General features: G+C 70.1%; 60 protein-coding genes, 3 tRNA genes, 1 other RNA gene and 1 pseudogene (2 of these 65 running past the window's edge). 33 read left to right on the top strand and 32 right to left on the bottom strand.

What is annotated here, in order from left to right; genetic code table 11:
* The 4 genes from OG252_RS26830 to OG252_RS26815 form a co-directional block, all read left to right on the top strand.
* A protein-coding gene (locus OG252_RS26830) for an ABC transporter permease (protein WP_329339289.1) crosses the window boundary here: on the top strand, nt 1-218 show its end. Its footprint begins 559 nt before the window's first position; 218 of the gene's 777 nt are visible here — the last part of the coding sequence; its start codon lies off the left edge, out of view; the stop codon is at nt 216-218.
* 17 nt (nt 219-235) lie between these two features.
* Nucleotides 236-1,459: a sensor histidine kinase gene (locus tag OG252_RS26825; RefSeq protein WP_329345199.1), complete on the top strand. Its 1,224-nt coding sequence runs from the start codon at nt 236-238 to the stop codon at nt 1,457-1,459.
* A complete protein-coding gene (locus OG252_RS26820; RefSeq protein ID WP_329339287.1) occupies nt 1,456-2,070 on the top strand; it encodes a response regulator transcription factor in 615 nt (204 codons plus the stop codon). Before OG252_RS26825 ends, OG252_RS26820 begins: the two co-directional genes overlap by 4 nt.
* A gap of 23 nt (nt 2,071-2,093) precedes the next feature.
* Nucleotides 2,094-2,166, top strand: a tRNA-Gly gene (locus OG252_RS26815).
* A 43-nt stretch (nt 2,167-2,209) separates the two neighbouring features.
* Here the strand turns inward: OG252_RS26815 and OG252_RS26810 are convergent.
* The 6 genes from OG252_RS26810 to ffs all read right to left on the bottom strand — a co-directional run bounded on the left by OG252_RS26810 (nt 2,210) and on the right by ffs (nt 11,299).
* Nucleotides 2,210-3,109, bottom strand: a complete 900-nt coding sequence (locus OG252_RS26810; RefSeq protein WP_329339285.1) for a phosphoribosylaminoimidazolesuccinocarboxamide synthase — start codon at nt 3,107-3,109, stop codon at nt 2,210-2,212.
* Between the two features lie 109 nt (nt 3,110-3,218).
* Complete coding sequence (locus OG252_RS26805) at nt 3,219-4,769, bottom strand: N,N-dimethylformamidase beta subunit family domain-containing protein (protein ID WP_329339283.1); 1,551 nt, start codon at nt 4,767-4,769, stop codon at nt 3,219-3,221.
* 261 nt (nt 4,770-5,030) lie between these two features.
* The gene (locus OG252_RS26800; protein ID WP_329339281.1) at nt 5,031-7,025 is read right to left on the bottom strand and encodes a hypothetical protein; all 1,995 of its coding nucleotides are present in this window, start codon (nt 7,023-7,025) and stop codon (nt 5,031-5,033) included.
* A gap of 351 nt (nt 7,026-7,376) precedes the next feature.
* Entirely contained in the window at nt 7,377-8,630 is a 1,254-nt protein-coding gene (gene purD / locus OG252_RS26795) for a phosphoribosylamine--glycine ligase (RefSeq protein WP_329339279.1), read from the bottom strand.
* Between the two features lie 96 nt (nt 8,631-8,726).
* Nucleotides 8,727-11,141, bottom strand: coding sequence for a DNA polymerase III subunit gamma and tau (locus OG252_RS26790; protein WP_329339277.1), 2,415 nt, complete (start codon nt 11,139-11,141; stop codon nt 8,727-8,729).
* A 59-nt stretch (nt 11,142-11,200) separates the two neighbouring features.
* Nucleotides 11,201-11,299, bottom strand: an RNA gene (gene ffs, locus OG252_RS26785) — signal recognition particle sRNA small type.
* A gap of 72 nt (nt 11,300-11,371) precedes the next feature.
* Here ffs and OG252_RS26780 point away from each other — a divergent pair.
* Nucleotides 11,372-11,459, top strand: a tRNA-Ser gene (locus tag OG252_RS26780).
* Nucleotides 11,460-11,537: 78 nt separating this feature from the next.
* On the opposite strand, the gene OG252_RS26775 is transcribed toward OG252_RS26780, so the two are convergent.
* The 10 genes from OG252_RS26775 to OG252_RS26730 all read right to left on the bottom strand — a co-directional run bounded on the left by OG252_RS26775 (nt 11,538) and on the right by OG252_RS26730 (nt 18,561).
* Nucleotides 11,538-12,800, bottom strand: a complete 1,263-nt coding sequence (locus OG252_RS26775; RefSeq protein ID WP_329339275.1) for a tyrosine-type recombinase/integrase — start codon at nt 12,798-12,800, stop codon at nt 11,538-11,540.
* Between the two features lie 11 nt (nt 12,801-12,811).
* A complete protein-coding gene (locus tag OG252_RS26770) occupies nt 12,812-13,045 on the bottom strand; it encodes an excisionase family DNA-binding protein (RefSeq protein WP_329339273.1) in 234 nt (77 codons plus the stop codon).
* On the bottom strand, nt 13,038-14,333 hold the full coding sequence (locus OG252_RS26765; RefSeq protein ID WP_329345198.1) for a replication initiator: 1,296 nt from the start codon (nt 14,331-14,333) through the stop codon (nt 13,038-13,040). The genes OG252_RS26770 and OG252_RS26765 overlap by 8 nt, the downstream gene beginning before the upstream one ends.
* Nucleotides 14,334-14,490: 157 nt before the next feature.
* A complete protein-coding gene (locus tag OG252_RS26760; RefSeq protein ID WP_329339271.1) occupies nt 14,491-14,739 on the bottom strand; it encodes a SpdD protein in 249 nt (82 codons plus the stop codon).
* Nucleotides 14,740-14,764: 25 nt separating this feature from the next.
* Nucleotides 14,765-14,959: a hypothetical protein gene (locus OG252_RS26755; protein ID WP_030673585.1), complete on the bottom strand. Its 195-nt coding sequence runs from the start codon at nt 14,957-14,959 to the stop codon at nt 14,765-14,767.
* Nucleotides 14,960-14,974: 15 nt separating this feature from the next.
* The gene (locus OG252_RS26750; RefSeq protein ID WP_329339269.1) at nt 14,975-15,166 is read right to left on the bottom strand and encodes a mobile element transfer protein; all 192 of its coding nucleotides are present in this window, start codon (nt 15,164-15,166) and stop codon (nt 14,975-14,977) included.
* A gap of 11 nt (nt 15,167-15,177) precedes the next feature.
* On the bottom strand, nt 15,178-15,792 hold the full coding sequence (locus OG252_RS26745; RefSeq protein WP_329339267.1) for a DUF2637 domain-containing protein: 615 nt from the start codon (nt 15,790-15,792) through the stop codon (nt 15,178-15,180).
* Nucleotides 15,793-15,876: 84 nt separating this feature from the next.
* Entirely contained in the window at nt 15,877-17,253 is a 1,377-nt protein-coding gene (locus tag OG252_RS26740) for an FtsK/SpoIIIE domain-containing protein (RefSeq protein ID WP_329339265.1), read from the bottom strand.
* The gene (locus OG252_RS26735; protein ID WP_329339263.1) at nt 17,253-17,609 is read right to left on the bottom strand and encodes an SCO3933 family regulatory protein; all 357 of its coding nucleotides are present in this window, start codon (nt 17,607-17,609) and stop codon (nt 17,253-17,255) included. The genes OG252_RS26740 and OG252_RS26735 overlap by 1 nt, the downstream gene beginning before the upstream one ends.
* 166 nt (nt 17,610-17,775) lie before the next feature.
* Complete coding sequence (locus OG252_RS26730) at nt 17,776-18,561, bottom strand: GntR family transcriptional regulator (protein ID WP_329339262.1); 786 nt, start codon at nt 18,559-18,561, stop codon at nt 17,776-17,778.
* A 107-nt stretch (nt 18,562-18,668) separates the two neighbouring features.
* Here OG252_RS26730 and OG252_RS26725 point away from each other — a divergent pair, with 107 nt between their 5' ends.
* Genes OG252_RS26725 through OG252_RS26710 form a run of 4 tightly spaced genes read left to right on the top strand, consistent with a single transcriptional unit; the run spans nt 18,669 to nt 20,266 of the window.
* Nucleotides 18,669-19,076, top strand: a complete 408-nt coding sequence (locus OG252_RS26725; protein ID WP_329345197.1) for an NUDIX hydrolase — start codon at nt 18,669-18,671, stop codon at nt 19,074-19,076.
* A 46-nt stretch (nt 19,077-19,122) separates the two neighbouring features.
* Nucleotides 19,123-19,551: an ATP-binding protein gene (locus tag OG252_RS26720; RefSeq protein ID WP_329339261.1), complete on the top strand. Its 429-nt coding sequence runs from the start codon at nt 19,123-19,125 to the stop codon at nt 19,549-19,551.
* Nucleotides 19,545-19,892, top strand: a complete 348-nt coding sequence (locus OG252_RS26715; RefSeq protein WP_329339259.1) for a hypothetical protein — start codon at nt 19,545-19,547, stop codon at nt 19,890-19,892. The genes OG252_RS26720 and OG252_RS26715 overlap by 7 nt, the downstream gene beginning before the upstream one ends.
* Entirely contained in the window at nt 19,889-20,266 is a 378-nt protein-coding gene (locus OG252_RS26710) for a hypothetical protein (RefSeq protein WP_329339257.1), read from the top strand. The genes OG252_RS26715 and OG252_RS26710 overlap by 4 nt, the downstream gene beginning before the upstream one ends.
* A 250-nt stretch (nt 20,267-20,516) precedes the next feature.
* Here OG252_RS26710 and OG252_RS26705 read toward each other — a convergent pair whose 3' ends face one another.
* The gene (locus OG252_RS26705; RefSeq protein ID WP_329339255.1) at nt 20,517-23,147 is read right to left on the bottom strand and encodes an NB-ARC domain-containing protein; all 2,631 of its coding nucleotides are present in this window, start codon (nt 23,145-23,147) and stop codon (nt 20,517-20,519) included.
* A gap of 830 nt (nt 23,148-23,977) precedes the next feature.
* Here OG252_RS26705 and OG252_RS26700 point away from each other — a divergent pair.
* The 3 genes from OG252_RS26700 (at nt 23,978) to OG252_RS26690 (ending at nt 26,335) form a co-directional block, all read left to right on the top strand.
* A complete protein-coding gene (locus OG252_RS26700) occupies nt 23,978-24,532 on the top strand; it encodes a hypothetical protein (protein WP_329339253.1) in 555 nt (184 codons plus the stop codon).
* A gap of 319 nt (nt 24,533-24,851) precedes the next feature.
* Nucleotides 24,852-25,238 (top strand): hypothetical protein, encoded by a 387-nt coding sequence (locus tag OG252_RS26695; RefSeq protein WP_329339251.1) that lies wholly within the window; start codon nt 24,852-24,854, stop codon nt 25,236-25,238.
* 725 nt (nt 25,239-25,963) lie between these two features.
* Nucleotides 25,964-26,335, top strand: coding sequence for a hypothetical protein (locus OG252_RS26690; RefSeq protein ID WP_329339249.1), 372 nt, complete (start codon nt 25,964-25,966; stop codon nt 26,333-26,335).
* A gap of 1,007 nt (nt 26,336-27,342) precedes the next feature.
* Here OG252_RS26690 and OG252_RS26685 read toward each other — a convergent pair.
* Both OG252_RS26685 and OG252_RS26680 read right to left on the bottom strand, forming a co-directional pair.
* Nucleotides 27,343-27,567 (bottom strand): hypothetical protein, encoded by a 225-nt coding sequence (locus OG252_RS26685; RefSeq protein WP_266437035.1) that lies wholly within the window; start codon nt 27,565-27,567, stop codon nt 27,343-27,345.
* A 44-nt stretch (nt 27,568-27,611) separates the two neighbouring features.
* On the bottom strand, nt 27,612-27,830 hold the full coding sequence (locus OG252_RS26680; RefSeq protein WP_266437033.1) for a hypothetical protein: 219 nt from the start codon (nt 27,828-27,830) through the stop codon (nt 27,612-27,614).
* A gap of 207 nt (nt 27,831-28,037) precedes the next feature.
* Between OG252_RS26680 and OG252_RS26675 the strand changes: the two genes are divergently transcribed.
* Nucleotides 28,038-30,503 carry a helicase C-terminal domain-containing protein gene (locus OG252_RS26675; protein ID WP_329339245.1) on the top strand — a complete coding sequence of 822 codons (2,466 nt, stop codon included), beginning with the start codon at nt 28,038-28,040 and terminating at the stop codon, nt 30,501-30,503.
* A gap of 118 nt (nt 30,504-30,621) precedes the next feature.
* Here the strand turns inward: OG252_RS26675 and OG252_RS26670 are convergent, their stop codons facing one another.
* Nucleotides 30,622-31,170, bottom strand: coding sequence for a phosphatase PAP2 family protein (locus OG252_RS26670; protein WP_329339243.1), 549 nt, complete (start codon nt 31,168-31,170; stop codon nt 30,622-30,624).
* A 64-nt stretch (nt 31,171-31,234) separates the two neighbouring features.
* Nucleotides 31,235-32,305, bottom strand: coding sequence for a YihY/virulence factor BrkB family protein (locus OG252_RS26665; RefSeq protein WP_329339241.1), 1,071 nt, complete (start codon nt 32,303-32,305; stop codon nt 31,235-31,237).
* A gap of 133 nt (nt 32,306-32,438) precedes the next feature.
* Between OG252_RS26665 and OG252_RS26660 the strand changes: the two genes are divergently transcribed.
* A complete protein-coding gene (locus tag OG252_RS26660) occupies nt 32,439-32,906 on the top strand; it encodes a DUF5990 family protein (protein WP_329339239.1) in 468 nt (155 codons plus the stop codon).
* Nucleotides 32,907-32,928: 22 nt separating this feature from the next.
* Here the strand turns inward: OG252_RS26660 and OG252_RS26655 are convergent, their stop codons facing one another.
* Complete coding sequence (locus OG252_RS26655; RefSeq protein WP_266437019.1) at nt 32,929-33,222, bottom strand: zinc-ribbon domain-containing protein; 294 nt, start codon at nt 33,220-33,222, stop codon at nt 32,929-32,931.
* 101 nt (nt 33,223-33,323) lie between these two features.
* Between OG252_RS26655 and OG252_RS26650 the strand changes: the two genes are divergently transcribed.
* Entirely contained in the window at nt 33,324-34,190 is an 867-nt protein-coding gene (locus OG252_RS26650; protein WP_329339236.1) for a DUF72 domain-containing protein, read from the top strand.
* On the opposite strand, the gene OG252_RS26645 is transcribed toward OG252_RS26650, so the two are convergent.
* The 5 genes from OG252_RS26645 to OG252_RS26625 all read right to left on the bottom strand — a co-directional run bounded on the left by OG252_RS26645 (nt 34,187) and on the right by OG252_RS26625 (nt 40,076).
* Nucleotides 34,187-35,932: a copper resistance CopC/CopD family protein gene (locus OG252_RS26645; protein ID WP_329339234.1), complete on the bottom strand. Its 1,746-nt coding sequence runs from the start codon at nt 35,930-35,932 to the stop codon at nt 34,187-34,189. The genes OG252_RS26650 and OG252_RS26645 overlap by 4 nt on opposite strands.
* A 170-nt stretch (nt 35,933-36,102) precedes the next feature.
* Nucleotides 36,103-36,864 (bottom strand): SDR family NAD(P)-dependent oxidoreductase, encoded by a 762-nt coding sequence (locus OG252_RS26640; RefSeq protein WP_329339232.1) that lies wholly within the window; start codon nt 36,862-36,864, stop codon nt 36,103-36,105.
* On the bottom strand, nt 36,861-37,334 hold the full coding sequence (locus OG252_RS26635; RefSeq protein WP_329339230.1) for a cupin domain-containing protein: 474 nt from the start codon (nt 37,332-37,334) through the stop codon (nt 36,861-36,863). The genes OG252_RS26640 and OG252_RS26635 overlap by 4 nt, the downstream gene beginning before the upstream one ends.
* Entirely contained in the window at nt 37,331-37,942 is a 612-nt protein-coding gene (locus OG252_RS26630) for a GNAT family N-acetyltransferase (RefSeq protein WP_329339228.1), read from the bottom strand. Before OG252_RS26630 ends, OG252_RS26635 begins: the two co-directional genes overlap by 4 nt.
* The gene (locus OG252_RS26625) at nt 37,935-40,076 is read right to left on the bottom strand and encodes a penicillin acylase family protein (RefSeq protein ID WP_329339227.1); all 2,142 of its coding nucleotides are present in this window, start codon (nt 40,074-40,076) and stop codon (nt 37,935-37,937) included. Before OG252_RS26625 ends, OG252_RS26630 begins: the two co-directional genes overlap by 8 nt.
* Before the next feature lie 79 nt (nt 40,077-40,155).
* Between OG252_RS26625 and OG252_RS26620 the strand changes: the two genes are divergently transcribed.
* From OG252_RS26620 to OG252_RS26605, 4 genes are all read left to right on the top strand, one after another.
* A complete protein-coding gene (locus tag OG252_RS26620) occupies nt 40,156-40,884 on the top strand; it encodes a siderophore-interacting protein (protein WP_329345196.1) in 729 nt (242 codons plus the stop codon).
* A gap of 24 nt (nt 40,885-40,908) precedes the next feature.
* Nucleotides 40,909-41,502: an HhH-GPD-type base excision DNA repair protein gene (locus tag OG252_RS26615; RefSeq protein WP_266437001.1), complete on the top strand. Its 594-nt coding sequence runs from the start codon at nt 40,909-40,911 to the stop codon at nt 41,500-41,502.
* A gap of 104 nt (nt 41,503-41,606) precedes the next feature.
* Nucleotides 41,607-41,951, top strand: a complete 345-nt coding sequence (locus OG252_RS26610; RefSeq protein WP_266436999.1) for a hypothetical protein — start codon at nt 41,607-41,609, stop codon at nt 41,949-41,951.
* A gap of 83 nt (nt 41,952-42,034) precedes the next feature.
* The gene (locus tag OG252_RS26605) at nt 42,035-42,157 is read left to right on the top strand and encodes a hypothetical protein (protein ID WP_266436997.1); all 123 of its coding nucleotides are present in this window, start codon (nt 42,035-42,037) and stop codon (nt 42,155-42,157) included.
* A 32-nt stretch (nt 42,158-42,189) separates the two neighbouring features.
* On the opposite strand, the pseudogene OG252_RS26600 reads toward OG252_RS26605, so the two are convergent.
* Nucleotides 42,190-42,569 (bottom strand): annotated as a pseudogene (locus tag OG252_RS26600) (helicase HerA-like domain-containing protein); the annotation flags it as partial.
* 131 nt (nt 42,570-42,700) lie between these two features.
* Here OG252_RS26600 and OG252_RS26595 point away from each other — a divergent pair.
* Together OG252_RS26595 and OG252_RS26590 are read left to right on the top strand one after the other, a co-directional pair.
* Nucleotides 42,701-42,997, top strand: coding sequence for a type II toxin-antitoxin system VapB family antitoxin (locus tag OG252_RS26595; protein WP_003999914.1), 297 nt, complete (start codon nt 42,701-42,703; stop codon nt 42,995-42,997).
* Nucleotides 42,998-43,096: 99 nt separating this feature from the next.
* Nucleotides 43,097-43,747, top strand: a complete 651-nt coding sequence (locus OG252_RS26590) for a LytR C-terminal domain-containing protein (RefSeq protein ID WP_329339225.1) — start codon at nt 43,097-43,099, stop codon at nt 43,745-43,747.
* 1 nt (nt 43,748) lies between these two features.
* Here the strand turns inward: OG252_RS26590 and upp are convergent, their stop codons facing one another.
* Nucleotides 43,749-44,384, bottom strand: coding sequence for a uracil phosphoribosyltransferase (gene upp / locus OG252_RS26585; protein ID WP_266436993.1), 636 nt, complete (start codon nt 44,382-44,384; stop codon nt 43,749-43,751).
* A 107-nt stretch (nt 44,385-44,491) separates the two neighbouring features.
* On the opposite strand from upp, the gene OG252_RS26580 reads away from it, so the two are divergent.
* The 9 genes from OG252_RS26580 (at nt 44,492) to OG252_RS26540 (ending at nt 49,807) form a co-directional block, all read left to right on the top strand.
* The gene (locus tag OG252_RS26580) at nt 44,492-44,686 is read left to right on the top strand and encodes a hypothetical protein (RefSeq protein ID WP_329339222.1); all 195 of its coding nucleotides are present in this window, start codon (nt 44,492-44,494) and stop codon (nt 44,684-44,686) included.
* A gap of 359 nt (nt 44,687-45,045) precedes the next feature.
* Entirely contained in the window at nt 45,046-45,585 is a 540-nt protein-coding gene (locus OG252_RS26575) for a tRNA adenosine deaminase-associated protein (protein ID WP_266448322.1), read from the top strand.
* A gap of 56 nt (nt 45,586-45,641) precedes the next feature.
* The gene (gene tadA, locus OG252_RS26570) at nt 45,642-46,067 is read left to right on the top strand and encodes a tRNA adenosine(34) deaminase TadA (RefSeq protein ID WP_266436988.1); all 426 of its coding nucleotides are present in this window, start codon (nt 45,642-45,644) and stop codon (nt 46,065-46,067) included.
* 64 nt (nt 46,068-46,131) lie between these two features.
* Nucleotides 46,132-46,216 (top strand) — tRNA-Ser (locus OG252_RS26565).
* A gap of 92 nt (nt 46,217-46,308) precedes the next feature.
* A complete protein-coding gene (locus OG252_RS26560; RefSeq protein ID WP_266436986.1) occupies nt 46,309-46,485 on the top strand; it encodes a hypothetical protein in 177 nt (58 codons plus the stop codon).
* Between the two features lie 12 nt (nt 46,486-46,497).
* Entirely contained in the window at nt 46,498-46,791 is a 294-nt protein-coding gene (locus OG252_RS26555) for a Dabb family protein (protein WP_266436983.1), read from the top strand.
* 162 nt (nt 46,792-46,953) lie between these two features.
* Nucleotides 46,954-47,829, top strand: a complete 876-nt coding sequence (locus OG252_RS26550) for an RNA polymerase sigma factor SigF (RefSeq protein ID WP_266436981.1) — start codon at nt 46,954-46,956, stop codon at nt 47,827-47,829.
* A 277-nt stretch (nt 47,830-48,106) separates the two neighbouring features.
* Complete coding sequence (locus OG252_RS26545) at nt 48,107-48,988, top strand: RNA polymerase sigma factor SigF (RefSeq protein WP_266436978.1); 882 nt, start codon at nt 48,107-48,109, stop codon at nt 48,986-48,988.
* Between the two features lie 54 nt (nt 48,989-49,042).
* Nucleotides 49,043-49,807, top strand: coding sequence for a hypothetical protein (locus tag OG252_RS26540; RefSeq protein ID WP_329339218.1), 765 nt, complete (start codon nt 49,043-49,045; stop codon nt 49,805-49,807).
* 37 nt (nt 49,808-49,844) lie between these two features.
* Here the strand turns inward: OG252_RS26540 and OG252_RS26535 are convergent, their stop codons facing one another.
* On the bottom strand, nt 49,845-50,042 hold the full coding sequence (locus tag OG252_RS26535) for a hypothetical protein (RefSeq protein WP_266436974.1): 198 nt from the start codon (nt 50,040-50,042) through the stop codon (nt 49,845-49,847).
* A 195-nt stretch (nt 50,043-50,237) separates the two neighbouring features.
* Between OG252_RS26535 and OG252_RS26530 the strand changes: the two genes are divergently transcribed.
* The 3 genes from OG252_RS26530 to OG252_RS26520 all read left to right on the top strand — a co-directional run bounded on the left by OG252_RS26530 (nt 50,238) and on the right by OG252_RS26520 (nt 54,216).
* Nucleotides 50,238-50,762, top strand: coding sequence for a MarR family winged helix-turn-helix transcriptional regulator (locus OG252_RS26530; RefSeq protein ID WP_329339215.1), 525 nt, complete (start codon nt 50,238-50,240; stop codon nt 50,760-50,762).
* 13 nt (nt 50,763-50,775) lie between these two features.
* On the top strand, nt 50,776-53,310 hold the full coding sequence (locus OG252_RS26525; protein WP_329339213.1) for an MFS transporter: 2,535 nt from the start codon (nt 50,776-50,778) through the stop codon (nt 53,308-53,310).
* 84 nt (nt 53,311-53,394) lie between these two features.
* A complete protein-coding gene (locus OG252_RS26520; RefSeq protein WP_329339212.1) occupies nt 53,395-54,216 on the top strand; it encodes a YceI family protein in 822 nt (273 codons plus the stop codon).
* A gap of 10 nt (nt 54,217-54,226) precedes the next feature.
* On the opposite strand, the gene OG252_RS26515 is transcribed toward OG252_RS26520, so the two are convergent.
* Both OG252_RS26515 and OG252_RS26510 read right to left on the bottom strand, forming a co-directional pair.
* Nucleotides 54,227-54,616, bottom strand: a complete 390-nt coding sequence (locus OG252_RS26515; RefSeq protein ID WP_329339210.1) for a hypothetical protein — start codon at nt 54,614-54,616, stop codon at nt 54,227-54,229.
* Nucleotides 54,617-54,679: 63 nt separating this feature from the next.
* Nucleotides 54,680-54,917 carry the end of a GAF and ANTAR domain-containing protein gene (locus OG252_RS26510; RefSeq protein ID WP_266436962.1) on the bottom strand. 461 nt of this gene lie beyond the right edge of the window, so the window shows 238 of its 699 coding nt (coding positions 462-699); its start codon lies off the right edge, out of view; its stop codon occupies nt 54,680-54,682.

The raw sequence follows: 54,917 nt of genomic DNA, 5'->3' as shown, positions 1-54,917 counted from the left end.
GCTCCGGGGTCGCCGTACCGCTGGAGCTGATGCCCGACCGGGTGGCGTCGGTGCTGGAACTGCTGCCGCTGACACCAGTGATCACGCTGGTGCGTGGCGGATGGACCGGGGAACTGTCGGCCTATGAGGCGGTGGGGCCGCTGATGACCGCACTGGCCTGGACCCTGCTGGCCGTGTTTGCTGTACGGCGGTGGTTCCGGTGGGAGCCGCGGCGTTGAGGGACGGGGGCATGGACATGCGGGGACCGGCAAGGTGGTGGCGGCGCAAGAGCACGCCGGCGAAGGTCGAGGCGTACACGCGGTCGTCGTTCCACTTCTTCGCGGTGCTGGAGATCGCGGCGATCGGATTCACGGGGCTGTGGCAGGCCGAGGCATGGCTCGCGCTGCTGCTGATGGTGGGCGTGCACGGGGTGATGTGCTCGGTGACCGCGTCGCGGGCGCTGGACTGGACGCGCGGTCGGCGTGAGCGGCCCGTACGGCTGCTGTGGACGCTCGGCGCGATCACCGCCGCGGTCAGCTGCGCGGCCCTGGCGATCGCGCAGTACGGGCCCGGTGGTGAAGACGTCGAGGACGCGGCGGGCGGGGTCTTCGGGGTCGTCCTGATCTTCGGCGCGGGCACGATCGCGCTCGGCGTCCGCGGCCGGCGGCAGGTGTACGCGCTCGTCGGCGGCTCCACGGCCGGCGCCGGAGCCCTGTCGCTCGCCCTGGGCGCCCCCGGCGCCGCCGCACTGGCCGCGACGGTGGCCGTGCTGTTCGGCTCCGCCGTCCTCGCCTTCACCTCCGTGTTCTCCGTCTGGCTCCTCGACGCCTTCTACGAACTCGACGAGGCCCGCGAGACCCGCGCCCGGCTCGCCGTCGCCGAGGAACGGCTGCGGTTCGGGCGCGACCTGCACGACGTGCTGGGGCGCAACCTCGCCGTGATCGCCCTCAAGAGCGAGCTGGCCGTGCAGTTGGCGCGGCGCGGGCGGGCCGAGGCCGTGGAGCAGATGATCGAGGTGCAGCGGATCGCCCAGGAGTCGCAGCGCGAGGTGCGGGACGTCGTACGCGGGTACCGGGAGGCCGACCTCGGAGTCGAACTCGCCGGTGCGCACGGGGTGTTGACGGCCGCGGGGATCCGGTGCGAGGTGACGGGCGGTGAGCCGGCCGGGCTGCCGGGCGAGGTGGAGTCGGCGCTCGCGTGGGTGGTGCGGGAGACGACGACGAACGTACTGCGGCACGGGGATGCCGGTTGGTGTGCGGTGGAGGTCCGGATCGCGGAGGGACGGGTGGTGCTGACGGTGCAGAACGACGGTGCGGCGTCGGCCCGCTCGGGTGCGGGCGGCTCGGGGCTGGCCGGGCTGCGGGAACGGCTGGCCGCGGTCGAGGGGACGCTGGAGGCGGGACAGGTCGACGGAGGGCTGTTCCGGGTGGTGGCCGAGGTGCCGTTGGTCACCACCGGTGCGAGTGAGGTCATGGCGTGACCCCTCCCGTACGCCTTCTGCTCGCCGACGACGAACACCTCATCCGGGGTGCGCTCGCCGCGCTGCTCTCGCTGGAGGACGACCTCGTCGTCGTGGCCGAGGCGGCGACCGGGCCCGAGGCGCTGGCCATGGCCCGTGCCCACGCCCCCGATGTCGCCGTCCTCGATCTGCAGATGCCCGGCGCCGACGGTGTGAAGGTCGCCACATCCCTGCGGGCCGAGCTGCCCGGCTGCCGGGTGCTGATCGTGACCGGTCACGGGCGGCCGGGGCATCTGAAGCGGGCCCTCGAGGCGGGGGTCCGGGGGTTCGTGCCGAAGACCGTCAGCGCGCAGCGGCTCGCGGAGATCATCCGCACGGTGCACGCCGGAAACCGTTACATCGATCCCGAGTTGGCCGCCGACGCCATCTCCGCCGGCGACTCGCCGCTGACCGCGCGAGAGGCGGAGGTCCTCGAGCTCGCCGCCGACGGGGCGCCCGTCGCGGAGATCGCCGAGCGGGCCGCGCTGTCGCAGGGAACCGTACGGAACTACCTGTCGTCGGCCGTCTCCAAGCTCGGGGCGGAGAACCGTCACACGGCGGTGCGGCTCGCACGCGAGCGAGGTTGGGTATAGTTGCTCTCGCGCCACGGCGCAGTGCGGACGTAGCTCAGTTGGTAGAGCGCAACCTTGCCAAGGTTGAGGTCGCCAGTTCGAACCTGGTCGTCCGCTCTGAATCGGCCCCCCGGCTCCTGCCGGGGGGCTTCTTCGTTCCCTACGACCAGCTGGTGCCCGTCAGACGCTCGTACGCCTCCACGTACTTGGCGCGGGTCGCGGTCACGACCTGCTCGGGCAGCGGCGGCGGGGGCTGCTCGCTCTTGCGGTCCCAGCCGGACTCCGGCGAGGTGAGCCAGTCGCGGACGTACTGCTTGTCGTACGACGGCTGCGCGCGGCCCGGCTGCCACTGGTCGGCCGGCCAGAAGCGGGAGGAGTCCGGGGTGAGGACCTCGTCCGCGAGGACCAGGTCCTCCCCCTCGAAGCCGAACTCGAACTTGGTGTCCGCGAGGATGATCCCCCGGTCCCGGGCGATGTCACGGCCCCGCGTGTAGACGGCGAGGGTGGCCTGGCGCAGCCGGGCGGCGGTGTCGGCGCCGACCTGGCGGGCGACCTCCTCGTAGGAGACGTTCTCGTCGTGCTCGCCGACCTCGGCCTTGGTGGCCGGGGTGAAGATCGGGGCGGGCAGTTCCGAGCCGTCGACCAGGCCTTCGGGCAGGGCGAGGCCGCAGACCGTACGGGACTCCTGGTACTCCACCAGGCCCGAGCCGGTGAGGTAGCCGCGGGCCACGGCCTCCACCGGGACCATCTGGAGGGACTTGCAGACCAGGGTGCGGCCGGCCCAGTCGGCGGGGGCGCCGGCCGGCAGGTCCGTGCTCAGCACGTGGTTGGGGACCAGGTCGGCGAGCTGGTCGAACCACCACAGGGAGAGCTGGGTGAGCACGCGCCCCTTGTCGGGGATCTCGGTCGGCAGCACCCAGTCGAAGGCGGAGATGCGGTCGCTGGCGACCATCACGAGGTCGCCCGCCTCGTTCTGGTACAGCTCGCGCACCTTGCCGGTGTGGAGGTGGACCAGGCCCGGAACCTGGAGCGGCTCGGGCTTTTCTACGAATCCGGACACGGTTCCTCCCCGTGGTGATGTCCAAGTGGCTCGATTCTCCCGTATGGCGAGGATCGGTCTTGGTCCGGGGTGTGTGGAGCGGGCATCGGCCGCGGTGGCGCGGTCCGGTTCAGTCGCGTTTGCAGATGCGGTCCAGAAGGTTTGCGGTGGCTCGCTGGACTACGGGGTCGACGTGGCCCGGGCGGTCCAGGGACGGTGACCACGCGAACGTCCCGGATGCGAAGATCAGGGCGCCGGAGGGGGCGCGGTAGAGGGAGGTCTCCTGATGGCGGAGGACTCCCTCGCTGTCGGCGTACGGGGAGTGGGCGAGCAGGATGCGGTCGTCGTGCTCGGGCAGCGGGGTGCGCGGGAAGTAGCGGTCGGCCTCGCCCGCGACCAGGCCCTCGATCTCGTCGCCCTCGTGCGCGCCCGTCGCCTCCCACATCCAGTGGTCGGCGTTGCGCACGATCAGGGGGTGGGGCTCGGGGACGCGGCCGGCGTACTGGATGCCGACCAGCTGCTGCTCGGGGCGGTCGATCTCGCGCCACAGCACGGGTTTGCCCGGCCCCCGGCGCTTTCGGCAGGTGAGCAGGCGGTCCGGGACGCCGGACGGGGACGGGCCCAACTCCACCTGCCAGTACATGGTGTTGGCCGACAGGAAGACCAGGCTCGTGCCATGCTCGCGGGCGCGTTCCACGGTGCGGCGCATGTTCGTCGACCAGTACTCGTCGTGGCCCGGGAAGACCAGGCCGCGGTAACGGGTGGGGTCGACGTGGCCGGCGTGCAGGTCACGGGCGTCGGCGTAGGCGAGGTCGTAGCCGTAGCGCTCGGCCCAGCGGATGAAGTCGTAGGCGTGGCCCACGTGGAGGGGGAGGCCGGCGCCCGCGTACGGGCGGTCGAAGGAGATGGTCGTCGCGGCGTCGGCCTCGCCGAGCAGCCGGCCGTTCTCGTCCCAGGCGTGGTAGAGGCTGGCGCCGGTACGGCCGTCCTCCGGATAGAGGTTGTACGCCTGCCAGGTGATGTCGGGCAGCAGGAGCAGCAGGTCGGCCGGGTGGTTGTCGCGGACGGTGAACGGGACGTGGGAGCGGTAGCCGTCGGCGGTGGTGAGGACGGCGACGTACGCGCCGATGCTCCAATGGCTCGGGATCTGCAGACGCCAGGACAGCCACCAGTGGTGGCAGGAGACCGTACGGTCCGCGGTCAGCGGCGGGGGCTGGACGATGCCCGACAGACGGGGGCTGGTGGTGATCTTCGCGGCGCCGTCACCGCCGTAGTGGCCGATGCGGTAGACGTCGACGGCGAACTCCTGGGGCGGGTCGACCGTGATGTGGAAGTCGACGGCCTCGCCGGGGGCCGCCGCGCCGGTGGAGACGAAGCCCTTGATCTGCCGGTGGACGTCGTCGGCGGAGCGGGGGCCCGAGGCGGTTCGGGGGGCGGGGACCCTGGGGGCGCCGGCCTTCGGGCTGTGGGTGCTGGTGGCGTTGTGAGTGTTGTGGGTGCTGTGGGTGCTGTGGGTGCTGTGGGCCGGGTCCGCGTCCACGTACCAGGGGACGACCTGGCCGGTGTCGCCGAAGTACGTCTCGGTGCCGCGCAGCCAGGGGACCGGGCCCTGGCCGAAGGGGTCCGTCACGGCGTGCGCGAGTGCTCCCGACTCCCAGCGGCGGATCTGCTCCGACCTCATGGTGGCTCCCCTCCCTCACGCCCCCGTACGCCTGTGCCTGTGCCTGTGCCTGTGCCTGTGCCTGTGCCTGCGCCTGTGCCTGCGCCTGCGCCGTGCCTGTGCCTGTGCCTGCGCCGTGCCTGTCCTGTGGCGTAAGCCCTTGCCATGTGCTCGATCGGTCCCAGCACATCACATTACGCACCCAGGCGGTCACTATTCGTTGCGAATTGGCCGTAAGTGGAATCAGGGGCTCCGGTACACCGGCTCACCGGCAGGTGACCGTCAGACGAGGCGGACCGGTTTCTCCGGGCGTATCCCCGACTTGACCAGCCACGCCTGCAGCGGGGCCGGGTCGCCGTCCTCCACCAGGCTGAGCACGCGGGGGGCCAGGTCGGCCGCCCGTTCGCCGTTGACCATGAGGGACGGGCCGTCGAGCCAGTCGAGGCCCGGGGTCGCGCCGGCGGTGTCCATCGCGGCGCAGCACACCATCGCGGTGACGTGGTCGGTGAGCAGTTCGCGGGCGGTGCGGGGTGGCTGCAGGGGGAAGAGGGGCAGCATGCCGTCGTCCCAGAGGGCGGTGTCGGGGCCGGTACCGCTGCCGGTGCCGGTGCCGCTGGCCTGGCCGGGTGGGGGTGGGGGTGGGCCGGTCGGGGATGTGGTTCCGGGTGCGGATGCCTCTTCGCGGGCGATTTCGGCGCTCAGGCGGGCGGCGAGGGCGGTGGCGTTCTCGGTGCCGGGGGTGGGGTCGTCGTCGAGGGCGTCGAGGGCGTCTGCCGGGTCATCTGCGGGGCTGGGGGTGACGGTGTCGGCGTCCGGGGTGGGAGTGGCCTCGGCGTCGGGGCTTGTGTCGGTGTCGGTGTCGGTGTCGGTGTCGGTGTCGGCGTTCGTGGCGGGGGCGGCCTCGGTGTGGCTGCCGCTGCTGTCGATGTCGCTGCTGTCGATGTCGCTGCTGCTGTCGGCCTGGGAGTCGTCGGTCCGGGGTGTCGTCCGGGTCACCGGGTCGGTCAGGTGGGCCAGGACGCGGGCCAGGGTCGGGCCGTCGGGGTCGGGTGAGGTGGGGTCGGGGGCGCGGCGGACGCCCAGGGCGTCCAGGACACGGTGGAGACGGGCCGCGTCGGTGCGCCACTTGCGGTCGACGACCTCGTCCGGGTACTCCTGCCAGTCCACCGGGGCCCAGTCCCGGCCCGGCTCGGCGGGGCCGCCGTGGAAGAGGCGGGCGGCGAGCAGCGAGGTCGCCTCGTCGATCGCGCCGGGCTCTTCGAGCAGGTCGCAGGCGGGGCGCTCGCCCAGCCGGGAGGCGAAGCCCTCGGCCAGCCGGTCGCGCCGGGACAGCTCGGTGAGGGCCGCGACGACCCCCGCGTCCAGCCGGGAGGGCCAGCGGCCCATCCGCCAGGCGGGCAGCGCGACCCGGGTCAGCAGCCGGTCCCAGCCGGCGTACGCGAGGCCCACCTGTTCCTGGGCGACGATCCTGAGGCCGTAATCCACAGCCTGTGCACGCTCGGCCGCCGCGGCGGCGACCCCGCGCTCCATCTCGGCGGCATGGCCGCGACAGCTGCGCAGCAGCAGCCGGGCGACCCAGCCGATGCCCGCGAGCACCGGGCGGATGAGGACGCTGCGGCCGGGCGCCGAGGTGACGGCCACCGCCGCGTCCAGCCCCCGTACGAAGCGGCGGGCCGCGGCTATGTCCGGGTGCGCCGAAGGTCCCGTACCGGCGACGACCGGGGCGAGGACGGCGCGCAGCTCGCCGACGCGCATCCACCACAGGAACGGGGAGCCGATGACGAGGACGGGCGTGGCGGCGGCACGGCGGTGGGAGCCGCGGACGCCCGCTATCTCGTCGTGGTCCTCGCGCGGGGGCGGGCCGTGGGCCGGGTGGGTCCGGTCCTCCAGCCAGCTGTCGCAGTCCGGGGTGAGCGCTATGGCGGAGGGTGCCGGGACGTCCAGGCGGTCGGCGAGGTCGCGCACCATGCGGTAGAGGTCGGGGGCCGACTCCTCGGCGATCGGGACCGTCGGGCTGACGGCGGGCCGGGAGCGGGCGACGACCAGGGCGATACCGCCGGCCGCGAGCAGTGTGAGGACGGCGACCACGGACATCGTCCACCGCGCGGCGTCCCAGCCGGGGCCCACGAGATGGTCCGTCGAGCCGCCGGCGAGCAGCACGACGGCGACGGCCGCGGGCAGCAGCGCGACGGCCAGTGCCCGGCTGCGTATGCGCAGCACGGCCAGGGCTCGGGACCGCGCGGACTGTGCTCCCGCCTCCACACCCATACCGGTCATGACCGGACCTCGCCCCCTCCCTGCCGTCCTGCCCGCCCGGCTCTCTGCCCGGCTCTCCTGGCGTTGCTCACTCCCCCACTGTGGCACCGCCCACTGACATCGCAATGCCGGTGGGCCAAGTGCCGGACCGCTTGCGCCGCACCCTAGTTGGGGCCCCGGCCCTCGTCAGCCGGATGGGGCATCGGTCACTCGATGGAATGGCCTTGGGGAAAGGTGGATGACGGACAGCAACGATCAGGCCCCGGATCGTGAGACGGATCCGGGGCCTGCGAGGTTCATCGATGTCTGGGTATTTCCGCCGGTCCGCGGCGAGGTTCTCAGACGGTCCGCGCCAGTGTTGTCACCCTGTTGTCACGCTCCGGACGCCGCCTTCGCCGCGATGTCCGTGCGGTGCTGGGAGCCGTCGAGGTTGACGCGGGCGAGGGCCCGGTAGGCGCGGTCACGGGCCTCGGTGAGGTCCTCGCCGACCGCTGTGACGGACAGGACGCGGCCGCCCGCGCTGACGACGGCGTCACCATCGCGCCTGGTGCCCGCGTGCAGGACGTACGCGTGCGGGGCGTCCTGGGCAGCCACCTCGTCCAGGCCGGTGATCGGGTCGCCGGTGCGCGGGGTGCCGGGGTAGTTGTGCGAGGCGACGACGACGGTGACCGCGGCCTCGTCGCTCCAGCGCAGGGGCGGCAGGTCGGCGAGGTTGCCCGTGGCGGCGGCCATCAGGATGCCGGCCAGCGGGGTCTTCAGCCGGGCGAGGACGACCTGGGTCTCGGGGTCGCCGAAGCGGGCGTTGAACTCGATGACCCGGACGCCACGACTGGTGATCGCCAGACCGGCGTACAGCAGGCCGGAGAAGGGAGTGCCGCGGCGGCGCATCTCGTCGACGGTCGGCTGCAGGACGGTCTGCATGACCTCGTCCACCAGCTTCGGGTCGGCCCAGGGCAGCGGGGAGTACGCGCCCATGCCGCCGGTGTTGGGGCCCTCGTCGCCGTCCAGTGCGCGCTTGAAGTCCTGGGCGGGCTGGAGGGGCAGGACCGTGTCGCCGTCGGTGATGGCGAAGAGGGAGACCTCGGGGCCGTCGAGGAACTCCTCGATGACGACCCGCTCGCAGGCGTTGGCGTGCGCCTTGGCCGCATCGAGGTCGTCGGTCACCACGACGCCCTTGCCGGCGGCGAGCCCGTCGTCCTTGACGACGTACGGGGTACCGAAGGCGTCGAGGGCTTCGGCGGCCTCGGCCGGGGTCGTACAGACGTACGACCGCGCGGTGGGTACCTCCGCTCCCGCCATGACTGCCTTGGCGAAGGCCTTCGAGCCCTCGAGCTGCGCGGCCTCCTTGGAGGGGCCGAAGACGGGGATGCCCGCCTCGCGTACGGCGTCGGCGACCCCGGCGACGAGCGGCGCCTCCGGGCCTACGACGACCAGGTCGGCGCCCAGCTCCACGGCCAGCGCGGACACGGCCGCGCCGTCGAGGGCGTCGACCTGGTGCAGTTCGGCGACCTCGGCGATGCCGGCGTTGCCGGGAGCGCAGTAGAGCGCGCTGACGTCGGGGTCTAGGGACAGAGAACGGCACAGGGCGTGTTCGCGGGCACCGCTGCCGATGACGAGGACCTTCACGGGGGTCAGCCTAACCGGGTTTTGTGCGGGGTTCCGAAGGGGTGGAGGGAGGTGAGCTGTGGGTTCCTCCAAGGCGTGGCCCGGCGTGGTCCGGTGCTATTCGTTCGAGAACTCCTCCACCACCGTGGCTCCCAGCTCTCTCACGATGAGTTCGTGGCCGGAGAGGGCCGACTCGTCGAGGTCGGGATCGTCGTCCTCCGGAGTGTCGTCCTCGGGGGAGACCGGGGTCGGTTCCGGGGCGGACCGCTGGGGGGCGGGGCGGGATGAGGACGCCTGGGCCTGCGCCGAAGTGTTCGGCGCGGGTGCGGCGGACGAGGGCTGGGGGGATGCCGGGCGCGGAGGGGTCGTAGCGCCACCGCCGCTGCCGTAGCCGCCGCCCGTTCCGCCCTGGCCGGCGCCGCCTCCAGCGCCGTAGCCGCCGTTGGAGCCGGTCGGGCCGCCGCCGGTGGCCGGGGGTGCCGAGCCGCCCGACGGGTCGATGATCGCCTCGATCTTCCACTGCACGTTGAACTGCTCGGCCAGCGCCTGCTTCAGCACGTCTTCGCTGCCGCTGCCGGAGAAGTTGTCCCGCGCGCCGGCGTTGACGAAGCCGAGCTGGAGGGTGGTGCCGTCGAAACCGGTCACCTGCGCGTTCTGGCTGAGCAGGATCCAGGTGAACCGGCGGCGGTTCTTGACGGCCTCCAGGATGTTCGGCCAGAGCGTGCGCGGGTCGAGGCCACCGGTGGGAGGCGCGTAGTCGGGGGCCGGAGCGGGGGTCGCCGCCGGCGGTGCGGGGGTGGAAGGGGCGGCGGGTGCGGGTGCCGGCGTGGGCGCGGGCGCGGGTGTGCTCGGGGCGGAGGCCGGGGGATGTCCGCCGCCGGCGGGGGTCGCCGTGGGCCAGCCGCCGGGGCGTCGACCGCCACCGGCGGGGGCGGCGGTGGGCCAGGCGCCGGGGGCGGGGGACGTGGGGGCGGGGGCGGGGGTGGGTGCCGATGGGGGCGCCTGGGCCGCTTGCTCCTGCTGAGCCTGAGGCTGAGGCGGCTGCTGCTGGGTGTGGTCGGGGGCTGCCGGGCGGGCGACGGGAGCGGCAGCGGGCGCAGGTCCTGCGGCGGCGGGTACCGGTCCTCCGGCCACGGGTGCCGGTCCTCCGGCGACGGGTGCCGCCTGCTCAGAGGGCATGCCCGGCGCGGCAGCGCCCGCGCCCGCCGGTGCCCCGGAAGCCCGTACCGCAGCGCGAGCCGCGGCCGCGCCGCCCCCCGGGGGAACCGGCGCGGCCGCCACCGCTCCACCCTGCCCCTGCCCCTGCCCCTGGGCGTGCGCGTCGGGGCCGGGGACGTAGCCCATGGCCGGAGCTCCGCCCCCCGCGGAGAAGTTCACGCCACGCTCGATGCGGTCCAGGCGGGCCATGACCGACCGCTCGTCGCCGTACGCGGCGGGCAGCAGCACGCGCGCGCAGATGAGTTCGAGCTGGAGGCGGGGGGAGGTGGCGCCGCGCATCTCGGTCAGCCCCGCGTTGACCAGGTCGGCGGCGCGGGTCAGCTCGGCGGCGCCGAAGGTGCCGGCCTGGGCCTGCATCCGCTCGATGACGTCGGCGGGGGCGTCGATGAGGCCCTTCTCCGCGGCGTCCGGCACGGCGGCGAGGATCACCAGGTCCCGCAGCCGCTCCAGCAGGTCGGCGACGAACCGCCGGGGGTCGTTGCCCCCCTCGATGACATGGTCGACGACCTCGAAGGCGGCGGCACCGTCCCCGGTCGCGAAAGCCTCGACGACGGAGTCGAGGAGCGACAGGTCCGTGTAGCCGAGCAGGGAGGTCGCCATGGCATACGTCACACCGTCTGCCGCCGCACCGGCGAGCAGCTGGTCCATGACGGACATCGAGTCACGCACGGACCCGGCACCGGCCCGCACGACGAGCGGCAGCACCCCGTCCTCGACGGGGATCCCCTCCCGCCCGCACACCTCGGCCAGGTACTCGCGCAGCGTCCCGGGCGGCACGAGCCGGAACGGATAGTGGTGCGTCCGGGACCGAATGGTCCCGATGACCTTCTCGGGCTCGGTGGTGGCGAAGATGAACTTCAGATGCTCCGGCGGCTCCTCGACGACCTTGAGGAGCGCGTTGAAGCCGGCCGACGTGACCATGTGGGCCTCGTCGATGATGTAGATCTTGTAACGACTGCCCGCGGGCCCGAAGAAGGCCTTCTCCCGGAGATCACGGGCGTCGTCCACACCGCCGTGCGAAGCGGCGTCGATCTCGATGACGTCGATCGAGCCCGGGCCGTTCCTCGCGAGGTCCTGGCAGGACTGGCACTCCCCGCACGGGGTCGGCGTCGGCCCCTTCTCGCAGTTCAGGCACCTGGCCAGGATCCGCGCACTGGTCGTCTTGCCGCACCCGCGCGGACCGCTGAACAGGTACGCGTGATTGACCCGGTTGTTCCGCAGCGCCTGCTGCAGCGGGTCGGTGACATGCTCCTGCCCGATGACCTCGGCGAACGACTCCGGGCGATAGCGGCGGTACAACGCGAGAGACGACACGCATACGAGGTTATAGGCGCCCACTGACATCGGGCCCCGCCCGCAGGTCTCACCCCGGCAACGCAAGCGCCCCCCACGCACCCGCCAGAGCCAACCTACCCTTGCTGCCTTCCGGCCCTGGGGGAGTTCAGTCAGATAGCGCCGCGTGAGGGGCTGCGCCAACAGTACCCGATGCCGGCCAGCGGGAACGAGTTCGCGAGCACTCCTCAACGTCTTGTATTGTTTGCGGCGGAGGATTCGCCTAGTGGCCTAGGGCGCACGCTTGGAAAGCGTGTTGGGGGCAACCCCTCACGAGTTCGAATCTCGTATCCTCCGCCAGTGCCTCACCGGGCACGACTCGAAGGGCCCCACCGTTCGCGGTGGGGCCCTTCGACGTTGTCCGTCTCAGTTTCCGTCTCAGTTGGTTTCTTCCTGGCCGTCGGCGCCGGTGCCGGGCGGCACCCAGAGCACGTCTCCGACTTGCTGGGCGACCTTGCGGAGCATGGTCCCGGTCACGTGCATGTACCGAGCGCGCATCCGAGCCGCTCCCCCGGGCTCCCAACCCATGATCGAGTCGATGACGACGTCCGGGACGCCGAGGATCAGGAGCACGGTCGCGGCGGTGTGGCGAGCGTCATGAAGACGGCCGTTCCGGACGTCGGCATCCCGAAGTAGTCGCTTCCAGGTGTGGAAGTCGGTGTTCGGACTCAGCGGCCCGCCGATCGGCGACGCGAAGACGTACCCCTTGCCCTCCCAGTCCGCACCGGCCGCGATCCGCTCCCGCTCCTGGGCTTCCTGGTGCTGGCGGAGAATCTTGATCAGCGGATCGGGCAGGCCGATGGTGCGTCGTCCCGCGCGGGACTTGGTGGACTTGTGCTCACGCCGGGTCTGCTCCTTCTTGGGGCAGTAGCCCGCCTTCCGGCCACACGGGTTGGCACCGCAGCCGTGCGCGTACTTGGGGCGCAGCCGGTTCTTACGGATGCGGACGTACCCGGCGGTGAGGTCGACGTCTTCCCAGTGCAGGCCGAGCGCCTCACCTTGCCGGAGGCCGAGCGCCAGGGCGACGACCCAACGCGCACTGTTGCGGAGCTTGGCCGCTTCGACGAGAAGGCTCTGCACCTCTTCGATCGTGTAGGGCTCGATGTCCTCTTCTTCGAGGCGGGGAGCCTTGGCGATCTCTGCCGCGTTGGTGACGACGTGCCCGCGTCGCACGGCCTCACCGAGGGCGACCCGGATCGTCCGGTGAGCGTGGTGGGCGGTGCCGGCGGAGCTGCCGGACGCCTGCATCTTCCGGTAGAAGCGTTCGAGGTGCTCCGGCTCCAGGCGGTCGAGCTTGTGAGCGCCCAGGCCGGGGACGAGATGAACGCGTACGTCGACCTCGTACCCGGCGTACGTGTTTTCGGAGACGTACGGCTGGGCGATGTTCTCGACCCAGTGCTCAAGCCAGCTCTGGACGGTCCAGCCCTTGCCCGGCTTCCGCAGCTTCTTGTCGTCGCGGGCCCGCTCCATCTCACGGACGGCCTTGGTCACCTCGGCTTTTGTCTTCCGCTCGACGTGACGGCGGTCGGGCTTGCCGTCATCACGGACGCCTACGGTCACCCGGCCGTGCCACTTTCCGTCCTTGCCGAGGTAGATGGACGAGGCCCCGTTGGGCTGTCGGGTGCGCTTGTTCTCTGGCATGCCCGTCCTCCTCAGGCCGCTTGGGCGGGTCGGTGGCGCAGCTTGGCCACGTACGCGGGGATGGCATCGGCGGGGACCCTGCGCAGCCGCCCGACCGTCACCGACTCGATCTCTCCGGCCAGCACGAGCCGGAAGCACGTCGTACGGCCGATACGGAGCCGCCGGGCCGCTTCCTCGACAGTCAGGAGGGCCAAGGAGGGGTCGAAGGGGTCCAGCTCAGTGGCAGTGGCCTGAGCCTCAGACATGGGTCGGTTCTCCTTCCGTTCCGGGGGCGGGTTCGAGCGACGCGGCAAGCCAGGCTTCGGCGTCCGAGAGGCCGGTTCCGGCGAAGACCCAGTGCGCGAGGACGTACGTCGTCTCGGGCTCGGGGTCCTTCGGGGCGGCGGCTTGGGCCCGGCGCCAGTCGGCGCGGGCGGCGCGGAGAGCGCCGAGGGTGGTGGAGTAGCGGCGGGACTTGGTGGAGAAGTGGCCGCGGAAGCCGAGCATGTGGGCCCAGGCGCGCAGGCGGAGGTGTTCGAGGTCCTTGCGTGCGCCGAGGGTCCAGGCCGTTCGGATCAGGCGGCGGGCGTGGTCGCTGATGTCGAGCTGGGCCAGTTCGGCGAGAAACTTCAGCGGACGGTCTAGAGCTCCCGTGGCCGTCTCGGCGCCTTTGGTCGCGTACTTGGCGATGTAGGCGGCGACGGCCCGCTCGGTGAGTTCCTGGCCGCCCTCGAAGTCGGCGCTGCGGATGGTGCGTACGTCGAGCTGGCGGCCGAAGGTGAAGACGTGTGGGCGGCCGTCGATGACCGGTCCGTCTATGCGGACGTGGGCGGCTGCGGTGCGAATGGCGTCGGTAAGCAGCTCTGCCGTCGCCCAGGCCGGAGGCGGGGTGTCGCCGCCCTCAGGGCCGTCGATGCGGATGACGGCGTGGAAGTGGACGGCGCCGCGCTTCTGGTACTCGGCGACCTTGGCGAAGGACACCCGGGCGTACTGGCGGAAGGCCCGCTGAGTGAGCCCGGCCCGCTTGGCGACCTCGCGGCGCAGGTAGGTCGAGAAGCGGCGCCAGAGCGGTCCGGCATGGGCGTTCCAGAGGACGGCGGCGTCGTAGTCGTACGTGTCCGGGTCGAGCGGGGTGCCGAGTGTGTCGTCGTCCTGGTCGTGGAGGGTGCCGCAGCGGCAGCGGCGGACTGAACCGGCCGGGCCGGTGGGGCGGTTGTGGACCGGGCCGAAGCTGGGTGCGGTGAAGGTGGCGAAGACGCGCGGGTGGGCGGCGACGCGTTCCGGGGTGCCCTTGCCGCCGCGCAGGCCGGAGGTGATCAGGTGGAAGGTGTCGCGACGGTAGACCTCGGAGCAGGCCGCGCAGCGGGTCGTACGTCGGTTGTTGCAGCGCACGAGGAGGTGGCCGGCAGGGAGGTCGGAGGAGTCGAGTCGGTGGAGGACGTTGCCTATCTCGCCGGTGCGGGTGTCGACGTCGTACTCGGTGCGGTGGCCGTCGAGGCGGATGGGGTTGGTGCAGCCTCCGAGTCCGGAGAGCTGGCGGAGGATACCGGGCAGGGTGCCGTGCGAGGCGAGTTTGGCGAGTTCCGGGAGTGGGGCCGGGGTGGTGCGGGTCAGGATGGCTCTCTCCTTCTGACTGGCTCGGTCAGGAGTGACGGACTCCCGGGGCGGCGGATGCTTGGTCGTGTCGAGCCGCCCCGGGAGCCGGACGCGTTCAGCGCCGGTGGTGGTCGCGGAGCATGGAGCGCAGGACTACGGCGGCGACGGCGACGGAGATGGCCGTGACAGCGACGGCGGCCAGGAGGGCGGTCAGTACGACGCCGCCGACGATCACGGTCGCTATCGCGCCGGTGCTGATGGAGACCTGAGGGAACGGCGTGTGCTGTGCCGGGGCCGGGTCGGCCGGGGCGTGGGTGTGCGCGGGCGGCGGGGTGGGGCTGTCGGGGTACCGGGGCAGGAACACGGAAGATCTCTCCTTATCTACTCGTCTAGTCGTGTGAGCCGTTTATGACGTCCACGCCGGAGCGCGTGCCGGACTCAATGGCCGGGGCCATGAAGGTGTGCGAGAGCCAGAAGCCGAAGAGGGCGACCAGGACGACGATCCACGTGCGGACGCCGAGGAACTTGACCGCTCCCCAGGCGAAGAAGCCGAGGACGAGGACGAGCGGCAGGCTGACGGTCACGGTGTGCGGGTCCTTTCAGCGGACGGGGCAGCGGTGTGTGCGGGCGGCGAGTTCGGCGGCGGCGCGGCTGTCGTAGTCGCAGGAGAAGCCGCAGCGCGGGGCGGTGCAGGCGGCGGTGTGCTTCTCGCGGCCGCGACCGTCGTAGGACGTGCCGACCTGGACGGGGCCGATGCGGGTGACGTTGCGGAAGCGGCGGTTGGCGGTCATCCAGACTCCTTTCAGAGGTGGGCGGCGATGGCGTCAGCCATGGGCGCGGGGACGCCGAGCCGGGCGCGCAGGGTGGGAGTGTCGATGGGTGTGCCGGTGCGGGTGTGGTGTTCGGCGGCGACCTTGCGGGCGTGCTCGACGAGCGCGGTCGGGACCGATACAGGCGAGGCCGGGGGCGGATTCAGGTCCTGCTCAGCAGGAGGCTCGGGCGCGGGATCATCGGCGTCCTCCTCCTGGTCCGCCGGTGGTTTCTCGGTGGGGGCGGGTGCCGAGTGCGCGAGCAGCGTGCCGCCGAGGAAGGCGACCGCAGGCCAGCCCGCGACGAGGATGCGCAGCCAGGCCGGCACTGCGTTCAGGTCGAGGAGTCCGGCGGTGGCGACGTTCGCGCCGAGGGAGGCTGCGAGTGCGATGACGAACCAGCACCACCCGGAGGCTTTCGCGTCGCCGGTCCGCAGTCGGCGCCAGGCGGCGACGAGCAGCAGGTCGACCGAGATCGGGTAGGCCCACGCTTTCCACCCGTCCTGTCCGGCCGCCGAAGCGACATCGTGCAGGTGGGCGAAGGACAGGGCGGCGGCGATGACGGCCTGGACGAGCACCGCATCGATACGGGCCAGTTGGGCGCGCATGTGCGGCTCCTTCCGGATTCAGGCATGGCAGGGGTAGGGACGTGGCGCGAGGCGGTCGCGCCGACCGGAGGAAGGGACGGCGGCTCAGTCGGTCACGGGGCGCGGGTGGACGACCGGCGCCGGAGAGTCGACCTGCCATACAGGGACATCGGGCCGGAAGGGCTTGAGCCCAGGCAGGTTCGGCGTCAGGTCGGCCGATTCCTGGCAGATCCCAGCGGCGTCGCCGAGGGAGAGGTAGGGCGTGCGGATGCGGGACCAGCCGCCGGAGGTGTCACCGGCAACGGCGAGGCCGGGACGTTCGGGTGCGATGGCGCAGGCGGCGGAGACCGCTTCGGGGGCGATGTCGCCGAGTGCCATCTTGGCGGAGGCTTCGTCGTTGACGCGGTGGCAGACACGGCCGGTGAGCTGGGCCCGGAGCATGGTGGCGCCCTTGCCGAGTTCGGCGCCGAAACGCTGTCCGCAGACCTCCAGGTAGATGCCGGCCGCGCGGCCGAGCTGGGCGAGGCGGATGAGCTGGGTGACCATCTCGTCCCGGCGCTCTTCCTCCTTCTTCGTGGCGACGAGGAAGAGTTCGGCCACCTCGTCGACGAACAGCACGACGGGAACCGGGCGTTCGTCCTCGGGCAGGCCCCAGATGTCGGAGGTGATCTCCTCGTCCGGCGTGGTCGGTGCGATGCCCTGCCGGGCCTTGATCAGGTCGTATCGGGCCTCCATTTCCTTGATGAGTACGGGCAGCAGTTCGGCAGCCTGCTCGGGGTCGGTGGCCAGCGCCGACAGTCGTGGAGCGAAGGGCGCTAGCTCCACGCCGCGCTTGCAGTCGATGCCGACCAGGGCGACGGGCTGTCGGGCGAGTCCGGCCACGAGATGCCGCAGGTACATGGACTTGCCCGACAGCGTCGCGCCGAGGGTGAGACCGTGCGGCACGGTCCGGTAGTCGCGTACGAACGGAGTGGCGTCCTCCCGCAGCGCCACCGGGACCTTGAGGAACCCGTCCGCAGCCTTGCGCGGCATCCGGACCTTGCGCAGCACGTCGAAGCCGACGAGCCGCAGTTCGACGACACCGGGCTTGATGGTGGTGACGTAGACGGCGTGAACTCCCCAGGCGTGCCGCAGCCGTTCGGCGGAGGCGGCGACGTCGGCGGGTTCCTGGCCCGGGGCGAGCCGCAGCCGAAGCCGCAGTCCGGTCGAGGTGGGGCGAATGATCCCGCGCCGAGGCGGGATGGGCCGGACGTCCCGTCGGGTGGTGGCCTTGACCGCCAGGACCCGTAGCCGGGATGGAGCTACGGTCAGGCCGCAGGCTTCCATGACCGAGCTGTACGAGCTGAGCAGCCGGGCCGTGGATATCGGCAGGCCGACCGTGGACCAGTAGACCCCGGGGTGGTTGGCCCGGGCGTAGGCAGCCCCGCCGCCGAGCGCGGCGACAGGACCACCCACCTCCAGAAGCGTTGCCAGGTCGGTCATCAGGCCGAGGCCCCCATCGTGGCCGGGAATGCGGCCGGAGTGACGGCGGCGGCGCGGAAGGCGATGCCGTGACGCTGCTGACCGTTGAACACGCTTTCCCACGGCCGGGCAACCAGCCCCGGCACCGAGACCGGAGCGCCGAGCGCGAGCCCCTCAGACACGCCGCTCTCCGGAACGGTCACCTTGATCAGGGACGACTCCCCCTCCTCGATGTAGACGACGCCGATCGTCATCAGCGCCTCGCCGCTGACGGCGTCCTTGGCGATCTCGCCGGTCTGCCGGTCACGGACCTTGGGCTCAGGCGCCTCGGTCAGCAGGATCGTTGCAGCCGAGGTCTCCACACGGATGGTGCGCAAGGTTCTTTCCCCATCTACTCGTCTATACAAGACGCAGCCTTCGAACCCGATCTCCGGGAACGACGACCACCCTGCCACACAACTTGCCCACTCGTCTATACGAGTATGCCTGTTGGGGCGTACGAGTTCGGGAAAGGACCCCCGCGCACCACCGCCGGTCAGGCCCTCACGTGGCCGGGAGCTGGTACGACAGGACGTACGCGTCCGCCGCCATGACCGTGTCGCAGACCTCCACGGCCCGCCCTTCGGTGTCATACGCGGTCCGGATCAGATGAATCACGGGCACGCCGGAGGCCAGTCGGAGCGTCTTCACCTCGGTCGGCGAGGGCATTCGGGCCCGGATCTCTTCCTCGAAGTGGTCGAGGCGGTGGCCCAATTCTTCGAGGCGGGCGTAGATGCCGCCGGGGCCGGGGTTGGGTTCGGCGATCTGCGTGCCGCGGGCGATGTCGAGCGGCAGGTAGGAGGTGGCGAACTCGACCGGCCGGCCGTCGAGCAGGTACCGGCGCCGACGGGCGAGCACGCGCCGCACGGAGCCGAGCCGAGTGGAAATGTCCTGGCTGGCCTTCTCTTCCTTGACCTCCAGACTGTCCACCTGGGGGTGACTACCGGCGGCGTCAGCCTCGACGATGAAGGCAGACTTTCCTTGCTCGCGATGGCGCCGGGCGAAGCGGTCGGAGGCTAGCCGTCGCACAGGTGGCCGTGGTCGCACGAAGACGCCCTTGCCGTGCTCGGCGTGCACCAGGCCCTCGCCCTGGAGGACGGAGAAGGAGTTTCGAACGGTCATACGGGAAACCCCGTAATGCTCGACTAGCTCCGCCTCGGAGGGCAGCTTTTCGCCCTCCTTGAACCGCCCACGGTCGATGGCCTCGCGCAGCTGGTCAGCGATCTGCCGGAAGACCGCACGATCACTCGTGGGGTCGAGATCGCCGAGGAGGCTCGGAAGAGACGTCACGTGTACTCCTTTAGGTATCTAGACGAGTGGGCGAGTGTTGTTGCTACGGTGGAGAGCCTAGCCAGCCGAGAGGGCCGAGGAACGTGAGCACTGACCGTCCGCACTCCGTGAGCGTTGCCGGAGTCATCGTCGACGACCAGGACCGCGCTCTCTTGATCAAGCGCCGCGACAACGGCAAGTGGGAACCCCCGGGCGGAGTCCTCGAACGCGAGGAAACCATCCCCGAAGCCCTCCAGCGCGAAGTCCTCGAAGAAACCGGCATCAAGATCGCAGTTCCCGCGACCCTCACCGGCATCTACAAGAACATGACGGGCCTGATCGTCTCCCTCGTCTTCCGCTGCAAAGCCGCCGACGGCACGCCCACCACCGGGGACGAGACCCGCGCACTGCGCTGGGCCACCCGTGAAGAAGTCACCGACCTCGCCGACGAGGCGTACGCGATCCGCGTCCTTGACGCTTTGGACGCGGCGTCCCCGCCGGCCATCCGCGCCCACGACGGCGTGAAACTCGTCTAGCCCGAACCCGCTGCACATGGCGGCCTACCAGCACGAAGGAACTTGTATGCACGAGTATACGAGCACTGCTCGGGTCTGGGGGCTCACTTGCCCAGGTTTCCCAGAAGAGGTCAGCCGGGCCCGGCGCTGGACGAGAGACATCCTGCGCGGCTCACCTCTGGCCGAGGACGCCGAACTGATCGTGAGCGAGCTCAGCGCGAACGCCATCCTCCACACCGCCAGCGGCCTCACGTCCGGCAGCTTCCACCTGGCGCTTGCCGTCTCTGCGCAGGTCATCGCCCTGTCGGTCACGGACGCCGGTGGCACCGGCACGGCCCCGAAGATCGCGCACCAGGACCAGGAGGCGGAGCATGGCCGGGGCCTGGGCATGGTCAGCGCGATTGCGCACCGGGTCGTGGTCCATGACGGCGACGGCGGCCACACGGTCACGGCGGAGCTCTACAGGGATGTCCTCCCAGGAGGTCACCCGTGCTGACGCCGACGAGCGGGGAGCTCTTAGCTGCCGAAGAGCGCGGCAGTGTCTACCGATGCTGGGCGGCCGCTTACCCTCTGCACGAAACGAGCGCGATCCCGCTCGGGTCCCACGGTGCGGCCAGCCCCCGCCTGGCACTGCGCTGGCTACGCGAGCGAACGCGCCACGTCACAGACCAACTCGACACCGCATACGCCCAACCGGGCCGCTACTGGCTGACGGACGAGGCGGAGCACGAACGAGCCCTCACCTACCTGACCACGGGCACGGCCTACCAACTCACGCTCTACGACGAGAACACCCGCTACGTGCTGGTGGCCGGACCGTCAGGAGGCAGGGCGTGAACGGACTCCCCCGCGGCTACTGGTGCGAGTGCTGGACCCAAAAGCTCAGCAAGGACCAACAGCCGGCACTGCACGCGTCCTTCGACGCCTATTCGGCCGCTCAGGCAGACCGGTGGATCGCCATCGCCCTGCGCACCATCAGCCCAGCACTCGACACCGCAGCCTCAGAGCAGGCGTGGGAGTGGCTCTACGAGGGCCGCGTCGACACCAGGCGGGCCTTGCTCCGAGCGGAACCCTGCTCAGTCACCGTAGACCAGGCTGGCACACGCATCACGTGGACGGTACGCCCAGTCATCTTCCTACCGCTCGCACACCGCCAGAGCATCGAACTTCCAGCCTGCGCATACGACTTCAAGCCCCACGCGACCGACTGAGTTACAACTTTCTCTACTGGTTCAAGGCGGCTCGCTCCGCTCCCCGCGCGCGGCCCGGCCCCCGGCCGGGCCTGCGCTCCTGTCTCCGCCCCGCTCCAGCCCGGCCGGCGCCCGAGCCGCGCCCTGAGCAATCAGCCACCTGATGCTAGAGAAGGAGTACCTATGGCTGGGACGGTCGGCTTAACCTTTGGGCGGCCAATTTAGCTCAGCCTCAATGGCATGACTTCAACGTCGCGCTTTACGGAGCAGGTCATTCATCGTTAGCACCAGCAGCAAGTCGACGCTTCAGACGTAGACAGTGTTCGTTATGGGGATCTCTTTGCAATCCTTGCGTTACCCAGCGCTCGGCAGCCTCAGTGTCCTGTGTGAACATACACAGCCAGGCGAGTCGAGAAAGATCGGTTGCATCTGCTTCCTTATGACGAGATTCGAGAAGCGAACGCATCTTGCGAACCATAAGACGCCGTTCATCAGCGTCAAGAACTAGCTCTCTCCGAGAGAGCAGACCATTAAGTCGAGAAGCCGCAGAACTCAAATCCTTGAACGCTGGACTAGCGAGCTCGGCAAGCTGCAATCGTGCGTTCATTTCGGCGAGCGGATCGTCGGCAGCTTGATACAAAGCTACCAACCGATTCCATCCCTCTTGATCCTCTGGATGATTCTCAATGTAACGATTGACGGAATGAATTGACGCCGACAGATCAGACAGCTGATCTCGTTGCAGCTGGGCCAGCGTAAGCCATGCCGGCGTATATCCGGTGGCGATATATTCAATCACCGCCAACTCCTGACTGATGTCTTCCCCATTCTCAGCCCGCTGAGCTGCCGATCTCGCCAGGCGATCGATCCGAGGGCCCAGACCGTGCGTCAGATCCGTGGTAGTTGTAGCCCCGAATCCTCTTATCAATTCAAGGTCTGAGTCGATCGCAATCTTGAGCGGACTGGTCACCAATCTTTTCTTGCCGAATTCCGCCGCTGCAAGCGGAATGGAGAGAAACTCCTGATCGTCGCTACCTTCACGGACCACCTCGATTAGCGACTTCTGCTCTAGATCTCGCAAAGCAGTATCGACGTCTAGATGAGCGATCTCAGTGGCCAAATTTCCGATAACTGGCCGAAGAAGTACCGCCTCAAGGCCGATACGAGGAACGAGCGAACGCCAGTTACACAAGGTTAGGAAGACTCGCTGAGCGGCCGAAGAAAGCGAAGCATAGGAGCGATCAAAAAGGGCATCAAGCATTGCATCTTTTGCTGCCATGACCCGCTTCGGGGTGATGCGGCGCCCCTCTTTTGCCACTTCACCTAGCAGCACTTTAGTGATATAAGGATGGCCGCCAGATTCACGATAGAGTGCATCTCTGTATTCAGAGTCGATAAGTTCGACGATGCCAAGCCTTCCGGCCGTCACGTCAACAAGTTCATTGAACTCGCTCTCGTTCATTCCGCTGACTTCGATTGGGTAGTCTGCCTTGAAATCCCGCGTGCGCGTAGTAATCAACACCTTGTTGGGGAGGCGCACAGAGTTGCTGAGGAATTGATAAAGTTCTGCTTGATCTCTGATAGTTTCGAAGTTATCGAGTACGAAAACGAATGGCCCCCACTCTGATTGCCCAGACAAATTGTCCGACAAATATGTTCGCGCATCGCCCGCCTTCAGTGGTGGCGTAATTTCCATCAACCCGGCGAAATCTCTGGCCACATCATCGATGGAGAGCACATCGGGGCGAACCACCTTAGGGCCTTCGGGCAATAGATCAATGTCTCGTGCGCTGAACCAGATAATGCCGAAGAAGTTGTCAGCTTGCGAGATCTTATGGAGCACCTCCAAAGCTAGCGAGGTCTTCCCTACGCCCCCACGCCCTTGAAGGGTGATTACCGGATGGCGATCATCACAGAGAAGTTCCTGAAGCTCAGTTTCCAGCGCAGCACGCTGCACATAACGCTCCGGACGTGGGGGCACATTACTAAGAGCCTCACCCACAGACTTCATAGCAGAACTCGCGGTTGTCTCCGAAAGAGGCTGCGCCTCTTTCGGAAGAAGATAGGCGCCGCCGTCAATGGTGCGCACCTCGTCGCTAATATACGAGAGTGCTTCGAATTTCCCGTTTCGAAAATTCCCATTCGGCAGAAAAAAATCTGTAAGATCGGGATCTGTGAAGATAAGTGAAGAGCGGCGTGGTTCACCTAGGAAGATATAGCTCCCGTCAGGCAGTGAGTGATCGCTTTCGCGCGCCAGGTACGCGAATTCATCTCGCCCTCCCCCGAAGGCGCTAATGCGATACTTCCCTGACAGGCTTCGGTGAAGATGAGCCCATGCCCGGTTAAAGGCAGGTGCATTCTCCAGGATCTCCGCCAGTGAATCTTGCAACGTCGGACAAACGCTGGAAAGTGTGGCTCCCCTGGGAGCGCCGTGACCGCGGGTGCGATTCCTAAGCCAGCTGAATTGACGCACCCATGCCCTGAGACTAACCTTTTGCCGCGTCAGATCTTCATAACCAGATTCAAGACACCGACAAACCTCATTTAGGGAGTCAACTGCTTTCCGCTGCCAGCTTTCATTTCCTGGCTTAAAGCTTTCAGCGATCGCCCGCTGAGAGTCGCGCCCCCCGGGGTTCAAATGCTGACTGGCAGGTCCAGAGACGGCCTGGTCCAACACCTCAGCCCATTTTCCAATGCCATCGGCTCGAACCAGCTCGTACTCAAGGGAGTACCTATGCCGCTCTCGATCGTCTTCGAGGGCAGTGAGGAGCTCAACAACAAGAATCTTCGTTACCATCTCGCCGAGGTAGAGGAGATCGAAGAAATAGGCGGTATCGGACTCTTCTTTAGCCAGGCGTGACCGTTCGAGCATCCTAGAAGCGGGAATGAAAGAGACGGCCATTAGAGCGAGACCCTCCAAGCGTGGCATGGGCAACGTGATGTGCGCCTTCTGCCACCTCGCGGTGTGGCGCGCATAACTGTCCAGCGTAGAGGATCTAGAGGGCTTAGTCTCCCAGTTGCCCAACCTTCTGTCTTACGGTTTTCCTAAGGTTGTTCGGCTAGCGGCTCGGAACAGACTTGGCGCCCGCCCGGAGGAGCGCCTCTGCCTCCCTATGAGGGCAGCGAACGAGCGGGGAAGAGCCAGCAATCACGGTGAGATCGCCCCAGCGTGAGAGACTGCAGCTCGACCGTTTGCCCTGGTCAGCACCTAAGCGGCGGAAAATGATCGCAGCTCCCAAGCTGAGAGCTTTGCGGGGGGATGCCCCGAGTCGCCTTCGCGGGGTGGCCGTCGCGGCTTGCTCTGGTCCACGGCACCTATAGCGTGGCTGAGGCCGGTGGGGGTGCAGCGAGGCACACGCGCGCCTGCTCGGTCGACTGACGCGCCGTCGTGGCGGGCTTTCGTCGGCTGAGGCTGAGACGGACCGCGACGAAGGTGCCGGCCGTCAGCCGAACGAGGCCCCCGAACCCGGCAAAGCTGGGCCGTCTCCGGGCCGTCCGAAGCCGCTCAACAGTGGCCAATAACGACCAACGACCACCACCAGGCGCACGAGCCCACCGCCCCTGACAGCAAAAACCCAGCTCACCAAGATCCCCGACAAGACCCAGGGCAAGAAGACAGGTTCTGACTCACCCACTGATACACCTCCCACGCGGGCGGGTCACTCGCTTGAGCCAACTTGAGTGGCAGGCCAACGCAAGCACTTCTACGATCGGATGGAGTTGGAGGTGAAAGTGAGCATTGAAGACCACATCCACGGACGCTCAGTAACGCTTGCCCTCAACCTTGATCAAGATGAGAAGGAACCACTAGCCCTTCTCGTTACTTCCTTTGATCAAGGCCTTACTCCTCGTCAAATGGAGCGAGTGGCTGAGAACCTGAAGAGTGGAAGATACATCGCCGACACCGGCAGTGCCCCCACTCTCACCTACGATCCTGGCAATGAAACACGCCCCATCTACTATCCAGATGGGTTGCAAGCGTTGCACGACTTCGCGCAGTTCCATAGCGAAGTCGATGCACCACTCTACGAAGTGCTTGCCGCCGAAGCAAAACTTCCAGTGTGGGGAACCCCCCCTGAAGCCTGGCAATTTATGACGGCCGCTTTGGAGAACCCTGAGCATGTATTTCTAGTGGCGGCTCCAGTAGCGTTCCTAACGGTTGGCGTCGGTCTCGGCTTCATCATGCTCGGTGTGTGGATGGGAACCATGGCCGTGCTTCGCGTAGTGCGCTACGTCGATAATCGCATGGCACTCGTCCAAAGGGCTGAGATCATCAAAGGCTATTGATGCAGGCGAAGGCGAGGAGTAATGAACAAACTGCCCTAAGTCGGATGTCAGCCCACCGGACCCGGTACGAACGGGCTGGCCGTCCGCAGGAGCTCGGCCACTCAGCGTTAGCCAGACGTGTGCCAGATCTTGCGAGGAACCACGGGAATCTCGGGAGCCAACCGGCAACAATTCGTATGCGGCGATACTGTAGTTCCGCCGCAGGTCAGGACAGACCCCACTTCCAGAACGTCTTAGCTTCCCAAGCTAAGGGCCCACCAAAGCACCGAAGTTGATTACTCCTACGGCGAGGCCGGCCTCCGTCATGGACGATTGCCGCATGCGTTACTTCAACGGGACCGGTTGGCTCGCGATCTTCACCGGCACGGAAACGATGACCGGTCGGACCGTGGACGTAGACGCCTGGGACGAGTCGACCGGCGTGGCCCTCGTCGTCGATCCTCAGGGCGGCACCCGGCGGCCGGTCACGGACTACCCGGACTTCTCCCACCTGGAGCGAGCCGACCAGATCGTGTCCGCCATCCCTGGAGGCGGCTGGCGTGCGTACTGGAAGGACGAGGGACCCGATAACGGGCCGTTGACCGAGCAGGTGTTTGCATGGCTGGTCACGTCTAAGGGCCGAGTCACCCCGATCACCGTCGACGCCCACGGTCACGTGGATGACGCCGAGAGCGCCGATCGCCTCATCCCACCCGGGGAAGAGTGAAGCAGCCGCTCCGCGCCACCGTCTCAGTTTCCGTCTCATTCAGCCCCGTTCGCGGGCGTTCATCGAGGACCGCACGCCGAGCTCGCCTCACGGGCCAACCGCCCATGAACGCAGGTGAACGCCCCTGCACCCAACCCACCACCCCGCCAACACAGTTGGAAAGCGTGTTGGGGGCAACCCCTCACGAGTTCGAATCTCGTATCCTCCGCCAGTGCCTCACCGGGCACGACTCGAAGGGCCCCACCGTTCGCGGTGGGGCCCTTCGACGTTGTCCGTCTCGGTCGGCTATCCGTCTCAGTCTTCGTGCGTACGCCCGCACTGGCTGCGCGACCTCAGGTCCATGGGCGGTTGCGTCTCAGGAACGACGACTGATCCACGTGCGGGTCTGAGGAGGGTGTGGGCGGTGAACCTCCGCCCACACCACTCAGCTCTGGAGACCGTATGAGGTCTGTGAGTTCCCTCTTCCGTACCCGCAAGGCGGCATCCGTGGCCGTGGTCATCGCCGTGGCGGCCTCCGCCGCCGTAGTCACTGGCGCCACGGCGTCCGGGAAGTCACCGGAAGGGCCCGTGCACGCGAGCGTGACCGGATCGGCCGAGTTCCGGTTGCCGTATGTGAATGACGCCGACATCCTTCGTTCGCGTTCGCGTTCGACGCGCACGCTGCCCCGTACAGCAGACCGGTCCCTGGCGTATCCACCGGCTTACCGACCGACGCGTATGGCACGGTGGCCGTCTCCCACTACTCTGCGGAGCAGGACATCACATACACCGCCGAAGGCAAGGTGGACTGCCTGGTGACCGCGCCGGGCAACGCGACCCTCACTGCGGTCATCACCGAGGTGAGCGCCGGAGGGCCGGACTGGGTGGGAAAGCGGCTGGGGTTCAGTGTCCACGACGGCGGTGGGGACAAGCCCGGGAAAATGTCACGGGATCGGGTGGGATTCTCCTGGGCGGACGGGGTGAACACGACATACACCGATGAGGGCGATGTGGCGTCCCCGGTGGGTCCGTGCATGGCGCCTGCCGCCTTTTCACCCGTCAGCAAGGGCGCGTACCGAGTCCGGCACGCCGACCTGCCGCTGTGGCCGACCGGCTAGACCTCCGCCGGCGCACCGTTGTTCGACACGTCCCGGACACCATCGTCGTCAAGAAGGTATGACCCGGCGCCCCGCCCTCGCGAAGGAACCTCGGACAGCGCGGCCTCCGAACCACGGTCACTCGCGCTGCGGACAAGTCCGCCGACGCCGGCCTCGACGTGCTGGCCGACCGGCTGCTCACGGCCCCGCCGACCGCACCCGGAACCCGACCCGTTCGGCAGCGGCGTGCCTCTCGCGACGGACACCGAGGCGATCGACCGCGTGTCTGAGGCGCAGGTCGTTGCGAGGGTCTCGCCCTTGGCAGCGAGGGCGGCCACCTGTCACGATCAAGCCGTGGCCAACCTTGCAAAGATCGCTGGGCGGATGGATGTCCTCCTCACGCGAATCGCGGCGCGGATAGACATCCCCCTCCCAAAGATCGCGAGGCAGGTGAGCATCTTCCTCGACTTGGTGGGCGGCCCCGTGGTCGGTGCGTTGGTGCTTTCCGTAGGTATCGAGACCTTCCGCGACGGTGGATCCGTAGGCTGGCCCATCGGGGGATCATGTCTGCTCTTGATCAACTTGTTGGTGGCCTGGCGACGATTCGCCCGACTCAGGAATCGCGCTGCGTCGCCGTAGCGGCGCACAGACAGCCGCTCGGGCTCGCGCAGACGAGTATGGGCGGTCTGCACAGGTCCTCCGGAGCGTAGATACGGCAGGGAAGTACTGCGACCACAGCAACTGGCCATGTCCCGCAGGGACTTTCCAGCAACCACCCCGCCCGTGGTTCGCCCCGACGACAAGCGCGCCGGGGGCGCCCGAGGCGGAAGCCGAACCGGTGGGAGTAAGAAACCGGTGGGAGTAAGAGCCACCGCTCCGACCGCGAGCCAAGAAGGTCGGCCGGCCAGTCAGGCCCCGTAGCCGCTCCGTCGCAGGTCAGGGCGGCAGGTCAGGGCGACAACCACCCTTGGGAGAGCCAGGCTTCCCACGCTGAGAGCGCGGCGAGTACGCATCGAGTGGTCGGTGTGTCAGCTGCTCGTCTCCGCGCCCCAGCGTTCAGGCCCCACTCCCCGCCAGTCGATCCACGGTGATCCCGCCACGTCCGACGGTTCGACCTCCAACCCGGCTCGGCGGAGGAACTCCGCGACGTCGGCCACGTTGTGGGCCAGCCCGAGGATCTCGCCGTCCACGCGCACGCGTCGGCCGCCTGTGGGGGACGGCGGGTGGACGATCACGCGAATCGGTCCGGACATGCCTTCAGGATCGTCCGGGACATGGTGCCCCGCATTCCAGGACGTCATTGAGGAAGCAGCTCACTCACGTCCACGTCTCGCTGTTCCAGGTCACGCAGCGCCCACCGCGCTGCGGGGCTTGGGCGCCAATGCTGCCAATGCCGCCAATGCCGCCCATAGGGATGGAAGCTCAGCTCGGTGCGGCCGGGCCGCTCCGCGAGCTGTCGGTAGGTGGCGCTCCACTCCTGCTGCGCCTGGGCGAGGTCGTCTGGGAACGGTCGCATGACCAGATTCAAGCATGTGTTCGATTTCTTGCGCCAGCAAGGAGATGTCGTCCGGCGGTTGTCGGTGCTCTCAACACGCGCCGGCCCTCAAACGGGTACACGCCCTTACCCGGCCACCCGTCGATCACCCAGCTACGCCATCCTTGAACCCGGCGCCGGAGCTGCCGCGCGCCGCGACGCTTCCTGGTTCGGCGAGGTGCACTCCGCATGAAGTCCCGTTCAACACTGGCGACATGGCTGAGCGGCCTTGACGCCTCTCGTCTGGCACGCGTGCTCGGGGCGCGGAGGGACGCCGTGGCCCCTCCGGAGCCGCGGTCGGTGGGGGAACTGGCGGACCGGCTTCAGCGGCCGGGGTCGGTGGCACTGGTCCTGCCGCGGCTCGCGCTGCCGCACCTGCAGGTGGCCGAGGCGCTGGCGGCGCTGGGGGTTCCCGCATCGCGCGATGCTCTGGCGGAGCTGCTGGGAGCGGCGGACGACGAAACGACCCGCGAGCTGGCGGCGGTTCTGGAGGTGCTGGCCGATCATGCTCTGGTCTGGCCGGACGGCTCGGGGAAGCTCCGCATGGCCGGACCGCTGCGGCAGGCATGGGACGCGCCCCTGGGACTGGATGCCCCGCTGGAGCACCTCCTCGCGGGCACTACCTCCGACGAGCTGCGCGGCATACTGGTGGCGCTGGGCCTCAAGTCGCCGGGCACCAAGGCGCAGCGGCTGGCCGCACTGGTGGAACACCACAGCGACCCGGAGCGGATCGCCTCACTCGTCGTCAAGGCGCCTGCGGCCGCCCGGGAGCTGCTCGAACGCCGGGCGGTTGCCGCCCTGGAGGAACCTCCACAGTTCATCGTGTTCGGGCATCCGGGTCCCGGCCGCGAAGCCGACGGCGCTCGATGGGCGGTGGAACGGGGACTCCTGGTCCAGGACCGTCACCGTTACGGTCCGGCCCGTATGCCTGCCGAGGTGGCGCTCGCACTGCGCGGGCCCGGCTGGCACGCGCCGTTCCAACCGGTCCCGCCTTCCCCGGGACTGGCGTCTGTCACTCCGGCGGAGGTGGACCGCGAGGCGTCGGCGGCGGCTGCGGCGTTCGCTGCCCGTGCCTCCTCGGTCCTGTCGGCCTGCTCGGCGGCGGCGCCGGCCCGGCTGAAGTCCGGCGGGATCGGTGCGCGTGAGCTGGCCCGGATCGGCAAGGCCGCCCAGGCCGACGACGCCGTCGTACGCCTCACCCTGGAGACCGCGTACGCCGCGGGGCTGCTGGGCCGGGACGGCGATCGGGTGGCGGCCACCGAGGCGTACGACGCCTGGGCGGAGCAGGAACCCCCGGAGCAGTTCGCCGTACTGCTTCAGGCATGGCGGGACCTGCCGCTCACGCCCACCCAGGCGCGCGACGAGGACGACAAGGCGCTTCCCGCTCTCGGGGGAGCACCGCCCTGCGGCGGCTGCGTGCAGGCCCGCCACGGGCTGTTCGCCGCAGCCGCGCAGCTCCCGGCAGGGCAGAGTGTGAAGGTCGCTTCGGAGTTGGGGCCCCTGATCGCCTGGCACCGCCCGCTCGCCGATTCCTCGCCCCAGGACGGAACGCCGTTCGCCTCCGTGATCCGTGAGGCCGAACTCCTCGGCGTACTCGCGCGTGGTGCTCTGTCCGCCCTCGGTATCCACCTGCGGACCGGCGACACTGAGGGAGTGCGCGCCGAGTGCCGGCGGCTGCTGCCTTCGGCCACCGCCGCGGCCCGGATCGGCGCCGACCTGACCGCCGTCGTCACCGGCACACCGGCCACGCGGCTGGCCGCGCTCCTCGACTCCGTCGCCGACCGGGAGACCAGCGGCACGGCATCGGTGTGGCGGTTCAGCGCCGGCAGCATCCGGCGGGCCCTGGACGCCGGCCATGTCCCCGAGGACATCGAAGCCGACCTGACCGCGGTCGCCACCGGTCCTCTGCCACAGCCGCTGTCGTACCTGATCGCCGACACCGCGCGCGGCCACGGGCGGGTGCGCGTCGCCCCCGCCGCCTGCGTCCTGCACGGCGACGAGCCCGCGCTCCTGGCGGAGGTCGCCGCCCACCGCAAGTTCGCCAAGCTCGGGCTACGGCAGCTGGCGCCGACGGTGCTGATCAGCCGCAGCCCACTGGACACGACCGTCGCCGCGCTCCGAGCCGAGGGATACGCCCCTGTCGCCGAGACGGCCGAGGGCACGGTACGCGTCGAAAAGGCCCGGCCTCGGCGGGCCACCGCTCCCGTTCCGGCTCCGCGCGACAGCGACGGCGGCGCGAAGGGCAGGGGTAGCGGCGCGAAGGGCAGGGGTTTGATCGCCGGCCCGCGCGCGGCGCAGGCATCCGCCGCCGTCGACTCCCACGCCCTGGCGGACCGGCTGCTGGCCGCCCCGCCGACGACGCCCGATCCGGCGCCGTTCGACGGAGGGGTGCCCTACGCCACGGACACCGAGGAGATCGTCGCGGGGTGGGCGAAGCACCTGCCGTACGGCGATGTCCGTCAGCTCGCCCACGCCATCGATGCCGGTCGGGCCATCACCGTCGAGTACGTCGCCACCTCGGGCAACCGGACCGTGCGTACCCTCAGCCGCCTCGTGCTCGACCCGCCCTACCTCGAAGCCTGGTGCCACCTCAGGGACGCCGAGCGCGTTTTCACCCTCTCCCGCATCCAGAGCGTCATGAGCGTGCCCGAATGAAATCGTCGACAGGCATGACCTCATGACCTCATGGCCTCATGGCCTCATGGCCTCGAAGGGGCGCCCTGTGGTGAAGAGCGGCGGCTGCCGGCAGCGCGTCCGTCGGCAGCCGGACGTGTCAGAGCACGTATCGCCGCAGCAGCCGCGGTACGGCCCGTACCAGCGCGGCCGCAGCCAGTCCGATCGCGCCGCCGGCGGCGACGTCGGTGGGGTAGTGCGCGCCGCTGTGCACCCGTTGCGTGGCCACCGTCACCGCCGAGGCCCCGCAGGCGGCACCCGCGGCCGGCCACACCGTCGCGACGGCCCCGGCGAAGCCGAAGGCGGCGGCCGTGTGCCCGGAGGGGAAGGAGGAGCTGTCCGGCCGGTCACGCAGATCGTCCGGCGGCACCCACTCCCGCGGCGGGCGGCGCCGCCGGTACAGCTGTTTGGCGACCCCGCTGGACAGCACCTCGGCCGTCGCCATGGCCGACACCCCCGCGGCGGCGGCCGTACGGCCGCGCCAGCCGCCGACCGCGGCCATCGCACCGGCCGCCGCCCACCACAGCTTGGTGTGCTCGGCCGCCTCCTCCACAGCGGGCGCGACCCGCCGCAGCCAGCGCGGTCCCCACGCGATCGTGCGCCTCGCCAGCCTGTGATCCCGGTCGCGCAGGCTCGCCATCGCTCCCATGACCAGCGACTTCCCGTTCAGAGTCCTCCGACACCGGTGCCGCGAGCGGCGGTGATCCGCCGCCTCAGGGTTCGGATTCGAGGCGGCGGCGGTCCTCCTCGTCCCACTTCCGGGTGTCGCGCGGCTGGACGTACGGCTCCTTCCCGGCCGGGTGACCGCCCGCGACAGCCCGCTGGCGGGCCAGCTCCGCGTCGAATTCCAGGCCGAGCAGGATCGCCAGGTTCGTGATCCACAGCCACACCAGGAAGATGATCACGCCGGCGATGGCGCCGTAGGTCTTGTTGTACGAGCCGAAGTTGGCCACATAGAACGCGAACCCCGCCGAGGCGATCATCCAGATCACCAGCGCCAGGAAACTGCCCGGCGTGATCCAGCGGAAGCCGCGGACCTTCGCGTTCGGTGTCGCCCAGTACAGGACCGCGATCATGATCGTGACCAGGACCACCAGCACCGGCCATTTCGCGATCGACCACACCGTCAGCCCCGTGTCGCCGACTCCGAGCGCCGTGCCGAGTTCCCGCGCGAGGCCGCCGGTGAACACCACGATCAGCGCACTGATCACGGCCATGACCATCAGCACCACGGTCACGCCGACCCGTACCGGCAGCACCTTCCACACCGGGCGCCCCTCGGGAAGGTCGTAGACCGCGTTGGCGCTCCTGATGAACGCGGCGACATAGCCGGAGGCCGACCACACCGCGAGCACCAGACCCACGATCGCCATGATCGAGCCGAGTCCGGCGTTGCCCTGCATCTGCCGGACCGCGTTGGTGAGGACGTCCCGCGCCGCGCCCGGGGCGAGCTTCTGGATGTTGTCCAGCACCTGCTGCGTCGCCGACTGCCCGACGATCCCCAGCAGGGAGACGAGCGCCAGCATGGCCGGGAACAGCGCCAGGATCCCGTAGTAGGTCAGCGCGGCGGCCCGGTCGGTGAGCTCGTCCCTCTTGAACTCTTTCAGGGTGCCTTTCAGCACCGTCCCCCAGGAGCGTTTGGGCAGGTCGGTCGGCTTGTCCGGCGCCTGCTGCTCCACCTGCTCGTCCGGCCCGGCATCCGGGGCACGCACGGTGTCGGCCTGGCGGTCGGCCGCGGCGTGCCCGGTGCTGTGCCTTCCATGCCTTCTGATCGTCCGTGTCATGCCGCACGAGTATCCGGCCGATCTCCGACTGAACCTTGCGGATACGAACATTTGCGGCATATGCGGCATGAGTGGCCGGACGACCCGTCCGGCTCGGCGGCCGTGCGGTGGCGGGCAGCGGATGATGGCCCGCATGCGCATCCGTATCGACGCCTTCGACCTGCCCGGCCTCACCCGCCCGGCCCCAGCCGACGGCTCCGCCCCCGCCTACGGCAACATCCACGTCGCCGTGCAACGCCGTGACCGTCCGGCCGAGCTGCTCGACCCGCAGCGGGGCGACGCCGCGTCCGCGACCTGGACCCTGGAGTGCACGGCGATCACCTCGCCGACCGGCATCGAGGTGCAGGGCCCCTATGTGCAGAACCGTCTGGGGCACCGGTTCATCTATCTGTCGTGGGGCACGGTCGACGAGGCCGGCCTCTTCACGATGTTCCGCCGCGGCAAGCTCATGCTCGACGCCGTCCCCGCCGACGTACTCGCCGCCGCCGCACCCGACGGCCTGCTGGTCGCACGTCTCGGCCTGACCGACGCGTGTGGCGGCCCCCTGTGCGCACGGATCACGCCCCCGCACGTCACCTGGACCGCCGAACCCGCCGCCTAGTCAGCCTGCACAGCTGCACCTGTCAGGACTGGTACGGCTGCTGCTTCTGCGGCTGCCCGTACGGCTGACCGCCGTGCCCGCCCGCGGACTGGGCCTGCAGCTGTTCCGCCTGTTCCTGGGTGACCTTCTGTTCCGCGCCGCAGAAGGTGCACTGCGTCGCGTACTTCGTCGAGAGCGGAATCAGTGGCACGAAGAACAGCGTGAACTTCGTGACGCGCTTCCGGAGCGTGTGCGCGGCGGGGTTGCCGCACTGGCCGCACACCAGCGTCAGTATCGCGAGCTGGTACAGGTATCCCTTGGTGCCGAAGATGATCATTCCGGGTCCCTTCCCGAGTCAGTCCTCACAGTGTCCTTCACCGCGTCCTGCACCGCGTCCTGCACCGCGTCCCTCCCCGGCGGTTGGGTAACCGCTCCCCCATGGGTGACATCCTCGTCGGGACCTGTTCCTGGACCGATCGTGCGCTCGTCGGCAGTGGTTGGTATCCGGTCGGGCGGCGGGACGCCGAGGGGCGGTTGCGGTATTACGCCGAGCGGTTTCCCGTCGTGGAGGTCGACTCCGGCTACTACGCCCTGCCCGGGGAGCGGAACAGCCGGCTGTGGGTCGAGCGGACGCCGGACGGGTTCGTGTTCGACGTGAAGGCGTTCTCGCTGCTCACCGGGCATCCGACCAAGGAGCGTGCCCTGCCGGACGGGTTACCCGCCGACGCCGGGGATCCTGCCGTCCTCGACGAGGTGTGGGCGCGGTACGCCGACGGGATAGGGCCGTTGCGGGCGGCGGGGCGGCTCGGGAGTGTGCTGTTCCAGTTTCCGCCGTGGTTTCGGCCGGGGGCGCGGGCCGAGGCGTTTCTGGAGGAGTGCGCGGTGCGGACGGCCGGGTGGCCTCTCGCCGTCGAGTTCCGGCATCCGGCCTGGTGGCGGGAGGAACGGGCGGAGCCGACCCGCGCTCTGCTCACCCGCCTCGGCTTCGCCGCCGTCGGGGTCGACATGGCCCGCACCCTGCCGTCCTCCATACCGCCTGTCACCCCCGTGACTTCGCCGCACCTGTCCGTCGTGCGGTTTCACGGGCGCAGTGCCGCCTGGGGGACCGGCAGCAAGGAAGACCGTTTCCGGTACGACTACTCGCGCGCCGAACTCCAGGAGTGGGCGCCCCGCTTACGCACCCTCGCCGAACAGGTCGGCCGGCTCCACGTCCTCTTCAACAACTGCTGCGCCGACTCCGCCGTACGCGCCGCCGAGACGATGGACCGCCTGCTCGCCCGCCGGGCGGCCCAGGAAACCTCCTAGCCCCCGATCTTCACCGTCTTCGACTCGCTCACCTGGTCGATCTCCGAGACCCGGACCGTCACCTTCATCATCCAGTCGCCGGCGATGGGGAGGTTGAGCGAACTCGTGCCCCAGTAGCCGCCCTTGTCGGTGACTTCGGCGTCGATCGGGCCGATGTCCTGGGCGGGGAGCGTGAAGGAGAGGCGGAGTTCCGGGACGGTGGCCAGGCCGCCGTCGGGGGTGAGCACCACGGCCTCGACCGAGTTGTCGCCGGTGCGGCCCGGATCGAGGGTGATCTGCACCTTGCCGCGGGCGGCGCCGACGGCGAAGGGGATGGTCGTGACGGACGCGGTGGCCAGGCCGGTCGTCGACGCCGCTTCGGCGGCCTCGGTGGCCGCTCGGCCCGGGAGGGTGCCGGTGAGGACGGTCGTGAGCACCATGACCACCACGCCGACGGCGACTTCGGCCAGTACCGAGCGGCGCAGGCCTGCATGAGCAGGGGGCAAGGCGGAGGCGGCGGTGGCGGGTTCCGAAGGGGGCAACGGTGGGCCGCCCACCGGCTCCGGCACCCGCACGGGTACGGCCACCTCGGCCACCTCGGCCACCTCCACCTGCGCGAGCCGCGCCGTCCATCGCCGTGACATGTCCGCCATGACCAGGAGGAGCACCACCGCGATGAGCTTGGCGACCAGGAAGCGGCCGTACGTGGTGTCGGTGAGGGCGGTCCAGGAGCCGAGGCCGCGCCAGGACTGGTAGACGCCGGTGCCGACCAGGACGGTCACCGACCAGAAGGCCAGGCGGGAGAAGTTCCTGACCACCGTGGGCGGGACGGCCGACGACGACTTGTACAGCGTGGTCAGCAGTGCCGTCAGGCCGCCCAGCCACACCGCCATCGCCAGCACGTGCAGCACGGACGACGTCATCGCCACCGGCACTTGGATGCCGGCCGACGCGTGCTCGCCGGCGGCCCATGTCAGCGCGAGGCCGACACAGAGGGCGGCGCCCGAGGCGAGCCAGGCGAAGGACAGCGGCTTGGGCCGCAGGAGTCGTACGACGAAGAAGGCCGCCGGCACGAGCAGCGCCAGGCGGGCCAGCAGGACCAGGCCCGGGCGGGTGGTCAGGGTGTCGGTGAAGGCCGAGGGGTCGAAGGCGGGGGCCGTGCCCGACTCGTACGGGGCGCGCAGCAGCAGGAGGGCCACGGTCGCGGCCGCCAGGGTCCACCAGCCCGCCCGCAGGAGCCTGCGCAGGGGGGCCGGGTCCGGGGGACGGCAGGCCGCCATGAACACCGCCGTGCCGATCAGCAGGGCCGCGGCCAGATACGCGAGGTAGCGGGCGATGTTGTAGAGGCCGGCCGTGACCGGGTTCTCGACCGGGCCCGTGTCCACCGTCGCCGTGGTGACGGACGGCTTGCCCACCGAGAACGTGAACGCGCCCGAGACCGGGTGGCTGTCCGCCGACACCGCCCGCCAGGCCACCACGTACGTACCCTCGGCGAGCTTCGCGGGCAGCGTGACGCGGGCCGTGTCGGATCCCTCCGGCCCGTGCTCGGCCCTGTCCAGGCGCAGCCGGTGGTTGTCGGGGTCCAGGACGCGGAAGGAGTCCTCGAGCAGGCCTACGGACTCGGTGAAGGTGAGGGTGAGATGGCGGGGGGCCGACTTGAGGACGGCTCCGTCCTTGGGATCGCTGTCGCGGAGGGCGGCGTGGGCCGACGCAGGTCCCGCGCTGCCGAGGAGGAGCAGGACCAGCACGGTGCCCAGCAGCACCAGCCCTTGAAGTCCCCGGCGTCGTCGGTCTCCCCTGAGACCTGCCCTGAGACCTGACCTGTGCTCACCGTCACGCTCCACGTCTCATCTTCTCCGTCTGTGGACTCGCCGCCTCCGGAAAGATACGGATACCGGCCCCGGAGTGCTCACGGAGCGCGCCGTGGCGCCGCTCACCACGTGGGCCGCGCCGTCACCCCACCGTCCACCACCAGGTCCTGCCCGGTGACCCAGGACGCGAGCGGCGACGCCAGGAACACGCACGCGTCGCCCACGTCCTCCGGGCGCCCCAACCGCCCGAGCGGCGCCGCCCGTTCCCATCGCCGCACGCCCTCGGGCCATGCCTCCGCCAGCCCCTCTCGGTCGATCAGGCCGGGCGAGACGGTGTTGACGCGGATGCCGTAGGGGCCGTACTCAAGGGCCGCCGCCCGGGCGTGCATCACTACCGCCGCCTTGGAGGAGGAGTAGTGGGCGTGGTCCAGGGCCGGGTGACTCGCCTCGATGGACGCGATATGGGTCACGGAGCCCGCTCCCGACTCCCGCATCACCTCAACCGCCGCCTGCGTACACGCGAACACGCTCGACAGGTTCGTGTCCACGACCGCCCGCCACTGAGCCACCGTCATCCCGGCCAGCGCCCGCGTCGGCTGGACGCCCGCGTTGTTGACCAGGGCCGTCAGCCGGCCCCCGCCCCATTCCGCGGCCTCCCGCACCAGGCCCCGGCAGGCGTCCTCGTCGGCCAGGTCCGCCTGGAGCACGACGGCCCGCCCGCCCAGGTCCCGGATGCGGGAGGCCACTTCGCTCGCCGCCTGCACCGCCGTACGGCAGTGCAGGGCCACCGCCGCGCCCTCCTCGGCGAACCGCAGGGCGATGCCCCGTCCGATGCCGCCGCCCGCGCCGGTGACCAGCGCCACATGCCCTTCGAGGAGTCTCATGGACGGCACAGTCCCGCGATCCGGGCGGCCTCGGCCGGGTAACGCGCCGTCAGTTCGTCCGCGTTCCCGTGCTCGTAGTCCTCGTAGGTGAATCCGGGGGCCATCGTGCAGCCGAAGAAGGTCCACTCGCCGCCCGCGGCGACCCGTGCGCCCATCCAGGTGCCGGCGGGGACGGTCAGCTGGGGGTGCTGGCCGCCGAGGACGTCCGGGCCCAGGACGGGCGTGCTCGACGTCCCGTCGGGGGCCAGGAGCAGGAGTTCCAGCGGGGCGCCCAGGTAGAAGTGCCAGATCTCGTCGTGGGGCAGGCGGTGCAGGGCCGAGTAGTCGTCCGAGGTGAGAAGGGCGACTATCGCCGTTCCCCGAGGGCGGCCGTCCGTGCCTTCCGGTCCTGCCCACGTGCGTCGGAAGAGCCCGCCCTCGCGGGGGATGGGCTCCAGACCGTAGTGGGCGACGAGGTCGTCCGGTGTCATGCCGGGAAGGCTACCTCCCGGTTCAGGAAGGCGAGTTGGGCGTGCTTCTCGGGCAGGTACACGTCCGGGATGTCGATCTCCGGCAGCACGACGACCGGGCCTGCCTCGAAGCCCTGCTTCAGGAAGCGAGCGATCGCCTTCTCGTTGCGCACGTCGGGGTCGACCACGACCCGGTTGCGGTCCAGGCCCAGCAGCACGTACGACGTGACGGCGGTCAGCAGCGCCGAGGACCAGCCGGGACGCGCGCCCTCCTGTCCGGCGGGCGCCAGCAGCAGGTGGACGCCTATGTCGCCGGGCCGCACCTCGTAGCACTCGCTGACGCGGTCCGCCTCCGGCTCGTAGGTCTGGAGGAGCGCGACCGGTTCGCCGTCCTTCTCCACCAGGTGGGCGTGGTGGGTGTCGAGGGTGTCCATGTGTGCGTAGATCTCCTCGACCTGCTCCTTGCTCAGGCCGTTCATGCCCCAGAAGGAGGCCCGCTCCTCGCTCACCCACGCGTGGACGACCTCGGCGTCGGCGTGCGCGTCGAGGGGCAGGACGCGGACGGTGCCGAAGCCGTCGACGGTCTGCTCGTGGACGGGCTCGCGGGTGGGGGCGTACGCCTCAGACATCGGTCTCCTTCTCCATCTTCTTCATCAGGGTCCAGTCGGTGACGACCGGGACGAGATCCCCCTTGAGCCACAAGGGGAGTTGGTCACGATGATGGGCCGAGCCGGGAACGCCCGAGGCGCCGAACGGCACCACCCAGAGGCTGTCCTCGCGCCGGGCCAGGTCCCACACGTAACGGGCCGCCGGGCCGCGCGCACTCAGATCGGTCCAGCCGGGCACGGGGGAGGTGCACAGCACGCAGTCGTGGTCGCCGGACAAGCCGGGTTCCTCGTACGACGTGCCGGTCAGCGCCCGCCAGGGGGCCAGGCGGTGGGTGTCACCCCAGGTGGCGGGCAGGTCGCCCGAGGCCGCCACCTCCTCCACGGCCGCGCGCACGGCCTCCGCGCGGTCGATGCCGTACAACTCCTCGGCCCGCAGCAGGTGTTCCAGCGCGAAGCCCACCCGCGGGACGAGCGCGAGCCACGGCAGGAAGACCTCCGGGTAGGCAGGGGGAGAGGTCAGTGCGGCGAACGCCGGGTGCGCCGCGAGCTGCCGTACGGCCGCACCGCGCACCGCCGCGTAGACGGCCGCGTCGCTGCTGCCGGCGTCCATGCGGCGGTCCCAGCGCAGGAGGGCGTCCCGCAGGGCGGCGGCCTCGGGGGTCAGGCCGTCCAGCGCTTCCAGGTGGTCCAGCAGCGGTACGGCGGAGGCGAGATGGGTGTCCATGTGGATGACCGGCATGTCGGCGGGCGACCAGCGGTCCTTCTCCCTGAGGAGAGCGGTGATGCGGTCGGCGCGGTGGGTCGCGGCGAACTCGACGCCGAGGGGGGCCGCCGGGCCGCGCTGGTTTGCCATCACGGCGATACCGTCGGTGAGACCGGCGCGGGGCGTGACGTGCCAGCCCCGCCAGTCGTGGCCGGGTTCCCAGGCGGGGACCAGCCGGGTGCGGTTGGCCTCGGAGCGCAGCGGCACCCGACCCGCGACGCGGTGCAGCAGGCCGCCCTCGGTGTCGGCGGCCTGGACGACGTTCACGGGCTCGGCCCATGCGTCGAAGGCCTGGTCCACCTCGCCCACCGTGCGGGCCCGCAGCAGGGGGAGCAGGGCGCCGAAGCCGAGGTCCCCGGTGACGCGGGGCGGGTAGCGGAGGCTGACGGCGAGGGGCGTGACGGAGTCGGCCGGCGCGCCGGAGTCGTCGAGCACACCCTCGTCGAGCACACCGTCGTCGAGGCCTTCCGGGAGGCCCTCGGGACCGCCGATGATCACCGGCCCGCGGTCGGTCTCGATCACCTCGACCTCGACCGGCTCCTCCCCCGCCACCTCCACGGTCTCGGTGTGCCGGGCGGCCCGGCGCCAGACGCCGTCCGGGCCGAGCGCCTCGATGCCGGCGCCGGTGCGGCGCAGGCGCTCGCGGTAGAGGTCCTGGTAGTCGGCCATGGCGTTGGTGATGGCCCAGGCGACCGTGCCGGTGTGGCCGAAGTGCGCGATGCCGGGGATACCGGGGACGGTGAGGCCGACGACGTCGAACTCCGGGCAGGACAGGTGGATCTGCTGGTAGACGCCGGGGTCCTCGATGAAGCGGTGCGGGTCGCCGGCGATGACCGCCGCACCGGTGGTGGTGCGCTCGCCGCCGACCAGCCAGCCGTTGCTGCCCGAGGTGCCGGGGCCGTCGGTGGTGAACAGCCGGACGGCGTCCGCTCCCAGGTGCCGGACGACCTGCTCGCGCCAGAGCTTGGCGGGGAAGCCGGCGAAGAGGATGTGCGTGGCGAGCCAGACGCCGAGCGGGGTCCAGGGCTCCCAGCGGCCGGGAGCGAGGCCGACCCGGGCGAATTCGGGTGCCTCGGTGCGCGCGAGCCCCTCGTTCACGCCCTCGACGTACGCCCGCACCCAGTCGGCCGTCTCCGGGTCCTGTCTCTCCAGGGCGGTGAAGCAGCGTGCGGCCGTGTCGTCGAGGCGGGCCCGTCTCGCGAACCGGTCCCAGGCGAGGGCCTCGGTGCCGAGGAAGGCGGCCGAGGTGCCCTGCGCACGGTGTCGCTCGACCTCCAGCTGCCAGGCCCGGTCGCGGGCGGTGACCAGGCCCTGGGCACGGGCGAGTGCACGCGCGCTGCCGGCGCGGAGGTGGGGGATGCCCCAGGCGTCGCGGTAGATCTCGGTGATCACCCCTGTGCCCCTTCTGTTCTTTAGGTTAGGCTTGCCTAAGTAAATGGTGGTGGAATCGTACGCGAAGGGTGAAGACGCGATGGGGCAGGGGCACGGCTGGGAGGGCGCGGTCCTCAAACTGCTGCGTGCGAAGGACTTCGTCTTCACCGTGACCGGCGCGGAGGACGTCACCGGGCACTACCGGCGCGTCCACCTCACCGACGGCGGCATGCTGGCGGCGACCGGCGTCCACCCGACGATGTGGGTGCGGCTCTGGTTCGACAACGCGGGCAAACCGCATCAGCGCGCCTACACCCTGGTCGACCCGGACCCCGCGGCCGGCACCTTCAGTCTGGAGTTCGCCCTTCACGAGGGGTGCGCCAGCGACTGGGCGCGGACGGCGAAGCCCGGCGACACCATCGAGGCGACCGTCCACGGCACCGACTTCCAACGGCCCGACCCCGAGCCCTCGCACGTCTTCGCGATCGGCGACCCGGCCTCGCTGCCCGCGCTCAACTCCCTCCTCGACGCGCTCGCCCCCGCTCCGGCGACCGTCTGGTTCGAGAGCACGCAGACCCTGGACGGCCTCCCCTTCCGCACCGCCCCCGCCCGGCACGACGTACGCCCCGTGCCCCGGCAGGGCTCCGGCGCCCACCTCGTCGCCCAGGTCAAGGCGGCCCTGCCCGACCTCCTGAAGGCCAGCCCGGAGCCGTACGTCTGGATCGCCTGCGACACGGCGACGACCCGGACCCTGTCGTCGTACGTCCGCAAGGAGCTCGGGCTGCCCAAGCAGCGGGTGCACGCGCTGGGGTACTGGCGGGCGGGCTGACCGCGCACGCGCGATGATCGGGGCATGGACGTCACTCTTCACCTCGCCCAGGACCCCGAGGCCGACGAACTCCTCGGGCGCTCCCCGCTCGCCGCGCTGGTCGGGATGCTGCTGGACCAGCAGGTTCCGATGGAGTGGGCGTTCAAGGGACCCCGCACGATCGCGGACCGTCTCGGCGCCGACGACCTGGACGCGCACGAGATCGCCGCACAGGACCCGGAGGCCTTCGCCGCGCTCCTGTCGGAGAAGCCGGCCGTGCACCGCTACCCGGGGTCGATGGCCAAGCGCGTCCAGCAGCTGTGCCAGTACCTCGTCGAGCACTACGACGGGAACGCCGAGCTCGTCTGGAAGGGCGTGGCCGACGGGCCGGAACTGCTGCGACGCCTCGGGGAGCTGCCCGGCTTCGGCAAGCAGAAGGCCCAGATCTTCCTCGCCCTGCTCGGCAAGCAGCTCGGCGTGCAGCCCAAGGGCTGGCGCGAGGCCGCGGGCGCCTACGGCGAGCCGAAGTCCTTCCGTTCCGTCGCCGACATCACCGGACCGGAGTCGCTGACCAAGGTCCGCGCCCACAAGCAGGAGATGAAGGCGGCGGCGAAGGCCGCGAAGGCCGCCGGGAAGTAGCACCGCCATACGGGTGGCCCGGCGGGCCCGGGATGTAGGCCGAGCGGGCGGTTCTCGCCGCCGGTGGGATGAATCGCGTACGCCGCACGGGGAGATGACTTCCCGTGAGCACCGCCGCACCACCAGCCCTCGGACCCGCCCGTCGGCGTGCCTGGCCGCGGGTGCTCGTCCTGCTGCTCGCCCTGTTCGTGCCGGGCGCGCACGCGGGCGCACCGGCGGTGCCCGCCTTGGCGGTGGCGGCCGAGGGCGGCTCGGCGGTCTTCGAGTACGACGTCCTGGACACCGTGCTGCGACCGGTCACCCGGGGATCCGGCCGTCCCGTCGCACCTCTGCGGCCCGCGCCCTTCCCGGACCCGGTGCCCGCCGCGGCGGCCGCCCGGCTCCTGCCCGTCCCGCCGTGCACCCCGCCCGCTCTGCGCGCCCTGCGTTCGGTGGTCCTGCGCTGCTGACAGAACCGGCTCCCGCCCTCCGGTCCATCAGCACGACGCAAGGAACCGAGAACCGAGAAACGCAAGAAGCAAGGAACACCGACATGGCGATCGACCCGTACGCGGTCATGCGCGCTCTGCTGCGCGCCGAGGCCGCCCGCAACGCACCGAAACCCGAGTCGAAGGAACCGAAGCCGCAGCAGCCCCCGAAGGAACGGGGCCGCTGACCCGCCGGCGGAGGTGGAGGTCTCGCGAAGCCCTACCGCCTCCGCCGTGCCGTGCCGAAGAGAGGGAGCGGGTGATCTCGCGCCCGATCTGGGTGCCGACCGAGCGGGCGAGGGACCTGAACATGCCGCTGCCGACGACCTGTTCGACGACGGAGGGTTCTTCCTCGGGCCCGCTTTCGGTCTCCGGCCTGGACTCGGCCCTGACTTCGGCCCTGGCTTTCGGCTTCGGCGCGGCGCGCATCTCATCGGGGCCCTTCGCCCCGCGCGCGGCGTTCAGCCTCTCGTACGCCGACTCCCTGTCCACAGCCTGTGCATACCGCGCGTGCGGCGCCGAGACTCTGACCGCCTCGTCCAGGGCCGTCGCCTCGGCCGGGAGGGCGGGAGCGCTCCCCGGCGCCTCGGAAGCGGTGGCAGGAGAAACGGTTTCGCTGTCACTCATCTCAGGCCCCTGTTCCCGTTTGACCTGTTTTGAGGCATCTTTTCCGGCCTCGCACTCCGTCTCCATGGCTGCGCCCGGAAGGTCATGACCGGTAGGCTTTCCGTGTGATCTTCAAGCGCATCGGAAACGGCCGGCCGTACCCCGACCACGGCCGGGAAAGCACCCGGCAGTGGGCGGACGTCGCACCGCGCCCGGTCCGCCTCGATCAGCTGGTGACGACCAAGGGCCAGCTCGACCTGGAAACCCTGCTCGCCGAGGACTCCACGTTCTACGGCGACCTCTTCGCGCACGTCGTGAAGTGGCAGGGCGACCTGTATCTCGAGGACGGCCTGCACCGCGCGGTGCGCGCGGCACTCCAGCAGCGCCAGGTGCTGCACGCGCGCGTGCTCGAACTCGACTGAGCCGCCTGCCGGTAACGGGTTGGCCCTTTCGGGTCCTCCTGCGCCGCGTCCAATGATCATCTAGTAGGCATCATCGCCCGAGCGCACTACGCTGCGCTCATGAGCATGCTGACTCCCCCCGGCATGGGCGGCCAGTACCGGATCAAGGGAGACAAGTACCCCCGCATGCGCCGGCCCCGGCGGCGCGGCAGGTTCCTGATCGGGCTGGTGGCCTCCGTCGCCGCGCTCGGACTGGTCGGCTGGGGCACCCTGCAGCTCATCGACGTCTTCACCGGCGGCGGCAAGAAGGCCGCCGCGGCCGGTTCCAAGGCGGACTGCGCCACCCGGGCGACCCCGTCGGCCTCCGCGTCCGCCGGCGGCGCGGCCGCGGTCAGGCCCTCCCAGATCACGGTCAACGTGTTCAACGCGACGCCCCGCAGCGGCCTCGCCAAGAAGACCGCGGACGAGCTGAAGAAGCGCGGCTTCAAGATCGGGGACGTCGGCAACGCGTCCAAGGACTACGACAAGAAGGTCAAGGGCACCGGGGTACTCCTCGGCCCCGCCTCCTCCCTGAACACCTCGCTGCCGGTCCTAGCGACCCAGCTCTCCACGGCCGAGCGCCGCACGGACGCCGCCCGCAAGGGCACCGAGCTCGACCTGGTCATCGGCAACGCCTTCAAGGACCTGAACAGCAAGGCGGACGCCGACAGGGCGCTGGCCAAGCTGGCCGCGCCCCAGCCGACGTCCGCCGCGTCGAAGAAGAGCTGCTGACCTACTCGGCCAGCCCGTACATCCGGTCCCCCGCGTCACCCAGGCCCGGCACGATGTAGCCGTGCTCGTTCAGGCGCTCGTCGACCGAGGCGGTGACGACCGTGACCGGGGTGCCCGCGAGCTCGCGCTCCATGACCTCGACGCCCTCGGGGGCGGCGAGCAGGACCACGGCGGTGACGTCGTCCGCGCCGCGCTTGATCAGCTCGCGGATCGCCGCGACCAGGGTGCCGCCGGTGGCAAGCATCGGGTCCAGGACGTACACCTGGCGGCCGGAGAGGTCCTCCGGCATGCGCGTGGCGTACGTGGAGGCCTCCAGCGTCTCCTCGTCGCGGATCATGCCCATGAAGCCCACCTCGGCGGTGGGCAGCAGCCGGACCATGCCCTCCAGCATGCCGAGGCCCGCCCGCAGGATCGGGACGACCAGGGGGCGCGGATGGGAGAGCTTGACGCCCGTGGTCGAGGCGACCGGTGTCGTGATGTCGACCTGCTCGGTACGCACGTCACGCGTGGCCTCGTAGGCGAGCAGGGTGACCAGCTCGTCGGCGAGACGGCGGAAGGTCGCGGAGTCGGTGCGCTGGTCGCGCAGCGTGGTGAGCTTGTGGGCGACCAGAGGGTGGTCGACGACGTGGAGGCGCATGGCGCTAACAGTAACCGGGAACCGTGCCGCGCTCCGTTAACCCGTGCGTCGGCATCAAACCCCCCATCAGGGGGAACGTGGAAGGGACGTACCAGGGTGGTGTACCTATGCCTGACCTGCCTGACCGCGAGACCCGACAGGACACGTCGGCCGAACCGACCGACGCCGAGCGCCGGCGCCGCCGCGCCCAGTTCCTGCGCGACCTCGCCGAGGCCCGCGAGCTGCGAGACCGGGTCCAGCCCCGCCGCGCCAAGACGGCCCGCCTGCGGCACGCGATGCGGATGCGGACGTTCCGCTGGTAGAAGGCTGCCGGTAAGGCCCCGGTAATCCCCCGGCAAGGGCAGGGACACGCCGACCGGGCAGCCGAGTTGGAAGATCGCGGGGTCGTCGCGCGTTGTGCGGGTGGCCGTGCGCGGACGCTCAAGAAGGCCGCGTACGATCCGCTGTTGGCGGCAACGAGTGCGCTGGTGAGACCTCGACGGGCCCTCGGCTGCCATGAGATCGGCGGCAGCCGGACACACAGGGAGCCGAAGACGTCCCCTGAGCGCCATGTTTCTGCCACGATTCCGAGTGGGTGGGCTCGGAGCACAGCTCTCCCCGCCCGCAACCTCCGCCGGGGGGACCCCCAACCGGCACGCCTATGACCAGTGGGAGAGTCACGGTGTACTTCGCCGCACTGCTCGCGCGCACCGAAGACGGGTGGGAAGCGAGCGACACAGAGCTCGACGATGTGGAGACCCTGTCGGATCTGGCCGACCTGGCCCGGGAAGCCTCTCCCGACGAGGACACGGTGCTCGTGCTGATCGAGCAGGAGGACGCCTGGTTCGGCGTCGTCCGTATCGACGGTGAGGAGGACCCGCGTATCTACGTCTCGGACGCCGCAGCCGCCGCCCGTAGTTCGTACGGCGAGATCCTGCTCACCGACGAACTGCTCGGCAGGGATCCGGACGACGACGAGCCCGACCTGGACGCCCTCGACCTCGACGGCACCGAGGACGGCGAGGACGAGGACGAGGACGACGAGGAGGAGGCAGCGACCGCCGGCCCCGGCGAACTCGTGCCGCACGGCCCCGTCGGCGACATCCGGATCCTGGACGACCTCGGCGTCAGCGAGAAGGAGCTGAAGTCGCTGTCACAGGACGCGGTCACCGAGATCGCCGAGGCCCTCGGCGCCTCGGAGGTCCTGGAGGCCGTCCGCTGACCTCACCGACCGCGGGCACGACACCCGACCCGGTACGCGACCGCTGGCGGGCCGCGATGCGGCTCGCCCTGGACGAGGCCGGGCGGGCCGGCGCGGACGTGCCGGTGGGCGCGGTCGTACTGGGCCCGGACGGCACGACCGTGCTCGCGGCCGGACACAACGAACGCGAGGTCACCGGCGACCCGACCGCGCACGCGGAGGTGCTGGCGATCCGCCGGGCCGCCGCCGAGCTGGGCGAATGGCGGCTGACCGGCTGCACCCTCGTCGTGACGCTGGAGCCCTGCACCATGTGCGCGGGCGCGATCGTGCAGTCCCGGGTGGACCGGGTGGTCTACGGCGCCCGCGACGAGAAGGCGGGCGCGGCCGGCTCCCTCTGGGACGTCGTCCGCGACCGGCGGCTCAACCACCGCCCCGAGGTGATCGAAGGCGTGCTCGCCGAGGAGTGCGCCGGGCTCCTCACCGACTTCTTCCGTTCCCGCTGACGGGCGTCGCCGGCCCGGGAAACGGATTTCAAACCACGCCGCACCTTGCTGTAAGGTCTCCCTCGGTAGCGTGTCCGAGCGGCCGAAGGAGCTCGCCTCGAAAGCGAGTGTGGCGCAAGTCACCGAGGGTTCAAATCCCTCCGCTACCGCTTCAGAAGGGCCCCGTCGTCAGACGGGGCCCTTCGTGCGATCATGTGCGCTCGTCGGGCGCAACAGTGAACAGGGGAACAGGGAGGCCGCGATGGCGGTGAATGCGAAGAAGGTCGCCGTCTACGGTCTCGTGGTCTTCGTGCTCTACGTGATCATCACGGACCCGGCCAAGGCCGCCGACTACGTCCAGATAGCCTTCGAGGGCATATCGGACGCCGCCAAGTCCATCGGCGACTTCTTCACATGGCTCGCCGACGGGGCCAAGTAGCTGGGAGCGCACATGATCCGCCACCTCGTCCTCTTCAAGCTCAACGAGGGCGTCGAGCGCGACGACCCGAGGGTCGTGAAGGGCGTCGAGGCCTTCCGCGCCCTCGACGGCAGGATCCCCGAGATCCGCTTCTGGGAGCTGGGCTGGAACCTCAGCGACCGCCCCATCGCCTACGACTTCGCCATCAACTCCGGCTTCGACGACGTGGCCGCGCTGCGCCGGTACGTCGAGCACCCGGACCACCAGGCGGGCGTGACCCTGTGGCACGAGTTCGCCACCTGGGTGATCGCCGACTACGAGTACTGAGCCCCCGCATCTGTGAGCCCTCCGCCGGAACGGCGGGGGGCTCTTTCGCGTCTTGTGCACCAATTCTTCCCTCAACACGGCGTTATGGGGTGCTTGCACACAGTGCACATGTCTTGTGATGCTATGACCGCTTTTGACGGATGAGTTGATCGATGAAGTCCGATGCAGACCGATGAAGAGGTGGCGTTGACCGTGTCGGCCAGTACTGCGCCGCCCCAGGAAGTCGTCGAGGTCGTCGAGGTCGTCGAAGCAGCGCCGGCCGCACCCCAGCGCAGCCGCGGCGCCGACACCCGGGCGCTCACGCAGGTGCTCTTCGGCCAGCTCAAGGGCATGCAGCCGGGCACGCCGGAGCACACCCGGGTACGCGGGGCGCTCATCGAGGCCAACCTCCCGCTCGTGCGCTACGCGGCCGCCCGCTTCCGCTCCCGCAACGAGCCGATGGAGGACGTCATCCAGGTCGGCACCATCGGGCTCATCAACGCCATCGACCGCTTCGACCCGGACCGGGGCGTGCAGTTCCCGACGTTCGCGATGCCCACCGTCGTCGGCGAGATCAAGCGGTACTTCCGCGACAACGTCCGTACGGTCCACGTTCCGCGCCGGCTGCACGAGCTGTGGGTGCAGGTCAACGGCGCTACCGAGGATCTGACGACCGCCTTCGGGCGCACCCCGACGACCGCCGAGATCGCCGAGCGGCTGCGCATCACCGAGGAGGACGTGCTGTCCTGCATCGAGGCCGGACGGTCGTACCACGCCACCTCTCTGGAGGCCGCCCAGGAGGGCGACGGGCTGCCGGGGCTGCTGGACCGGCTCGGCTACGAGGACCCGGCTTTGGACGGTGTGGAGCACCGGGATCTCGTACGGCATCTGCTGGTGCAGTTGCCGGAGCGGGAACAGCGAATTCTGCTGCTGCGCTACTACAGCAATCTCACCCAGTCACAGATCAGCGCGGAACTCGGCGTCTCCCAGATGCATGTCTCGCGGCTACTCGCGCGTAGCTTCCAGCGACTGCGTTCCGCGAACCGGATCGACGCCTGAGCGACGCCTAATCGAGTAAAGGATCGAGTCGTCACCGGCAGGACTGAATCGCTCACCAGCGCAGATCCCGGCCTTTCTGCCACGAAATACCGTCAGACCCCCTTCATCCAGGGCGTATTCGCGTCTCGCATGTCGACATGTCACTACAGCGTGTTGCCGACATGTGACATTCTGCCGGAAGCGCGTTTGCCGTGGCTTCGGCTCCGGTATTCAGGTGAAGGCTGATGTTCCTCGACGGAGCGTTCGCCGTACCGTCCCGCGACCCAAAGGGGGTGGCATGTCCGCAGACCAGGGCAGCTCGAAGGTGCTCACGCTCACGAAGAGCGAGCCTGCGCCCGCGCTCGACGACGTAACGGCCGTCGAGGCCGCGCCGGCCCCGGCCCTCCCGACCTCGGGAGCTCTCGACACCCGCACCCTGTCCCGCTCCCTCTTCCTGCGGCTCGCCGCACTCGACGAGAACAGCCCCGAGCGCGCGTACGTACGGGACACCCTCATCGAGCTCAACCTCCCGCTGGTGCGCTACGCGGCCGCCCGCTTCCGATCCCGCAACGAGCCGATGGAGGACATCGTCCAAGTCGGCACGATCGGCCTGATCAAGGCGATCGACCGCTTCGACTGCGAGCGGGGCGTCGAGTTCCCGACGTTCGCGATGCCGACGGTGGTCGGCGAGATCAAGCGGTTCTTCCGCGACACCTCCTGGTCGGTCCGCGTCCCGCGCCGCCTCCAGGAGCTGCGGCTCGCCCTCACCAAGGCCAGCGACGAGCTCGCCCAGAAGCTGGACCGCTCCCCGACCGTCACCGAACTCGCCGTGGTCCTGGGCGTGTCCGAGGAGGACGTCGTCGACGGCCTCGCGGTCGGCAACGCGTACACCGCCTCCTCGCTCGACTCCCCGGCACCGGAGGACGACGGCGGCGAGGGCTCCCTCGCGGACCGCCTCGGCTACGAGGACACGGCTCTGGAGGGCGTGGAGTACCGGGAGTCGCTCAAGCCCCTGCTGGCCAAGCTCCCGCCGCGCGAGCGCCGGATCATCATGCTGCGGTTCTTCGCGAACATGACCCAGTCGCAGATCGGCGAGGAGGTCGGCATCTCCCAGATGCACGTCTCCCGGCTGCTGACGCGGACGCTTTCGCAGCTGCGGGAAGGCCTCATCTCGGACTGACGGAAGCCTCGCACGGGGCTTCCTATCTGACGGAGTGTCAGCCACCATGGCGCGATGCTTCGAGCGACACGTTCCGGATGGACACATGGCCGTCGGGGCGCCCTGCTGGGCGCGTCGGCGGCCGTCGTCTGTCTGGGCGCGGTGCTGGCCGGGTGCGGGGGCGGAGGTGGCGGCGGCTATGTCGCCACGGGTGCGGCGGGCGGCCCGCCCCGGGGTGCCGGTACGGCGGTGGCGCCGACGGGTGAGGTGACGCTGGTGCCGCTCGACGAGACGCCGTCCGGGACCGACTCGCCTGCCGTGCGCACCCCTTCGGAGAGTGCCGGGGCAACACTCCCGGCCGGACCGGGGGACGGCAGCCCGCCCGCGGAGGACGGCAGCCCACCCGCCCCTTCGGCCGAGGGCGCCACGTCAGGTCGTACGACGGCCGCTCCACCGGTGTCCTCGACGCCCACCGTCCGCCCCACGGCACCGAACGGCCCTGCCGCCCTCCGCGTCGGCGAACCCGTGCGCGAGGCCACGGACAAGCGCTGGTGCGAGGACGTGACCCTCGCCTTCCACAACACCGGGCAGAGCGCGGTGCGGTCGGGCACCGTGACCTTCGGGACGCACGTCATCGGCGCACTCGGTGTCGACTGGGCGACGATCGAGTCCGCCGAGCGGCTCCCGGCGCCGATCGGGGCCGGGGTGCGCAGGGAAAAGACCTGGACGGTGTGCGTCGATGCGATGGGGGTCCCCCCGCTCGAGCGAAGTCGAGAGTGGGGGAGTGTCCCGTGGGGCATGCATGTGGAGACGCGGGACGTGTCCGTTCAGTGGCGGTAGGCGGTTTGCCCTACCGGTGCTACTCGCCCTGCCTGCGTTACTTCAGCGCCAGCCAGGCCACCGCCGCGACGATCACCACCGCGGCGACGATCCCGATGATCAGGCCGAGGCGCGGACCGCCCGATGCGGCCGCCTGCTGCTGCCGGCCCTGAGGGGCCTCGTCGACGAACGCGCGGAACATCTGGGTGCTGCCGGCGGGGTCGTGGTTGCCCTGGGGGCCCTGCGTGTTAGCCATGCCCCGAGACCCTAGCGAATCCGGGGGTGTGGCCCAAGTGCGGGCTCCGGGTCCGCACCGCATCCCCTTACCTGTGTGTTTACGTTCGTAATACTTGCCTTTGCCAAGTTTTTGGCGGCGACCACCCCGTTCTCGTTTGCCTGTAACAACCAACCACTTCTATGGTTGCCCTAAGCAACGAACACGGGAGGTGCGATGGCCGAGCAGGCGCAGTACGAGGAGCTGATCCGTCAGTTCAGCGCCTTCGGCGCTGTGAAGAGGGAGTTGGGCCGGATCATGCCGTCCGACTGCCCGAGCGGCTCCGCCGCCGTGCTGACGCTCCTGGGCCGCCACGGGGACATGCGCATGAGCAAGCTCGCGGAGCTGCTCGCCGTGGACATGTCGGTCACCAGCAGGCATGTGGCCCATGTGGCCCAGCGCGGCTGGATCGACCGCTCCCCCGACCCGGCGGACAAACGCTCCCGCATCCTGCGCCTCACCCCCGAGGGCCGCGCACAACTGGCCGAGATGTCCCGGCGGACCTGCCGGATGCTCGCCGAGCGGCTGAACGACTGGAGCGACGACGAGGTGGCCCAGCTGACCGTGCTGATGGCACGGCTCAGGGCCAGCTTCGACGACTGCCGCGTCCCGCACGCCCCGCTCCCCTCCGACACCGAGCCCAGGCTGCCCACCGCTCCCGTGCTCGAGCAGTCCCCCCGTACACCCGCGACCACCACGTAAGAGAAGGAAGCCCATGGCAACGACCACACCAGCCGGTGTGCGGGCTCACGCCAAGCACGGAGGTGGGTCCTCCGACGGCGCGCCGATGACGCACCGGCAGATCATGGAGGCGCTGTCCGGGCTGTTGCTCGGCATGTTCGTCGCGATCCTGTCGTCGACGATCGTCACCAACGCCCTGCCCGAGATCATCGGCGACCTGGGCGGCGGCCAGTCCGCCTACACCTGGGTCGTCACCGCCGCGCTGCTCTCCATGACCGCGGCCACGCCCCTGTGGGGCAAGCTCTCCGACCTGTACAGCAAGAAGGCGCTCGTCCAGATAGCCCTGGTCATCTATGTGCTGGGCTCGGCCGCCGCCGGGCTCTCGCAGAACGCCGGCATGCTGATCGCCTGCCGTGTCGTCCAGGGCATCGGCGTGGGCGGGCTCTCCGCCCTCGCGCAGATCGTGATGGCCGCGATGATCGCCCCGCGTGAGCGCGGACGGTACTCCGGCTACCTCGGCGCGACCTTCGCCATCGCCACCGTCGGCGGCCCGCTGCTCGGCGGTGTCATCACGGACACCAGCTGGCTCGGCTGGCGCTGGTGCTTCTACGTGGGTGTGCCGTTCGCGGTCATCGCGCTGATCGTGCTGCAGAAGACCCTGCACCTGCCCGTCGTGAAGCGGGAGGTGAAGGTCGACTGGGGCGGGGCGTTCCTCATCTCCGCCGCGGTCTCGCTGCTGCTGCTCTGGGTCACCTTCGCCGGTGACAAGTACGCGTGGCTGTCGTGGCAGACGTACGCGATGGTCGGCGGCTCGGTCGTGCTCGGGCTGCTGTTCGTGCTCGTCGAGTCCAGGGCGAGCGAGCCGATCATCCCGCTGCGGCTGTTCCGCAACCGGACCATCACCCTGTCCTCCATCGCCTCGCTCTTCGTGGGCGTCGCGATGTTCACCGGCACGGTCTTCTTCAGCCAGTACTTCCAGCTGGCCCGCGACAAGTCCCCGACGATGTCGGGCGTGATGACCATCCCGATGATCGCCGGTCTGTTCGTCTCGTCGACCGTCTCCGGGCAGGTCATCACCAAGACCGGCCGCTGGAAGGCCTGGCTGCTCGCCGGCGGTGTGCTGGTGACCGCGGGTCTGGGGCTGCTCGGCACGATCCGGTACGACACCGAGTACTGGCACATCGCGATCTTCATGGCGCTGCTCGGCCTGGGCGTCGGCATGATGATGCAGAACCTGGTGCTGTGCACGCAGAACCAGGTGGCCCCGTCCGACCTCGGCGCCGCCAGCTCCACGGTGACGTTCTTCCGGTCCCTCGGCGGTGCGGTCGGCGTCTCGGCGCTGGGCGCGGTCATGGCCAACCGGATCACCGACTACGCCAAGGACGGCCTCACCACTCTCGACCCCAAGTACGCGGCCGCCGCCGCCAGTTCGAGCTCCAGCAGCAGCATCCCGGACATGGACAGCCTGCCCGGCCCGCTGCGCACCGTGATGGAGAGCGCGTACGGCCACGGCATCGCGGACGTCTTCCTGATCGCCGCGCCGCTCGCGCTGCTCGCCTTCCTCGTCACGCTGTTCATCAAGGAGGTCCCGCTGCGGACCTCGGGCGGGCTGGCCCAGGCCGCTGCGGCCAAGGCCGAGGCCGAGGCTCCGGTGGCTCCTGTGGCTCCTGTCGCGGTCGAGGACCCGGCCGAGAAGAGGACCCCGAGCTGGGCCGCCGTCGCCGAGACGAGCACCGAAGCCGGACCGCAGGGCACGCAGAGGCTCGCGGCCGTCGCCACCATGGAAAGGGGAACCGCACCGGTGTCCGGTGGAATTCCGGTCCGCGGCCACGTCCGCGGCGCCGAGAGCGCGCCCGTCCCACAGGCCGCCGTCACGCTGATCTCGCTGGGAGGACGCCAGCTCGGCCGGTCGGTCGCGCAGGCCGACGGCTCCTACGCGGTGGACGCGCCCGGCACCGGGTCGTACGTCCTGATCGCCTCCGCCGACGGGTTCCAGCCGCAGGCGTCCACCGTGGTCGTGGGCGACGAGCCGGTGCCGTACGACATCCTGCTCAGCGGCACCAGTGGGCTCGGCGGTGTCGTGCGCGCCGCGCAGAGCGGGCTGCCCGTCAAGGACGCCATGGTGATCGTGACGGACGTGCGCGGTGACCTGCTGGCCACCGTCTCCACCGGCGAGCAGGGCGAGTTCTCCTTCGCCGAGCTGATTCCGGGGACGGTGACCGTCGCCGTGAACGCCGCCGGATACCGGCCGCGAGCCCTGCCCGTCGAGGTCGGCGGTACCGGGGTCACCCGGATCGAGGTCGACCTCGACGCCGGAGCCCAGCTGCAGGGTGTCGTACGGGCGCCGCACGGTCCCCTCGCCGACGCGCGGGTCACGCTCGTGGACGCGGCGGGCAACGTGGTCGGCACCGCCACCACCGGGTCGGACGGGGCGTACGCCTTCACCGACCTGGACGGCGGGGACTACACCGTCATCGCGACGGGGTACCCGCCGGTGGCGACCGCCCTGACGGTCGACGGCCCCGGGGTCGACGACCACGACATCGAACTCGCCCACCCCGGCGAGTAGTTCGGCTCCGGCCCGTGGGGCGTGCGCACTCTGAGCGGAGGTGCGCACCCCCACGGGCCGGTCTCTTGTGAGGAGTTACCTGAAATGGGACTGACCGCGAAGATCCGTACGCGGGACGGATGGGCCGTGTCGCACGCGGTCGTCACGGTGACCGACATGACCGGCTCGCAGGTGCTGCGCGCCGAGGCCGACGGGGACGGGGTCGTGCGCGACGCGGCCGCGCTCACGCCGGGGGCGTACACCGTCATCGTCACGGCGGTCGGGTACGCGCCCGCCGCCGCGAGCGCCCTCGTCACCGCGAGCGGGCGGGCCGAGGTCGGCACGGTGACGCTGGCCCGGCAGGGCGGCACCGAGCTGCCGCCGCCGGGACCCTGGACCGTCGACCCGGCGCACTCCAGCGTGGCCGCAGTGGCCCAGCACCTGGGCATCTCCAGCGTGCACGGACGGTTCACCGACTTCACGGCCTCGATCGAGGTCGCCCCCGACGACGTGACCAAGTCCCGGGTGGAGGCGGTCATCCGGGCCGCGTCCATCGACACCGGCAACGGCATGCGGGACACCCACCTGAAGTCCGCGGACTTCCTCGACGTGGAGCGTTTCCCGGAGATCACCTACCGTTCGGCGGGGCTGACGGCCGCCGGTTCCGACCGCTGGACGGTCCACGGGGAGCTGGAGCTGCACGGAGTCCTGCGCCCGGTCGACCTGGACCTGGCCTACCTCGGCACCGGCTCGGATCCGTGGGGCGGCACCCGGGCGGCCTTCCGGGCGACGGCCCAACTGCGGCGCGAGGACTTCGCCATGGACTACAACCAGGTCGTCCAGGCGGGCATCGCGGCCATCGGTACGACGCTCAAGGTGGAGCTGGACATCCAGGCGGTGCAGGGGGACACACTCCCGCAGGCCTAGCCGCGCCGGGTCACATGAGGCCGACGATGCGGGGCGGCGCGAACAGGTGGCGGGCCCGGTGCTCCTCGGCCGCCATCACCGCGCCCGGCAGCAGATCCGGCGACCGCTTCTCCAGCCGCTGCACGGAGGACTGGTGGTCGGCGCAGGTCTCGCACGCGGGATCCCAGTCCGGCAGGGACTCGCGGTGCGCGTCGGCGAGGTGCCGGCCGAGGTCGATCTGCGTGGCGACGATGCTGTCCGTGACGTCCCAGTCGACGCCGGGATCCTCCGCGGTCAGCCCGGCGATGACGGCCTGCACGTGCTTCATCGCCTCGTACCGGCGGATGCACTCGGCGCAGTCCCACATCCAGGCGGGTGGCAGCGGCCACTGTTCCTCTGGGTCGAGCTCTTCCGCGCTCATGCGGCTCACGCTAGGCGGTGCGGGCGGGGCCCCGCAGCTGTCCGGGCGAACTGCCGGAAGGCGTCAGGGCCTGCGGCCGTCGCCGCCGCTCACCCGGGCCACCAAGTCGGTGCACAGGTCCCGGAGTTTGACGTTGTGGTCCATGGAGACGCGGCGCAGGCGTTGCAGGGCGATGCGGGCGTCGATCCGCTCCTGGGCCATGAGGATGCCGATCGCCTGGTCGATGACGCTGCGGGAGAGCAGGGCGGTGCGCACGTCGGCGGTCGACTCGCGGCGGCGCTCGACGCGCAGGGCGACGTTG

The sequence above is a fragment of the Streptomyces sp. NBC_01352 genome (assembly GCF_036237295.1).
In the GTDB taxonomy this organism is placed as follows: domain Bacteria; phylum Actinomycetota; class Actinomycetes; order Streptomycetales; family Streptomycetaceae; genus Streptomyces; species Streptomyces plumbiresistens.
The sequence above is the reverse complement of the archived record's forward strand: the minus strand, read 5'-3'. Positions and strand labels throughout refer to the sequence as shown.

Coding starts and splice junctions, on each gene's coding strand:
- OG252_RS26825 (WP_329345199.1), top strand. CDS start 236: ATGCGGGGACCGGCAAGGTGGTGGCGGCGCAAGAGCACGCCGGCGAAG.
- OG252_RS26805 (WP_329339283.1), bottom strand. CDS start 4,769: ATGAGGTCGGAGCAGATCCGCCGCTGGGAGTCGGGAGCACTCGCGCAC.
- OG252_RS26800 (WP_329339281.1), bottom strand. CDS start 7,025: ATGACCGGTATGGGTGTGGAGGCGGGAGCACAGTCCGCGCGGTCCCGA.
- OG252_RS26775 (WP_329339275.1), bottom strand. CDS start 12,800: ATGCCAGAGAACAAGCGCACCCGACAGCCCAACGGGGCCTCGTCCATC.
- OG252_RS26770 (WP_329339273.1), bottom strand. CDS start 13,045: ATGTCTGAGGCTCAGGCCACTGCCACTGAGCTGGACCCCTTCGACCCC.
- OG252_RS26750 (WP_329339269.1), bottom strand. CDS start 15,166: ATGACCGCCAACCGCCGCTTCCGCAACGTCACCCGCATCGGCCCCGTC.
- OG252_RS26745 (WP_329339267.1), bottom strand. CDS start 15,792: ATGCGCGCCCAACTGGCCCGTATCGATGCGGTGCTCGTCCAGGCCGTC.
- OG252_RS26740 (WP_329339265.1), bottom strand. CDS start 17,253: ATGACCGACCTGGCAACGCTTCTGGAGGTGGGTGGTCCTGTCGCCGCG.
- OG252_RS26720 (WP_329339261.1), top strand. CDS start 19,123: ATGCACGAGTATACGAGCACTGCTCGGGTCTGGGGGCTCACTTGCCCA.
- OG252_RS26705 (WP_329339255.1), bottom strand. CDS start 23,147: ATGGCCGTCTCTTTCATTCCCGCTTCTAGGATGCTCGAACGGTCACGC.
- OG252_RS26695 (WP_329339251.1), top strand. CDS start 24,852: ATGCGTTACTTCAACGGGACCGGTTGGCTCGCGATCTTCACCGGCACG.
- OG252_RS26685 (WP_266437035.1), bottom strand. CDS start 27,567: ATGTCCGGACCGATTCGCGTGATCGTCCACCCGCCGTCCCCCACAGGC.
- OG252_RS26680 (WP_266437033.1), bottom strand. CDS start 27,830: ATGCGACCGTTCCCAGACGACCTCGCCCAGGCGCAGCAGGAGTGGAGC.
- OG252_RS26675 (WP_329339245.1), top strand. CDS start 28,038: ATGAAGTCCCGTTCAACACTGGCGACATGGCTGAGCGGCCTTGACGCC.
- OG252_RS26670 (WP_329339243.1), bottom strand. CDS start 31,170: ATGGGAGCGATGGCGAGCCTGCGCGACCGGGATCACAGGCTGGCGAGG.
- OG252_RS26665 (WP_329339241.1), bottom strand. CDS start 32,305: ATGACACGGACGATCAGAAGGCATGGAAGGCACAGCACCGGGCACGCC.
- OG252_RS26660 (WP_329339239.1), top strand. CDS start 32,439: ATGCGCATCCGTATCGACGCCTTCGACCTGCCCGGCCTCACCCGCCCG.
- OG252_RS26655 (WP_266437019.1), bottom strand. CDS start 33,222: ATGATCATCTTCGGCACCAAGGGATACCTGTACCAGCTCGCGATACTG.
- OG252_RS26650 (WP_329339236.1), top strand. CDS start 33,324: ATGGGTGACATCCTCGTCGGGACCTGTTCCTGGACCGATCGTGCGCTC.
- OG252_RS26640 (WP_329339232.1), bottom strand. CDS start 36,864: ATGAGACTCCTCGAAGGGCATGTGGCGCTGGTCACCGGCGCGGGCGGC.
- OG252_RS26635 (WP_329339230.1), bottom strand. CDS start 37,334: ATGACACCGGACGACCTCGTCGCCCACTACGGTCTGGAGCCCATCCCC.
- OG252_RS26630 (WP_329339228.1), bottom strand. CDS start 37,942: ATGTCTGAGGCGTACGCCCCCACCCGCGAGCCCGTCCACGAGCAGACC.
- OG252_RS26620 (WP_329345196.1), top strand. CDS start 40,156: ATGGGGCAGGGGCACGGCTGGGAGGGCGCGGTCCTCAAACTGCTGCGT.
- OG252_RS26615 (WP_266437001.1), top strand. CDS start 40,909: ATGGACGTCACTCTTCACCTCGCCCAGGACCCCGAGGCCGACGAACTC.
- OG252_RS26605 (WP_266436997.1), top strand. CDS start 42,035: ATGGCGATCGACCCGTACGCGGTCATGCGCGCTCTGCTGCGCGCCGAG.
- OG252_RS26590 (WP_329339225.1), top strand. CDS start 43,097: ATGAGCATGCTGACTCCCCCCGGCATGGGCGGCCAGTACCGGATCAAG.
- upp (WP_266436993.1), bottom strand. CDS start 44,384: ATGCGCCTCCACGTCGTCGACCACCCTCTGGTCGCCCACAAGCTCACC.
- OG252_RS26580 (WP_329339222.1), top strand. CDS start 44,492: ATGCCTGACCTGCCTGACCGCGAGACCCGACAGGACACGTCGGCCGAA.
- tadA (WP_266436988.1), top strand. CDS start 45,642: ATGCGGCTCGCCCTGGACGAGGCCGGGCGGGCCGGCGCGGACGTGCCG.
- OG252_RS26560 (WP_266436986.1), top strand. CDS start 46,309: ATGGCGGTGAATGCGAAGAAGGTCGCCGTCTACGGTCTCGTGGTCTTC.
- OG252_RS26555 (WP_266436983.1), top strand. CDS start 46,498: ATGATCCGCCACCTCGTCCTCTTCAAGCTCAACGAGGGCGTCGAGCGC.
- OG252_RS26550 (WP_266436981.1), top strand. CDS start 46,954: ATGCAGACCGATGAAGAGGTGGCGTTGACCGTGTCGGCCAGTACTGCG.
- OG252_RS26545 (WP_266436978.1), top strand. CDS start 48,107: ATGTCCGCAGACCAGGGCAGCTCGAAGGTGCTCACGCTCACGAAGAGC.
- OG252_RS26540 (WP_329339218.1), top strand. CDS start 49,043: ATGCTTCGAGCGACACGTTCCGGATGGACACATGGCCGTCGGGGCGCC.
- OG252_RS26535 (WP_266436974.1), bottom strand. CDS start 50,042: ATGGCTAACACGCAGGGCCCCCAGGGCAACCACGACCCCGCCGGCAGC.
- OG252_RS26530 (WP_329339215.1), top strand. CDS start 50,238: ATGGCCGAGCAGGCGCAGTACGAGGAGCTGATCCGTCAGTTCAGCGCC.
- OG252_RS26525 (WP_329339213.1), top strand. CDS start 50,776: ATGGCAACGACCACACCAGCCGGTGTGCGGGCTCACGCCAAGCACGGA.
- OG252_RS26520 (WP_329339212.1), top strand. CDS start 53,395: ATGGGACTGACCGCGAAGATCCGTACGCGGGACGGATGGGCCGTGTCG.
- OG252_RS26515 (WP_329339210.1), bottom strand. CDS start 54,616: ATGAGCGCGGAAGAGCTCGACCCAGAGGAACAGTGGCCGCTGCCACCC.